This is a genomic window from Terriglobales bacterium, assembly GCA_035561515.1.
Classification (GTDB): domain Bacteria; phylum Acidobacteriota; class Terriglobia; order Terriglobales; family Acidobacteriaceae; genus DATMXP01.
The window spans coordinates 1-57,671 of sequence record DATMXP010000026.1 but is presented as its reverse complement, the minus strand read 5'-3'; the positions used below and the strand labels follow the sequence as shown (position 1 = coordinate 57,671).

General features: G+C 57.3%; 52 protein-coding genes and 1 tRNA gene (1 of these 53 running past the window's edge). 24 read left to right on the top strand and 29 right to left on the bottom strand.

Features of this window, described 5'->3' with window-relative positions; genetic code table 11:
• Positions 1-64 carry the 3' end of a hypothetical protein gene (locus tag VN577_12765; protein HWR15696.1) on the top strand. Its footprint begins 281 nt before the window's first position, so 64 of the gene's 345 nt are visible here — the last part of the coding sequence; the start codon falls outside the window, past its left edge; its stop codon occupies positions 62-64.
• A 104-nt stretch (positions 65-168) separates the two neighbouring features.
• Here the strand turns inward: VN577_12765 and VN577_12760 are convergent, their stop codons facing one another.
• The gene (locus VN577_12760) at positions 169-585 is read right to left on the bottom strand and encodes a hypothetical protein (GenBank protein HWR15695.1); all 417 of its coding nucleotides are present in this window, start codon (positions 583-585) and stop codon (positions 169-171) included.
• 678 nt (positions 586-1,263) lie between these two features.
• Here VN577_12760 and VN577_12755 point away from each other — a divergent pair.
• Positions 1,264-1,785 carry a hypothetical protein gene (locus tag VN577_12755; GenBank protein ID HWR15694.1) on the top strand — a complete coding sequence of 174 codons (522 nt, stop codon included), beginning with the start codon at positions 1,264-1,266 and terminating at the stop codon, positions 1,783-1,785.
• Positions 1,786-1,876: 91 nt separating this feature from the next.
• On the opposite strand, the gene VN577_12750 is transcribed toward VN577_12755, so the two are convergent.
• From VN577_12750 to VN577_12655, 20 genes are all read right to left on the bottom strand, one after another.
• On the bottom strand, positions 1,877-2,371 hold the full coding sequence (locus VN577_12750) for a hemerythrin domain-containing protein (GenBank protein HWR15693.1): 495 nt from the start codon (positions 2,369-2,371) through the stop codon (positions 1,877-1,879).
• A gap of 63 nt (positions 2,372-2,434) precedes the next feature.
• Positions 2,435-2,932: a biotin/lipoyl-containing protein gene (locus VN577_12745; protein ID HWR15692.1), complete on the bottom strand. Its 498-nt coding sequence runs from the start codon at positions 2,930-2,932 to the stop codon at positions 2,435-2,437.
• Positions 2,932-4,455 carry an acetyl-CoA carboxylase biotin carboxylase subunit gene (gene accC, locus VN577_12740; protein HWR15691.1) on the bottom strand — a complete coding sequence of 508 codons (1,524 nt, stop codon included), beginning with the start codon at positions 4,453-4,455 and terminating at the stop codon, positions 2,932-2,934. Before accC ends, VN577_12745 begins: the two co-directional genes overlap by 1 nt.
• Positions 4,456-4,594: 139 nt before the next feature.
• Positions 4,595-5,410 carry a tetratricopeptide repeat protein gene (locus VN577_12735; protein ID HWR15690.1) on the bottom strand — a complete coding sequence of 272 codons (816 nt, stop codon included), beginning with the start codon at positions 5,408-5,410 and terminating at the stop codon, positions 4,595-4,597.
• Positions 5,411-5,596: 186 nt separating this feature from the next.
• Complete coding sequence (locus tag VN577_12730; GenBank protein ID HWR15689.1) at positions 5,597-6,037, bottom strand: biopolymer transporter ExbD; 441 nt, start codon at positions 6,035-6,037, stop codon at positions 5,597-5,599.
• Between the two features lie 10 nt (positions 6,038-6,047).
• Entirely contained in the window at positions 6,048-6,518 is a 471-nt protein-coding gene (locus VN577_12725; protein HWR15688.1) for a biopolymer transporter ExbD, read from the bottom strand.
• 27 nt (positions 6,519-6,545) lie between these two features.
• The gene (locus tag VN577_12720; protein ID HWR15687.1) at positions 6,546-7,301 is read right to left on the bottom strand and encodes a MotA/TolQ/ExbB proton channel family protein; all 756 of its coding nucleotides are present in this window, start codon (positions 7,299-7,301) and stop codon (positions 6,546-6,548) included.
• Positions 7,302-7,494: 193 nt separating this feature from the next.
• Positions 7,495-8,250, bottom strand: coding sequence for an energy transducer TonB (locus VN577_12715; GenBank protein HWR15686.1), 756 nt, complete (start codon positions 8,248-8,250; stop codon positions 7,495-7,497).
• Positions 8,251-8,521: 271 nt separating this feature from the next.
• A complete protein-coding gene (secF, locus tag VN577_12710; GenBank protein ID HWR15685.1) occupies positions 8,522-9,727 on the bottom strand; it encodes a protein translocase subunit SecF in 1,206 nt (401 codons plus the stop codon).
• A 125-nt stretch (positions 9,728-9,852) separates the two neighbouring features.
• Positions 9,853-11,472, bottom strand: a complete 1,620-nt coding sequence (gene secD / locus VN577_12705) for a protein translocase subunit SecD (protein ID HWR15684.1) — start codon at positions 11,470-11,472, stop codon at positions 9,853-9,855.
• A gap of 26 nt (positions 11,473-11,498) precedes the next feature.
• Complete coding sequence (gene yajC, locus VN577_12700; protein ID HWR15683.1) at positions 11,499-11,822, bottom strand: preprotein translocase subunit YajC; 324 nt, start codon at positions 11,820-11,822, stop codon at positions 11,499-11,501.
• Between the two features lie 155 nt (positions 11,823-11,977).
• Positions 11,978-13,168: a tRNA guanosine(34) transglycosylase Tgt gene (gene tgt / locus VN577_12695; GenBank protein HWR15682.1), complete on the bottom strand. Its 1,191-nt coding sequence runs from the start codon at positions 13,166-13,168 to the stop codon at positions 11,978-11,980.
• Between the two features lie 44 nt (positions 13,169-13,212).
• Positions 13,213-13,875 (bottom strand): tetratricopeptide repeat protein, encoded by a 663-nt coding sequence (locus VN577_12690; protein HWR15681.1) that lies wholly within the window; start codon positions 13,873-13,875, stop codon positions 13,213-13,215.
• A gap of 306 nt (positions 13,876-14,181) precedes the next feature.
• Positions 14,182-16,065, bottom strand: coding sequence for a cytochrome c3 family protein (locus tag VN577_12685; GenBank protein ID HWR15680.1), 1,884 nt, complete (start codon positions 16,063-16,065; stop codon positions 14,182-14,184).
• Entirely contained in the window at positions 16,062-17,165 is a 1,104-nt protein-coding gene (locus VN577_12680; protein ID HWR15679.1) for a 6-bladed beta-propeller, read from the bottom strand. The genes VN577_12685 and VN577_12680 overlap by 4 nt, the downstream gene beginning before the upstream one ends.
• Positions 17,147-18,976 (bottom strand): hypothetical protein, encoded by a 1,830-nt coding sequence (locus VN577_12675; GenBank protein HWR15678.1) that lies wholly within the window; start codon positions 18,974-18,976, stop codon positions 17,147-17,149. The genes VN577_12680 and VN577_12675 overlap by 19 nt, the downstream gene beginning before the upstream one ends.
• A 42-nt stretch (positions 18,977-19,018) precedes the next feature.
• Positions 19,019-20,059, bottom strand: coding sequence for a peptidylprolyl isomerase (locus VN577_12670; GenBank protein HWR15677.1), 1,041 nt, complete (start codon positions 20,057-20,059; stop codon positions 19,019-19,021).
• 70 nt (positions 20,060-20,129) lie between these two features.
• Positions 20,130-21,164 carry a hypothetical protein gene (locus tag VN577_12665; protein HWR15676.1) on the bottom strand — a complete coding sequence of 345 codons (1,035 nt, stop codon included), beginning with the start codon at positions 21,162-21,164 and terminating at the stop codon, positions 20,130-20,132.
• A 112-nt stretch (positions 21,165-21,276) separates the two neighbouring features.
• The gene (locus VN577_12660; GenBank protein HWR15675.1) at positions 21,277-22,560 is read right to left on the bottom strand and encodes an SMP-30/gluconolactonase/LRE family protein; all 1,284 of its coding nucleotides are present in this window, start codon (positions 22,558-22,560) and stop codon (positions 21,277-21,279) included.
• Between the two features lie 11 nt (positions 22,561-22,571).
• Positions 22,572-23,981 (bottom strand): cytochrome c3 family protein, encoded by a 1,410-nt coding sequence (locus tag VN577_12655; GenBank protein HWR15674.1) that lies wholly within the window; start codon positions 23,979-23,981, stop codon positions 22,572-22,574.
• A gap of 564 nt (positions 23,982-24,545) precedes the next feature.
• Between VN577_12655 and VN577_12650 the strand changes: the two genes are divergently transcribed.
• The 4 genes from VN577_12650 (at position 24,546) to VN577_12635 (ending at position 30,141) form a co-directional block, all read left to right on the top strand.
• A complete protein-coding gene (locus VN577_12650; protein HWR15673.1) occupies positions 24,546-25,979 on the top strand; it encodes a cytochrome c biogenesis protein ResB in 1,434 nt (477 codons plus the stop codon).
• Positions 25,980-26,005: 26 nt separating this feature from the next.
• Positions 26,006-27,430 carry a c-type cytochrome biogenesis protein CcsB gene (gene ccsB / locus VN577_12645; GenBank protein HWR15672.1) on the top strand — a complete coding sequence of 475 codons (1,425 nt, stop codon included), beginning with the start codon at positions 26,006-26,008 and terminating at the stop codon, positions 27,428-27,430.
• 89 nt (positions 27,431-27,519) lie between these two features.
• On the top strand, positions 27,520-28,644 hold the full coding sequence (locus VN577_12640; protein ID HWR15671.1) for an ATP-binding protein: 1,125 nt from the start codon (positions 27,520-27,522) through the stop codon (positions 28,642-28,644).
• A gap of 30 nt (positions 28,645-28,674) precedes the next feature.
• Entirely contained in the window at positions 28,675-30,141 is a 1,467-nt protein-coding gene (locus tag VN577_12635) for a sigma-54 dependent transcriptional regulator (protein ID HWR15670.1), read from the top strand.
• Here the strand turns inward: VN577_12635 and VN577_12630 are convergent.
• The gene (locus tag VN577_12630; GenBank protein ID HWR15669.1) at positions 30,134-31,294 is read right to left on the bottom strand and encodes a glycosyltransferase family 87 protein; all 1,161 of its coding nucleotides are present in this window, start codon (positions 31,292-31,294) and stop codon (positions 30,134-30,136) included. The two genes, VN577_12635 and VN577_12630, sit on opposite strands and share 8 nt — an antisense overlap.
• A 181-nt stretch (positions 31,295-31,475) precedes the next feature.
• On the opposite strand from VN577_12630, the gene VN577_12625 reads away from it, so the two are divergent.
• The 4 genes from VN577_12625 (at position 31,476) to dnaB (ending at position 37,189) form a co-directional block, all read left to right on the top strand.
• Positions 31,476-32,930: a UbiA family prenyltransferase gene (locus VN577_12625; protein HWR15668.1), complete on the top strand. Its 1,455-nt coding sequence runs from the start codon at positions 31,476-31,478 to the stop codon at positions 32,928-32,930.
• A 3-nt stretch (positions 32,931-32,933) separates the two neighbouring features.
• Positions 32,934-34,226 (top strand): FAD-binding oxidoreductase, encoded by a 1,293-nt coding sequence (locus VN577_12620; GenBank protein ID HWR15667.1) that lies wholly within the window; start codon positions 32,934-32,936, stop codon positions 34,224-34,226.
• A gap of 2 nt (positions 34,227-34,228) precedes the next feature.
• Positions 34,229-34,978, top strand: coding sequence for an SDR family oxidoreductase (locus VN577_12615; GenBank protein HWR15666.1), 750 nt, complete (start codon positions 34,229-34,231; stop codon positions 34,976-34,978).
• Positions 34,979-35,794: 816 nt separating this feature from the next.
• The gene (dnaB, locus tag VN577_12610) at positions 35,795-37,189 is read left to right on the top strand and encodes a replicative DNA helicase (GenBank protein HWR15665.1); all 1,395 of its coding nucleotides are present in this window, start codon (positions 35,795-35,797) and stop codon (positions 37,187-37,189) included.
• Positions 37,190-37,269: 80 nt separating this feature from the next.
• Here dnaB and VN577_12605 read toward each other — a convergent pair whose 3' ends face one another.
• Positions 37,270-38,556, bottom strand: coding sequence for a hypothetical protein (locus VN577_12605; protein HWR15664.1), 1,287 nt, complete (start codon positions 38,554-38,556; stop codon positions 37,270-37,272).
• Between the two features lie 239 nt (positions 38,557-38,795).
• Here VN577_12605 and alr point away from each other — a divergent pair, with 239 nt between their 5' ends.
• The 9 genes from alr (at position 38,796) to VN577_12560 (ending at position 45,708) form a co-directional block, all read left to right on the top strand.
• Positions 38,796-39,932 carry an alanine racemase gene (alr, locus tag VN577_12600; protein ID HWR15663.1) on the top strand — a complete coding sequence of 379 codons (1,137 nt, stop codon included), beginning with the start codon at positions 38,796-38,798 and terminating at the stop codon, positions 39,930-39,932.
• Positions 39,933-40,089: 157 nt separating this feature from the next.
• Complete coding sequence (locus VN577_12595; protein ID HWR15662.1) at positions 40,090-40,659, top strand: DinB family protein; 570 nt, start codon at positions 40,090-40,092, stop codon at positions 40,657-40,659.
• Positions 40,656-41,471, top strand: a complete 816-nt coding sequence (locus tag VN577_12590) for an arylamine N-acetyltransferase (GenBank protein ID HWR15661.1) — start codon at positions 40,656-40,658, stop codon at positions 41,469-41,471. Before VN577_12595 ends, VN577_12590 begins: the two co-directional genes overlap by 4 nt.
• Positions 41,472-41,630: 159 nt before the next feature.
• The gene (locus VN577_12585) at positions 41,631-42,002 is read left to right on the top strand and encodes a hypothetical protein (protein ID HWR15660.1); all 372 of its coding nucleotides are present in this window, start codon (positions 41,631-41,633) and stop codon (positions 42,000-42,002) included.
• 231 nt (positions 42,003-42,233) lie between these two features.
• A complete protein-coding gene (gene tdh / locus VN577_12580) occupies positions 42,234-43,286 on the top strand; it encodes an L-threonine 3-dehydrogenase (GenBank protein ID HWR15659.1) in 1,053 nt (350 codons plus the stop codon).
• Between the two features lie 56 nt (positions 43,287-43,342).
• Entirely contained in the window at positions 43,343-43,897 is a 555-nt protein-coding gene (locus tag VN577_12575) for a DinB family protein (protein ID HWR15658.1), read from the top strand.
• A gap of 104 nt (positions 43,898-44,001) precedes the next feature.
• Positions 44,002-45,216 carry a glycine C-acetyltransferase gene (locus VN577_12570; protein ID HWR15657.1) on the top strand — a complete coding sequence of 405 codons (1,215 nt, stop codon included), beginning with the start codon at positions 44,002-44,004 and terminating at the stop codon, positions 45,214-45,216.
• A 63-nt stretch (positions 45,217-45,279) separates the two neighbouring features.
• Positions 45,280-45,591 carry a metal-sulfur cluster assembly factor gene (locus VN577_12565; GenBank protein HWR15656.1) on the top strand — a complete coding sequence of 104 codons (312 nt, stop codon included), beginning with the start codon at positions 45,280-45,282 and terminating at the stop codon, positions 45,589-45,591.
• A 40-nt stretch (positions 45,592-45,631) separates the two neighbouring features.
• Positions 45,632-45,708: transfer RNA gene (locus tag VN577_12560), tRNA-Pro, on the top strand.
• 857 nt (positions 45,709-46,565) lie between these two features.
• On the opposite strand, the gene VN577_12555 is transcribed toward VN577_12560, so the two are convergent.
• Complete coding sequence (locus VN577_12555) at positions 46,566-47,912, bottom strand: amidohydrolase family protein (GenBank protein HWR15655.1); 1,347 nt, start codon at positions 47,910-47,912, stop codon at positions 46,566-46,568.
• A gap of 187 nt (positions 47,913-48,099) precedes the next feature.
• On the bottom strand, positions 48,100-49,410 hold the full coding sequence (locus tag VN577_12550) for an MFS transporter (GenBank protein ID HWR15654.1): 1,311 nt from the start codon (positions 49,408-49,410) through the stop codon (positions 48,100-48,102).
• Positions 49,411-49,535: 125 nt separating this feature from the next.
• On the opposite strand from VN577_12550, the gene VN577_12545 reads away from it, so the two are divergent.
• Positions 49,536-50,189, top strand: a complete 654-nt coding sequence (locus tag VN577_12545; protein ID HWR15653.1) for a class I SAM-dependent methyltransferase — start codon at positions 49,536-49,538, stop codon at positions 50,187-50,189.
• A 94-nt stretch (positions 50,190-50,283) separates the two neighbouring features.
• Entirely contained in the window at positions 50,284-50,685 is a 402-nt protein-coding gene (locus VN577_12540; GenBank protein HWR15652.1) for an RNA-binding protein, read from the top strand.
• A gap of 31 nt (positions 50,686-50,716) precedes the next feature.
• Here VN577_12540 and VN577_12535 read toward each other — a convergent pair whose 3' ends face one another.
• Together VN577_12535 and VN577_12530 are read right to left on the bottom strand one after the other, a co-directional pair.
• Positions 50,717-51,550 carry a metallophosphoesterase family protein gene (locus VN577_12535; GenBank protein ID HWR15651.1) on the bottom strand — a complete coding sequence of 278 codons (834 nt, stop codon included), beginning with the start codon at positions 51,548-51,550 and terminating at the stop codon, positions 50,717-50,719.
• Positions 51,551-52,447, bottom strand: coding sequence for a diacylglycerol kinase family protein (locus VN577_12530; protein HWR15650.1), 897 nt, complete (start codon positions 52,445-52,447; stop codon positions 51,551-51,553).
• A gap of 117 nt (positions 52,448-52,564) precedes the next feature.
• Between VN577_12530 and VN577_12525 the strand changes: the two genes are divergently transcribed.
• Genes VN577_12525 through VN577_12515 form a run of 3 tightly spaced genes read left to right on the top strand, consistent with a single transcriptional unit; the run spans position 52,565 to position 55,088 of the window.
• Entirely contained in the window at positions 52,565-53,452 is an 888-nt protein-coding gene (locus VN577_12525; protein HWR15649.1) for a PAS domain-containing protein, read from the top strand.
• Positions 53,443-54,318, top strand: coding sequence for a flagellar motor stator protein MotA (gene motA / locus VN577_12520; protein HWR15648.1), 876 nt, complete (start codon positions 53,443-53,445; stop codon positions 54,316-54,318). The genes VN577_12525 and motA overlap by 10 nt, the downstream gene beginning before the upstream one ends.
• Positions 54,319-54,320: 2 nt before the next feature.
• A complete protein-coding gene (locus VN577_12515; GenBank protein ID HWR15647.1) occupies positions 54,321-55,088 on the top strand; it encodes a flagellar motor protein MotB in 768 nt (255 codons plus the stop codon).
• Positions 55,089-55,123: 35 nt separating this feature from the next.
• Here the strand turns inward: VN577_12515 and VN577_12510 are convergent, their stop codons facing one another.
• Together VN577_12510 and VN577_12505 are read right to left on the bottom strand one after the other, a co-directional pair.
• Positions 55,124-56,212, bottom strand: coding sequence for an AI-2E family transporter (locus VN577_12510; GenBank protein HWR15646.1), 1,089 nt, complete (start codon positions 56,210-56,212; stop codon positions 55,124-55,126).
• A 90-nt stretch (positions 56,213-56,302) separates the two neighbouring features.
• Positions 56,303-57,671, bottom strand: a 1,369-nt coding sequence (locus tag VN577_12505) for an Ig domain-containing protein (protein ID HWR15645.1), incomplete at its 5' end; no start/stop codon positions are given.

Genomic DNA, 57,671 nt, shown 5'->3' with positions numbered 1-57,671 from the left:
GCAGACACAACAGGAAACTCAAACCAAGACTCAGCAGCAGACCCAGACCCAATCCGGTAAGTAAACCGGCCGCCCACCCCTTCCCGTTAGCAGGAGGGGGTGGGATCTCGTTCACTTAAACGTTATGAACTCCCCCTTTTGGGAGCCTGACCTGAGCTTAGCGAAGGACTACGCCGCTGCCTTGAACTTCTGGTCCACCGTCGGACGGAAGAGAGTTTTGTACAAACCGCGCACTCCCATCCACAGCGCGTAGTACAGCGCGATTGCCAGCAGCACCATCAGGCCGCGCCAGCGGTAGCGGACATACGCGCCCATGATTCTTCCCGGAATGTTCAGCACCAGCGTTGCGCCGGTTCCGGCAATCAGACCCAGGATCGCCCCCCAGTACGGCAACTTTTCCGGCATCCACGCCTTCGGCGTCAACATCGCCCAGATGCCCCACGTTACTGGCGCCATGCACCAGAGGAGGGCCACTTGATACGGATTGTTCAGCGTGGAGTTGTGCGCGAAGGCAAACAAGATCAACGCGCCGCACGCAATCGCGATAGCGCAAACGGCTGTCGCAGACACAAATGACTTCAGCATCGGTCCCACCTCCCCGCGCCGATTATCTGCCTCTGGAGGTAACCCGGCTCAACGGAAAATGAGTTCACCCAGCCCTGAATTCCCAAATCGAAACTGGCGCAGGACGAACCGGGGGTTTAGCCAGGGGCTTACCGAAGAACCTCTGTACTTGGTTTTTTGTCATTCTGAGGCGCACCCGAAGAACCTCTGTACTTCCGCGCCCATCCGCACAATCCGTGTCATCCGCGGCCCGTTTTGGAAAATCGGATGTCAAGGGGGTCCACACCCTCTTTTTCACGTAAGTTGCTGATTTAACAGCAAATATAAATCTGAAAAACTTGGCATGATGCCCCCACCCAAATTGCTATTCTGAAAATGTAGGTAATGAAGGCCTGTGTGGGGCGGACACTCCTGTCCGCCGCAGTTGCTTTTGCACTGCGGTGAAGATGCCAGTTCCGTCTCAGGACTTTCGTTGTCGGAGAACACAATCTTGTGCCTCGCAGCTAAGTCCTTTGTTATCAAATTGATGTTGTAAGTAGCTGTAAAATCAGCGACTTATAAGTCCTTTGTTTTCATTGTCTGTCGTGTAAGTGGTTTGTTTTCTAATCCGGGAGGGGGTGGGGGTACCCCTCTATCAACGACGTTAGCCCCAAACCAAGCCTGGCCGAGCGCCAGGCTTTCTTATTTGGAGAAGAAGATATGCAGGCTCCCATTTGTGAGCACATCAAGACCGACGGCAAGCGCTGCGGCGCCGTCGCCACCCGCGACCAGCACTATTGCTACTACCATATGCGATACCATCGTCGGACCGAACTGCCCACCGGGCATACCGATTACCGCGTGCCCGTCTTCGAAGATTCGCGCTCCATCCTCCTCGGCATTCACCAGACTATCGAGGCCGGGCTCTCCGGCAATCTTGATCCCCGCCTCTGCTCGCTGGCTCTCTACGGTTATCAGGTCGCCGCATCCGTGATCCAGCGCCGCGATGCCCGTTCCCCACTCGATGAAGAAAAGCTCGAAGCCGAAGCCCGCGCGGAACTGGAAATGAAGCTCAGGTTGAAACTCAAGTCGACCGAAACCCACGATGAAAAAGAAAATGCGCACGAGGGCCCCAGCCTGATGCAGACCTTCGTCGACACCCTCCAGGAATTGAAGAACGGTGAATGGACTCCGGCCCACCTGCTGGACGGCAGGACTGAACCTGAACTGGATCAAAAGTGAAATGGACGGCGGTTCACAAACCAGACATTTATAAAGGCCAGTCTCTCGACTGGCCTTTGCCCGAACGGCGTCTGGCTACTGATGACTGCCGTTATGCCGCTTCTTCGCGGACGTCGTCGCGCGTTTCCTCGAGGTCGCTGGGGGTCTCTTTTTCCAGCTCTTCCTTGCGCGCCGCCAACTGGAAGCCAAGCTTCTCCAGTTCTTTCTCGTCGAAAATCTTGCGGGCTTGCTTGAACATCTCGCCCTCTTCTTCTTCGATATGGTGTTCAATATTTTCTTTCGCCACGCTGAGTTTTGCGCCCCAGCTCTCGTCTTCCGGCGAAATCTTCGACAACTCGCCAAACACCATGTCCACCACGTGGTGCTCTTCGTATCCTTCGAGCACGATTTCTTTCAACTTCGCCTGCTTCTCGAACGCCGGATACACGAGTTCTTCCTCGAGAATCTCATGCATCGTTAGTTCGCGCTTTGCCTTGGCAAACAGGTTCTGGCGCTTCTTGGGCGCGCTCTCCCCAGTCTCGTCGAGCAGCGCCAAAAGCCTCTTCAACTTCTCGTGGTCCTGCTTAAGCAGTTTAAGTGCGTCCATCCGATATTCTCCTTGCAGAGTTGGATGGCGCAAGTTGAAGCCCAGGTTGGGACGAAACGAGAGCTACTCCACGATTGCGAGCACGTCGCCGGAGGTGACCGAAGTTCCCTCTGTGACCAGCACCTGCTTTACGACGCCCTGCTTCGGAGACTTCAGCTCGTTCTGCATCTTCATGGCTTCGATGACCAAGACACCTTCGCCCGCATTCACCTCTTTGCCCACTGGTGCGACGATGCGGACAATCTTTCCGGGCATGGGCGCGAGCAGCTTCTGCGGACCTTCGACGCCTCCGGCCTTACTACGACGGCTGCGCAGCGACCGCGGATCGCGAACATCAACCGCAAAGCGCGCGCTCTTCACCCACAGGTGCGTATCCGTCGCCGTGCGCTCGCGCTTCACCTCGTACGCTTCGCCGGCGATGATGACCGACATGACGTTCGGGCGCGCCAGCACGGCATCGACCTGCACCGGTTCTCCGTCAAGCGAACATTCCCAGCGCTCGTCGATGCGGCTGAGATCGAGCTTGTAGTTCTTGCCGTCGATGGTGATCTCGTATGTCATCAAAGGCTCCTCAGGGCTTCGGCGCGGCCCGCCTGTTTCCACTTCGACTGCTCTTTCGCAACACCGGTCACAGCTCCATTTCCGGAAGCAACCGTGGGTTCCAGCACGGCAAACAAGCCGGCGGCGATGGCGGCCACGCGCACCTTGTCGTCGTGGCGCTCGTCTTCCACATTGTTCGTCTGCGGGTCGGCCAGCATGCGGTCGAGAAAACCCGTGTCGAGTTTTCCGGCCCGGAAATCCGGATGCGCAAGAATGCGGCGGAAGAGCGAGATATTGGTCTTGATGCCGCCGACGAAGTACTCGTATAGCGCGCGCTGTAAGCGGGAGATTGCTTCTTCCCGCGTAGCGCCGTAGCCGATCAGTTTGGCGAGCAGCGGATCATAGTCGATAGGAACGTTCCAGCCTTCGTACATGCCGCTGTCGCGGCGGATGCCCGGACCGGAAGGGGCCAGCAGCAGCGTGATCTTGCCCGGACTGGGGAAGTAGTTGTTGTCGGGATCTTCCGCATAGATGCGGCACTCGATGGCGTGTCCGCGAAGCCGAATGTCGTCCTGCGTGAACGGCAGTCTTTCACCGGAGGCGATGCGGAATTGGAGATGGACCAGGTCGTGTCCGGTGACAAGTTCGGTGACCGGATGCTCCACCTGGAGACGGGTGTTCATCTCGAGGAAATAGAAGTTTCGCTGCTGGTCGGCGATGAACTCGATCGTTCCGGCATTGGTGTAGCCGCAAGCTTTGGCGGCCTGCACGGCGATGGCCCCCATCTTGGCGCGCATTTCGGGCGTCACGATGGGGGAAGGAGATTCTTCCAGGACCTTCTGATGGCGGCGCTGAACGGAGCATTCGCGCTCGCCCATGTAGACGCAGTTGCCGTGTTCGTCGGCAAGGACCTGCACCTCGATATGGCGCGGGTTCTCGATGTACTTCTCGATGTAGACTTCGCTGTCTCCGAACGATCGTTGCGCTTCGCTGCGCGCGGCTTCGAAAGCCGACTTCAGGTCCTTGGGATCGCGAACAAGGCGCATCCCCTTGCCGCCACCTCCGGCCGCAGCCTTCAGCATGACCGGGTAGCCGATCTTCTCGGCCACCTCACGGGTCTGTTCGAACTCGAGGCCGCGCAACGAACCGGGAACGAACGGCACGCCGGCGGCTTCCATGCGCTGCCGCGCGCGCGTTTTGGAACCCATCATCTGCATCGCCGAAGGGGGCGGGCCGATGAACTTCACACCTGCATCGGCACACGCCTGCGCGAAGAGCGCGTTTTCGGAGAGGAATCCATACCCGGGGTGGATGGCTTCCGCACCAGAAACCTTCGCCACGCCAAGAATCTTGCCGATGTTGAGGTAGGACTCGGAGGCGGTGGCGGGTCCGATGTGGTACGCCTCGTCGGCCTTGCGCACGTGAAGCGATGCGCGGTCGACGTCGGAGTAAACCGCAACGGAGCGGATGCCCATTTCGCGGCAGGCGCGAATGACGCGGACGGCAATCTCTCCGCGGTTGGCGATCAGGACTTTTTTGAACATAGAGGGCTCGGAAGAACCAGCAATTCTATCCGACTGCGCACTTTTCGGGGAGGATGTGCAAAGAGCGCCACCGAGGAGACCCGGCACAAAAAACAGAGGCCTCGCCCGTGGGGCGAGGCCTGAGGTTCCGCCAGTAGATTTACTTCTGTTCCATGGTAATGCCACCGCCGGCAGCGGCCGCAGCCTTGTCGGCCTTGCGCTTCTTGGCGGCGAGAGTCTGGTCAACCCATTCGTCGGCTTTCTTCAGGTCGGCTTCGCGGGCAGCGGGATCGCCGCACTCGATGTCGGCCTTTTCACGCCAGAGCAGGTTGTAATAGGCCATGGCGTCGTCGTAGTCTTCGCGAAGCTTGAGAGCCTTCTCAAGCATGTCCATGCCTTCCTGAACCTTGGCTTCGTTCTTTTCCTTCAGAGCCTCACAGACTTTTTTGTCCTTGATCGGATCTTCCGGCTTCAGACCGAGCTTGTTGCGCTCTTCCATGCGCGGCTGGTAGGTCTCCGTCCAGTTGATCACGGCGATGGAGTAATAAGACTCGGGGTCGTTCGGATCGGCGGCGATGACCTTGCGGTTGTATTCCTTGGCCTCTTCGAACTTCTTCATCTGGAAGTAGAGAGAGGCGATACCCTTCAGGCTAGTGATGTTCTGAGGATCCTTCTGGAGAACGTTCTTGAACTCCTGAATAGCCTGCTCGGCGTTGCGATTATTCTCGGGGGTATCGGCACCGGGGATGTACTGGTTCGCGTAGGCAGTCGCAAGATAGAGACGCGCATTGATGAGGGAGTCATCGAGAGCGACCGCATTCTTGAACTTTTCGATGGCGTCTTCATACCTGGCATTCTTGTACGCTTGAACGCCCTTGTTGAGCTGATCGCGCGCCCTGAGCTTGTTGCAGCCGGTAGACGCGAGAAGCATGAGTGCGGAAATAACCAACGCTAGAATTTTTGCGCTTCTGTTCATTGCGATATAAGTCCCCCTTTTCAGGGATCAAATAGGACGCTTGTTTTCGCCCCGCGTCCTTTGTATCTGGTGTGACCGACTGCGTGCCCACAGAGACCGGGAACTCTGGATTGTAACAATCCGGGAGGCAATGCGGCAGACGTTTTAGGCCTGCCGCATCTCCCGAAGTTCTGAGGGGTAAAGCCTTTACTGACCTGCCTCGACGGCCGCTGTCATCAAACCGACCTTGATATCGGGGTCGGCAAGGTGAGCGAGATCGATTACCTGGGCCACGGTCTGGAAGGGGAGATCGTTATCCGCCTTCACGAACATGACCTTTTCGGCGCGGGTCTTGAAAATGTCGGAGAGGCGGCCCTGCAAGTTTTCAATCGTGACATCGTCCTGATTGATCTTGTAGGCAACACCGCTTCCGGCTTTAAGGGCCTGAACCACGATCGTACGATCGGAGGGGTCAGACTGTTTTGTCGGGTCCTTGGGCGGCTGAGGTACCAGCGCGTCCAGACCTTTCGGCGTGAGTGGCGTGATGACCATGAAGATGATCAGCAGCACCAGCAGCACGTCAATCAACGGGGTGACGTTCATGTCGGCGTTCTGACCGCCACCGCCACCACTAACTCCCATTGCCATAAAAAACTCCTTAGTCGCCCGACGGCGTAGGTGTGGTCGCAGCCGCCGGTGGCGGAGTTCCCTGTTTACGCTGTTCGGTCAGCAGACCCAACTGGTCAACACCCGCAGAGCGAACGTTGTCCACGACGTCAACCACGGCTCCATACCGTGACCGTGCATCTGCACGAATGAAAACGCGCTTGTCGGTGCGGTTCGCCAACTTATCTTTCAACTTATTGGTGAGCTGATCGACCGGCGTTTTCTCGGTGCCGAAGAAAACCGTGCCGTCGCGCATTACGGCGACGATCAAAGCATCTTCTTTATCCGCATCGGCCATGGGCGTAGGGCTGTCGGTCTTCGCGAGGTCCACGCTGACGCCCTTCTGCAACATGGGCGTGACCACCATGAAGATGATCAGCAGCACCAGCATCACGTCGACCATGGGGGTGACGTTGATGTTGGAATTGACCTTGCCGCCTTCATTTCTCTTTGCCTGTGCCATAAGACTCCTCCGTTCCGGCGTCAGTGATTACTTGCGGAGCGCTGTGCGGCGCTTCAGGAAGTAATCAACGAGTTCGCTGGAAGAGTTGTCCATCTCGACGTCGAAGGCTTCCACGCGGCCGGTCAGATAGTTGAACATCATGACGGCCGGGATGGCGACGAACAGACCGATAGCAGTGGCGACGAGCGCTTCAGCGATACCGCCAGCGACGGCGCCCAGACCGGTTGCCTTCGACTCGGCGATGCCGCGGAACGCGTTCAAAATACCGACGACCGTTCCGAACAGTCCGACGAAGGGAGCGGTGGAGCCGATGGTGGCGAGACCGCCAAGACCACGCTTCAGTTCGGCGTGAACGATGGCTTCGGCACGCTCAAGGGCGCGCTTGGAGGCTTCGATGGTTTCACCCGGAATGTCGCTGGATTCGCCGTGAGCGCGGAATTCCTGCAGACCGGCGACGACGACCTTGGCCAGGTGGCTCTTCTTGTTACGCTCGGCGATCTTGATCGCTTCTTCGATGTTGCCGTTCTTCAACGCGCCGGCGACCTGGGGAGCAAACACCCGGGACTGCTTGCGAGCTGCGCTGAAGGCCATCCAGCGGTCAATCATGACGCCGATGGACCAGCCGGACTCGATGAAAAGGATGATGACGACGATGCGGGCCAACCATCCCATCTGTTTCCAGAGGGAGATCGGATCCCAACCAGGCATGCCTTCCTGAAGCATGAACATAGCCGCCATCGGCGTGTAAGAAAGTGCGAGTGTTGCCAAATTTGCTACGAACATTGGTTAGCTGTTCCTCCTCAGAACTTTTGAACAGAAAATCAGTATTGCTTTTGATGCCAGCCGGGCGAAACTCACCCGACCTTAGCCGGAAAATACACGCACTACAGCCGTGTATGAGCAGCTTGGAATGCCTGCGGACCGGCAAGGATGGCAGCCTGAACCAAAATTGCCATTCCTGCCGGGACGCGAATTTTTACGAACCACCTGCAAGGGTGAAATTGACGGTAATCTGCGTATCCACCTCGACGGGCTCGCCATTCAGGAAGTACGGGCGGTACTTCCACTGTTTGACGGCGTCCAGAGCGGCCGGAGCCAGCATCGGATGCCCGCTGATCAAGCGGAGGTTCTGAATGGTACCGTCCTTGCCGATGGCAGCCGCCAGAACAACCGTTCCCTGAATACGCGCTTGACGCGCCAAAGCCGGATAGGTGGGCTTCACCTGGTGAACCAGAAGTCCTTCCGAAACGCCCTGCGAAACACGGACACGCTGCGGAGTGGCCACTTTGGGCACCACTGTGGTTGCGGTCTGACCGATGATTCCACCGATCACACCACCCATGGAACCGCCGGGTACGCCACCGGGAACACCACCGACGACGCCAGTTGCACCGGACATCGGCGGAGGAGCTTCCTCTTCCTTAATCATCTGGACTTTCTGCGGGATCTTGGTGGGCGTGCGGAGCTGTCCATTGTCCAATTCCGTCTCGATCTTCCGGACCACCTTCACGGGCGGTGCTGCTGCCGGCGGCGGAGGAGGCGGGGGAGGCGGAGGCGGCGCCACAAGGAACGTCATTAACTGTTGCTTGGGCAGCGCTTCAGTGTAGATGAGCGGAATCAAAACCATGACTCCGATCAAGACGATTTGGAAGATGAAGGAAATAAACGTGGTTGCACCGCGCCGTTTACTCTTCAGTCTTCCACCAGATTCAATAAGGCTGTCTTCAAACATGGCCTGCTTCTCCGTACCGATACTTCCCTAAGAACTGTTAGACACCGACGGCTAGCTTTTTGCTCCCAAAATCGTAAGCTGCCGGCCCGGCAAAACACGCAATTCGATACAACCAATCCCGAGTCCAGAAAACGGACTACAGGCTCAGGAAAACGGGACTGGGTACTGCCGCAAATTGGCCCATGGAGACTGGAAAAGCACGGTTCCCCTGCCGGACCTGGAACCGGCAGAGGAGTCGCGAACTGCGTAACCCAATTACAAGTGCCCTAAACTACCGGGCGCGGGCTTTTTCCTTGCTGCGCGCGGCAGGTAGCGATACCGCCTGAGCAGCCAAGCCCTTTTTGTTTGCGCGCCAACCCTGGTAAGCAACCAGCATCGGAGCAGCAATGAAGATCGACGAATACGTGCCGATCAAGATACCAATTACCAGCGCAAACGAGAAGCCGTGGAGGACCTCTCCTCCGAACAGGAACAACGAGAGCACCGTCAGGAACGTAAGGCCCGAGGTCAAAATTGTTCGACTCAGGGTCTGATTGATGCTTATGTTCACGATCTGCGCCAGGCTCTCGCGGCGCATGAGCTTCACATTTTCCCTGATTCGGTCAAAGACGACGATCGTATCGTTCATCGAGTAACCGGTCAGGGTGAGGATAGCGGCAATCACCGTGAGCGAGATCTCCTTATTGAGCATCGAGAACGCGCCGACGGTGATGAGCGTGTCGTGGAACACCGCCACCACAGCCGCAACACCATATATCAATTCGAACCGGAACCACAAGTACACGAGCATGCCGAGCAGCGACAGCCCGATTGCCTTGTAAGCCTGGATCTGGAGCTGCTTTCCGACCTGCGGGCCGACGATCTCAACGTTGCGGACGCCAAAATTAGAAAGATAGAAGCTGGATTGGAGTACCTGCACAACGTTGGGATCGAGCACCTTGAGCTGGTCGAAGCTGGAGAATACACCTCCATGCTCCTTGTCGCGCAAGTCGACGATCTGCTGCGCGATCGCCTGATAGCGCTGGTTGGCGTCGGTTCCGGCACGGACGGGATCGGCCGTGAGCAAAGCGTCAAAGACACTCTGGCTGCTGGCGTTATTGAGGTCCTTCTTGTTCGGGTCGGGGCTGGTGCCTTCGAGCGCCTGGATGATGGTGTTCTTGCCGGCATCGAGCGCCTGCTCGCTGGTTTCCTGAATATCGAGCGAGATCAGGAGTTCGTTCATTTCCGGCTGGCCGATGCGCTGAAGCTTGGCCTGGGTCAAACCGGCCTTGGCGAGCAAGGAGCGCACGTGGTTCTCATCGGGACGCTGGGTGAATTTCACGTAGACGAGGGTGCCACCACGGAAGTCCACGCCGAGCGGCAGGCCATGCCAGAAGAAGAGCGAGAACAGGCCGGCGACACTGAAGATCAGCGAGAAGGCAAGGAAGTACCACTTCTTGCCCAGAAAATCGATGTTCGAATTGCGGAAGAATTCCACCTAAAACCTCTTGTATCGGGTCATTTGGTCATCGGGCCGTTGGGCCTATTCTGAAGACCAAGCCTATTTCCAAAACTTACAACGAACCGAGCGACCGGAAATGCCCCAATCGCCCGATCCAATCACTAAATCGAAAGCGGCTCGCCCGCCCGGTGCCGGTTCAAGTGTGCGTCGAAGATCACGCGCGACACGAACACAGCAGTGAACAGGTTAGCCAACAAACCGAACGCCAGAGTCACGGCGAATCCGCGAACGGCACCAGTTCCAAAGATGAACAGAATGGCCGCGGAAACAATGGTCGTGACGTGGGTATCGACGATGGTCACCCAAGCATGGGCGAACCCTTGCGAAACGGCAGAGGTCGGCGTCTTGCCATGCCGGAGCTCTTCGCGGATACGCTCAAAGATCAGGACGTTCGAGTCGACACCCATACCGACGGTCAAGATGACACCTGCGATTCCAGGCAGCGTGAGAGTCGCGCCAGTAAAACCAAGGAATCCAAGCAGGATGATCAAGTTGAGGACCAAGGCCAGATCGGCGTTGATGCCCGCACCGCGGTAATAGATGAGCATGAAGACGATCACGGCAATTAACCCGATCACCGCAGCCAGAACGCCGTGACGGATGGAGTCAGCACCGAGCGACGGTCCGACGGTGCGCTCTTCGAGGTAACGAATACCCGCGGGTAGCGCGCCGGAACGGAGGATCATCGCGAGATCCTTGGCCTGCTGATCGGTGAAGGCGCCGGTGATGCGGCCTTCATCGTTGATCTGCTCCTGGATGGTGGCGACTTCCTGGACCTTGTTATCCAGAACGATCGCTAACCGGTCGCCCACATGGGATCCGGTGAAGGAGCCGAAACGACGGCCGCCATCGCTGGTCAGCATGAAGCGAATCGCGGGACGGTTGTTTTCGTCGCGAGTAGGCTCGGCACCGCGGAGGTCACGGCCGGTGACAGCAGAGGAACGGGATAGCAAATACCAAACGTCAGCACGATCGCCGCTGCCCGGGCCGCCTTGATAACGGCCTTTCATCAGAACCGAGTCGGGAGGAAGCACACCACCGCTTTTCTGAAGAGCGTCCTGCTCGGAGCTGAAGGGACCATCCAACGCCTGCCGAATCTGAAGCATGGCGGTGGACTGCATGATTTCTTTCACACGCGCCGGATCGTCAACGCCGGGGAGCTGAACAAGAATCTGATAAGCGCCAAGCCCATGCTCTTCGATGACAGGCTCGCTAACGCCGAGCTGGTCAATTCGGTTGCGGATGGTTTCGATGGCCTGCGTGACCGAACGCTGCTTCAGGTCCTCGAGCACGGAAGACTTCATGGAAACGGTCCACGAATTCTCGGCACCGGAGGCGAGATCGTATTCGGGGAGCCGCTCCTGCACAATGCGGCGAAGGTCGGCGCTGGACTCGGGCGGCACACCCTTGACGGAGATCATTTCCGGATGTGTGTTCGGGTCGGGCTGGGTGATCTCGGCGTAGGTGATGTTGGCGGTCCGCAACTCGGACTTCAGCCGGTCGACGGCGTTGTCGGAATCGGCCTTGATGGCGTCATTCACCATCACCTGAAGGATGAGGTGGGTTCCGCCACGGAGGTCGAGACCGAGACTGATGCGCTCACGGACGGCGGCAGTGAGGCCGGCTTTACTAAGGCTCTTGGGAATACCGAAGATGCCAAAAAGAAACACCAGCATCACGGCAACAATGAAGATCGTTTTCCAGGTCAGGTTCTTGTTCATTTTGTACTACTGCTGAAACGGAGTCGTTACTGCGCTTTTTGGACTTCCTCACCCGTGGCAACCGAGACGATAGCGGTACGGGCCACTTCCAACCGGATGTTATCGGGCGGAACGCGCAAATGAATGTTCTCGTCGCGCAAAGCGACGATGGTGCCCTTGATGCCGCCGCTGGTGGTGACACGGTCGCCGGTCTTCAGATTGCCAAGCATGGCTTTCCACTGTTTCTGCCGGCGTTGCTGGGGAAGAATCAGGAGGAAATAGAAGATCGCAAAGATGAAAACCAGGGGAGCCCACGCCAACCAACTCGAACCGGAAGGCGCCTGCAGGATAAGAGCGCTTAACTCTTGCATATACATGACTTTCAATCGGCTGCTGCTCACACCGGCAGCCTGCATACCTTATGAATTCGTACTCGTTATTTCTCTATTGTACCTGCGGGAACTGATGAGACCGGCCGCTGTTTGCGCCTATGGGACATAAACGCGACCAACTTCGGGCCTTCCCTTTAGGTATGAGCTGGGGAGTTCAAACCGCGAGACCGGACACCAGAAAGAAACCTGGAGAATTCCCCAAGTAGAATAGATTGCCGCACCAATCGCATGGTGTCAAGGTAGAAGGCCAGATTGTGCACGGTATTCAGCACCTGCGCGAGCAGTTCGTTGGAGGCGTAAAGGTGACGGAGGTAGGCACGCGAATACCGGGCGCAAACCTTGCATCCGCAGGCCGTGTCGATGGGGCTCTCGTCGAGGGCGTAGCGTGAGTTCTTGATGTTGACTTTGCCCTGCGAAGTGAACAGCAGGCCGTGGCGGGCCGCACGGGTCGGGAGCACGCAGTCCATCATGTCGATGCCCATGCCAACGTACTCCACAATTTCTTCCGGAGTACCCACGCCCATCAGATAGCGCGGTTTGTTTTCAGGCAGATGGGGGAGAGTGGCGTCAACCACGTTATAGGTAATGTCACGGGGCTCCCCGACACTCAGACCGCCAATGGCGTAGCCGGGAAAGTCCATCTGCACAAGCTTTTCGGCGCATTCACGGCGAAGATCGGGGTACATACCTCCCTGAACGATGCCGAAAAGGTTCTGGTCGTTGGTGGAGAGATGAGTGTCGCCGGCCCAAGGGACCTCGTGCTTATGCTGGCCGAAGTAGGCTTGGCTTCGTTTGGCCCAGCGGAGAGTCAGATCCATCGATTCACGAGCGCGGTCCCGTTCAGCCGGATGCTCGGTGCACTCATCGAAGGCCATGATGATGTCCGCGCCGAGGGCGATCTGGATTTCCATGGAACGCTCGGGGCTGAAGAAGTGGGACGAACCGTCGAGGTGCGAGCGAAACGTGACACCTTCTTCCGTGAGCTTGCGGAGATCGCTAAGGCTGAAGACCTGGAATCCGCCAGAATCGGTGAGCATGGGACGGCGCCAGGACATAAAGCGGTGGAGTCCGCCGAGTTTGCGAACGTTCTCGTGGCCTGGGCGCAAGTACAGGTGATAGGTATTGCCAAGAATAATCTGGGCGCCGAGTTCTTCCAGGAGATCTTGCGAAACAGCTTTGACAGACGCAACGGTGCCGACCGGCATGAACACCGGCGTCTTCACGACGCCGTGGGGCAGTGACATACGCCCGGCGCGCGCGGCGCCATCGTGGGCTGTGACTTCAAACGAGAGCGGCACGATGTCGATTGTAATGGAGACAAACAAAAGAGCCGCCCCGAAAGGCGGCCTAAGATGAGAGTGAAGCTGAGTTATGAATCCTTTGTGTTTTTGGTCTTTGCAATGAGATCTTCGATCTGCTGTTTTTGCGCGGGATCGCTGACGACCTTCAAGAGCTTCTGCCACGAGGCAATTGCGCCCGCGGAATCCTTCTTCCCTTTCAGCTTGATCATGCCGAGGTTGTAGAGCGCGCCGGCGAACTTGGGATCGTAACTGAGCGCCTTTTCGAGTTGTGCGACCGCTCCGTCTACGTCGCCGGTGTAGTAGAGGCACGTGGCAAGATCGGTGCGGACCGCGGCATTCTTAGGATCAACTTCGAGGGCTTTGGTGTAGTACTCGGCAGCTTCCTTGAACTGGTGAGTTGCGCGATAGACGTTGCCCATCTTGTTGAGGGCGTCGAAGTTCTTCGGATGTGTCTTCAGCTCCTCTTTGATGGGCTGAGCTGTTTTCTCCGCCATCTGCTTCATCTGCTCCATCGTGGGAGCGCCGCCGCCCATACCCGGGACTCCGGCGTGCGGATTCACGGCCTGCTGCGCAGTTGGTTGGGCGTGCGTATCGGCGACGGGAGTTTGCGATCCACGGAGAAAGTATCCGATCACCAAACCGACCACCAGGCACGCAATGGCCATCGCATAGACTTGCTTGCTTTGCCACGTTGGGGTGGAAGGCTGGGCTGTTTCGATTTCGTTTGTCATATCGTCTGCTCGCTTGTTCGGTACTGCTCGCCCGGTTCCTACGGCGCTGGAGCAGCCTGATTACTGATATTCAGGCAGTCGCATTGCCAATCCCGCCGTATCGTCGTGTCTATATCTCTCGTGTCTTGAGATACTTACGAGCGCTACTCGCAGTGCAGGGAGATTCCCTCTGAATTCCGCGAGATTCCGCTCACCTTGACGGGAGTTTTGACCCGGTAGAAACAAGTTACGCAAGGACCCCGTGAGGGGCAGGAACTCTAATCACAAGTATCTGTGCGATACGTCACTCGGGCCGGAAGCCGCGCCTTACGGAACGACTTTCGTGACTCCACTAGACGTGTGGTCGGCCATGTGACATCTCAGGGTACAACTGGTTCCGCTGTACGAAATAACTCCGGCATTCGGCGCAACGACCTTGATATCGAAGTTCACGAGACGTTGGCCGTTCAATCCTGATCCGCCGGCAGGAACGCCATGTGCGCTGTGACATACAGAACACGAAATACCTAACTCATTCACGTGCTTGCTGTGTTTGGGGAAAGTGACGTCGCTTAGGACATTCGTCAGATCGTGGCATTTCGCACATAGCGAGTATGGGCCACCGGACGATGGACTGGTAGGCGGATTGGGATTCGGGTTGATGATCGGCGATCCTGGACCGCCGGTTGGGAAAGTTCCGGCAGCAACTTCGCTGGCTACGTATCGCCGCTCGAGGATGTGATCGTTGACGGAGCCGTGTGGTCCATTCGGTCCGATTCCGCCAAACTCACGATTGACGTCGCTGTTGTGGCAATCGGTGCAGAAGAGGCGTGTCCCCATAAGCCTTCCCGCAGTAGTGCCGTCGATGTTCCACATCGCGGAGAGCAGACTGGGCTGCGTCCCAGGAGAATTGCGGTCCCGCATGACGGGGTGGGCGCTGATGGAAGCGCTGCCAAACTGTGGGATTAGGTTCAACTGGTCGCCACCAGTGGCAAGGCGTGACGGAAGATATCCGAACGATTCAGGTGCGAGTTTTCCGGTGCTAGTGCCATGGCAGCGCAAGCACGTTTCGTACTGCTGGCTTGCCGCGGCGAGGAGAGTGCCGTCGGAACTAACGCCGCGGGCGCCATTTTGCGAGGGCCGGATGCCGGGCGGAGTTGAGAACGTCATTACCTGCTTGGAGCCGTGACTGTCGTGGCAATCCACGCAGGTGGTGTGGCGATTCTGCATCAAGATCGTCGGCTCGGTTACGGAGTGCTGGTTGGTATCGCTGGCGTAGGGATGCCCGCGCTTTGCCATCTCGGTGAAAACGTTCGGTAGCGCCTGGACGAGCTTGTCGCCGCCACCGTGGCAGGAATAGCAGCTCTGGCTGGTGGTGTCGATGTTGATAAGACCAGTCGGATTACGGAGCAGGCCTGAAGCACCGCCGGCATTGTGCTGAGCGTGACAGGAGGCGCACGCGAAATCGCCCACCGTGGCGTAGTTGCCCCATCCGGAATTCGCTTTGACGGCAGCGACGGATGTCTCGTGAATGTTCGAGGGCCATGTCGCCAGCGGATTGCTCTGGCTGTTCACGGTGCGCGGCTGCGTCTCGTGGCACGAGAGGCAGATTGCGCCGGCCTTTCCATCACGCACGAGGAACGAGGAAGAGTTTTTGTCGAGGAACTGGTTGTGCGGGTTGTGGCACGAACTGCATTCCACGTTGCCGTTAATCAGCTTGACGGAACCGGTGCTGTCCGAGGTTGCACCCGAAGCTGCGAGCGTTGCCACGAGGTGCGGGGCATCTTTCAGGGGCAGCCTCAAACTGAACGGGTGCGATCTTTCGAGTTGAGCCCCGACAAGATTCTCCATCGTCCCGGTGGTGAAGAACTTTCCGTAAGGAACCGAAAGACCGGGAGCGACGGTACCATCGTGACAGCTCAGACAGAGAGAGCTTACTTCGCCAATGACGGGCTGCTGAGGCTCGTTCTGAAGTGTTGTGCTGTTGTAGAGCGTGTACGTCTGCGAGGAGAAGGTTTGCCCCCAGAGCGGCCCTTTCCCGGTGCCGGAGTGCGGCACATGACAATACAGACACGCCGAGGACATGGTCCCGTGCAACGGGCTGCTGGCGACCGATAGATCGTGCGCGCCAAGAATGTCGCGGTTGGGGGTGGTCTGGGCAAACGCCGAGGACACAACCAGCAGCAGGATCAATGGGAGCCAACGCCTCACGGTTGACCTCCTGCGGCATGCAAGGCGCGGTACTGGAAGACCTGGACACGCCGATTATAGGAGTCAACGACGTAGACGCGATCGGACTTGTCGATGAAGAGTCCAGCGGGAAGTTGGAACTGCCAGGGCTCAGTGCCTCTCTGTCCGAAGGAATAAAGCAGACGACCTTCGCGGTCGAAAACCTGGACGGTGCCCGAAAGGCCTTCCACGAGATAAATGTGGCCTTCGGAATCGATGGCAATGCCCTTCGGGCGGAACAACCCGCCAGCGGATTCGTCGCGGGAACCAATCTGGCCGAGGGCTTTACCTTCGCGGTCGAACAACTGCACACGGAAGTTCATGGCATCGACGACGACCAGCAGGCCGCTGCGAGCGAGGATCTCCGTGGGGTAATTGAATTCACCGGGTCCGCTGCCGTGTTGCCCGATGGTTCGAATCACGCCGCCTTTTTTGTCCAAAAGATAAATCTTGTCGCGGAGAGTGTCGGTAACGTAGACATCACCCTTGTCAGGATCAATCGCGATGCCTGTGGGACGTTTGAAGAAGCCTTCTCCGTTACTCCCCTTGATGCTGCCGAGCACGCCAATGTACTTGCCGCTGGGCTGGAACATGAATACCTTTCCGGCCTTCGAGTCGGTGACATAGATGTTGTCCTTACCATCGACCGTAATGCATTGCGGCTCCATCATGGCGTCCTTACTTTTCTCGAGACGCTCGATGAACTTGTACTTGCGCTGAGCGGGATCGAAGATGTGGATGCCGGACATGCCCGGATCGGAGACGATGACGCGTCCCTTGGAATCCACGGCAACGCCGTAAGGCCGAAGCATCGCCTTGTAATCGCGCTCGCCAGCGACGACATCTACCAACCTTCCCCAAAATCCGGGCTTACCGCGGATATCGCGCTCATTGGTATAAGTACGTTCAAACGAAAGCTTGCGGCCGCCTTCAAGGAGCAGTTCGGGGATTTGCTGCTCAGATGGCTTATTCTTGCGGGACTGGCCGGCGTAGGTAGGGATCGCCAGCGAAGTTACTAACAGGCCCGTTAGCGCCACGGCAGACAAAAATGCCCTGGCACTCTTCAGAAAATGTTGAACCATCTCGTGATACTCAGGCGATACGAGTTTACCACCCGACCTGGACCCGCCACCGTGCCGATGTCCTGATAGCTTCGGTTGAAACCGCCGATAAATGCGAACTTACGAAGTCGGTACTCGAAACGCGCGCTGTAGCGTTCGCCGATGTTCCTGACGCCGGTTTGGCCCCGCGCGGTTCCATTGTCGATGCTTACGTATCCGACAGCGAGGAGCAGGTTGCGGCGGAAACGAGTGCTGAAGTTGACGCTATACGAACGGGCGTCGAAGTAAAGGAAGTCGTTGGCGATCAACGCACCATCGGGAGCGGCGGTCAACGCGCCACCGGAGGTGAGAACGGCCGTGCCACTCGATTGCGAGTAGCTCGCGCCGACTGCATACCTTCTCCAGGCAAAGCTAGTGCCGAAACTCTCCGCGCGGTTGCCATTGCCTTCCTGAATCACTAACCCACTGCGCGATCCCCGGAAACTTGTGGCAAAGAACGTGTCCTGGTTGAAGCGCCGGCGGATGCTGCCGCCAAAGCTGTAATTGCTGGACGCTTGAACATTAATCAGCGTCTGCACGTTCTGCTGGTAGTTGAAGTCGGCGGAGCTTTCCCATTCGCCGATCTTGCGGTTCATTCCGAGGTTGGCGACTAAGCCCAAGCCCTGGTTTCCTTCCTTGCTTAGGGTGTCGATGACTCCCAAACCGAAGTAGAGGAAACCAAACAGCGGGCTGGTGTAGTTGTAGGTAACGGATCCTCCGTACTGGGAGTTTTCAAATTCGTGGCCGGCAAACCATTGCCGACGATGATTGAAGTGGCCATTCAGAGCAAGGCGCCGGAATACGCGCACGCTCGCCGTGCTGCCGAGGTAAAGCGATGAGGTGTCGGTGCTAAACAGGACCGTCTGGGCGCTTCCGCCGGTGCCGAACAGGGGCTGGCCACTGGCGGACAGGTTTGTCGTGTAGCTGACAGTCTGGCCAAGCGAGAGCCAGTATCTCGGGTTAATAGTGGCTGAACCGTTGTAGGCCGTTGAGTCCCAGGTATGCCCATCCTCACCCTCGTAGGAGGAATGCGCCCAGCCGGTTCCGAAACTTCCGTTGAGGGGGAGATTGTGTTGACCGGAAGCGGTGTAGGTGGTGCTGCTACCGCCGTTCTCGAAGGGCTCCGCGGTCAGGTATCCAGGCGTGACGAAGTGGTTATTGTGGCGATCAATTCCACCTTGCAAACTCCAGCCCTTTAGTTTGTAGCCGCTGCTCAAGCCGTAGTTACGCGAACTGGTCTCGCTTTTGCCTTCCACGCCGGTTACGGAACCTGAATTCTTGCCGGAGTCGTAGTACAGCCGCAGTTGCGGGTAATTGGGCACCAGAACGCCCCAAGTGACACCAAAAGTCCTACCCGAGGAATCGCCCTCCAACCCGGGGACGCCGGCGATACTGAACTCGCTGTTGGCACTGAAATCCTTAGAGAAGTTGATGCTGCCGGGGAACATGCTGCCCCCGAAAAAACTAAGTCCGCCACCGAAACCGGTAGAACTGGTCAGAATCTGCGATTCAGAGTTTGCCTGCATCCTTTGGAAATACGGGCGGAAGTTGAAGGAGATGAAGTTCGGGTGAAAATAATGACCATCAAGATTTGCATCTCCCTGGAAACCCTGTGAATGGGAAGAAGGCAGAAGGGCCGTATTTGCGAAGGAGCCGCTGTACCCGTAGCCCAGGTTGCCATTCATGGTCATCACGGTGTTGTCACCCACCTGGAGTTGGGCCATTGCTGGCGTCGCAAGCAGCAACAGCAGCATGGCTGCACCAATGATCCGACCAGATTTCTTTTCCCTCACACTGCTACTCCGGTACATCACGGCCCCCTGGGATTTGCGGCCTTACAACACTTCTACGGTGGCGTTCTTACGCAACGTCTTGTGCAACTCGGCGCGACGTTCTTCGAGCCTGACCTTCTGCAAGTCCGATTGCAGTTTCGCTTTCACATCCGCAAAGGGAATGCGTCCCGCGGGCTTGTGTTCGTTCATGCGGAACACGACATAGGCACGGCCGAGTTGGACGATATCGCTGACGGTTTCCGGCTTCATGGCGCGCGCAGCCTTGACGATCTCGGGTGGCAGGTTCGGAGCAAGCACGGTGCCACGGTCACCGAGTTTCATGCGCCAGTCGTCTTCGGATACCTGCTCAGCGAGGATGCCGAACTCACGCTTGGTTTTGGTCTGGCGAGCGAGCTTGAGAATACTGGCGATCTTCCGCTTGGCTTCGGCGTTAACATCGGCCGACGCGTTCTCGGGCGGAATGATCGAGATGGTCTGGATACTGAACGTTTCCGGACGATCGAACAGCTTGGGGTTTTTGTTGTAATATTCTTTCGCCTGGGCTGCCGTTACGCGCGACTTCTGGTTCACTTCCGTCGACAGCATCTTCTCGATCAGCAGAGAGCGGCGAATCTTCTCTCGCAGAACCTGGGTAGAACCGTTGAATTCGATTTTCAGATAATCCTGATAAACCTTCTTATCCGGGAACTGCTTGCGAAACGCGGCTTCGGCCTTGGCGAGGCGAGCTGGGGCGACCTGAACGTTCTTACGTTTCGCTTCCTGGTAGAGCAACTCCTCAAAAATCAGCATATCCATGGCGCCTTTGCGGATCTGCGGTTCCATGGACTTCGGCACGCCGCCATGCTGCTGGGCGTAAGGAAACATCATCTCCATTTCGCGCTGCAGGTCGATTTCGGTGAGCACTGCGCCATTGACGCGAGCAACTGGTTTGGCTGCCATGGCGACGATTGAGTTGGGATTTTGCTTGGCTTGTGCCTTCACGGTGGGTGCGTGAGAAGCAACGGGCGCGTGAGATGAAACCTGCGCTGACGCAAGCGTCGCAGCTGCCGCCGTCAATGTAACTACCAGAACCTTAAATCGCATAAATCCTCTTTACTGCTTCACCAGCGAAGTGAAACAAGGGGGAGGAGATCCTCCCCCTTAAGTACGGCAATTAGAACGCGGTCGGAATGCTGATTCCGGAGCCTTCGTTCGAACCACCCGCACCCGTGAAGTGGCACTGACGGCAGAACTGAGTGGCCGAAGAGGCCTTGGTTCCACCGGCAACGTCCGCGCCCGGGTTGTAGGGAGCTGCGATGAAGAAGTAGCTCGGGAACGTGCCCTTGGTCAGCGTGGCGATAGGATTCGTCGAGCTGGCCGAAGCGGTGTACATGCTGTGGGGCGTGTGGCAGGTGGTGCAAACCACATAAGCCTGATCCACAGAGGTGGCATCGTCGTCGACCGCCCAGCCCGCGCCTACGCGCGCGCCGGTGATCGTCGGCAGGCCGTAGTTCTTGCGGAACTCTTCGAGAGCGCTGCCGGTGAAGGAGGTGCCGGTGCTGATGTACTTCGCGCCGCTGGAGTTGGTGGCGATCGCCAGCAAGTTCGTCGAAGCCTTGATACCGCCGAGGGTTCCAAGATTCGCTCCTGGGCCCACCGGGTGATCGTTTTCATAGTTTCCGAACGTGCCGCCGTCCGCACCGAGGAGGGTCGGGATCGGCTGCTCGCCGTAGCCAGCAGGCAACAGGCCAGCCGACTGCTCGAAGGACTGGTTCGTCATCATGGCGCCCTTTGCGACGTTTCCGTCGTGGCAGGACAAGCACATGGCAACGCCCGTGATCTGGCGCTCAGGCGAAGTCTCGGTGATGCTGAGGTCGCCCGTGGGGAAGTTCAGAGTGGCGTTGTAGATCGGACCAAGGTCCTGCCCCCAGAGGGCCAGGTCGCCAGAGTCGCCTTCCACAGCCACGGATACGTAGTCAGTACCATTCCACTGCAGGGTGCCGCCGTTACCACGGGCACCGCTGTGCGGAGCATGGCAGCCGACGCAACCGCGTCCGCCGTTCTGGTGCGCACCCAATTTATCGATGTTGAACTGAATACCGCCAGTCACGCCGCCCACCGGGCTGGCATATGTGCCTGGGGTGAACTGCGCCATCGCGAGACTGGTCATCACCAGCATAGCGAGGACGACGATCATAAGTTTCTTCATTGCTAAAAGACCTCCTGATATTCACTGCAACGTCTATGTAAACTGCTACTGCTTACTGCACCGGTTCCGATGTGCCGGGCCCGGTATGACTGCAAGTACCAACAGTCAATCTCTATTCCGGCTTTGCGTCCGGAGAACTTTTCGTAGCGCTCGAGCGGCGTTCTTCCGCCTTCTTCTTCGCTTCCTCGTCGCGGCGTTCCTTTTCAGCTAGCGCCTCGGCATTGGTGACATAACGGAACATTTGCGCGCGTCCGGCAAACTGTTCCGTGGTGATCACGCGGTTGTCTTTGTCGACGTAAACATTGGCCAGGCTTTCGAACTGACCCGGTAGCTTGCCGTGGCCGCCCATCCAGATGAGCAGTCGCCCTTCGGGCGTGAAGACCTGCACGCGGTCCTGCATCGCGTCGGCAACCCAGACGTGACCGTCGGCGTCGATGGAAACGCCCTTTGGCCGGGCGAAGTAGCCGGGGCCATCGCCTGCGCGTCCGAAGGTGCGGATGAAATTGCCTTCGGAGTCAAAGACCTCAATGCGGTTGTTCCACGTATCGGCGACGAAGAGGTTACCGTCCTGATCTACGGCCACTCCTGTTGGCTTGGAAAATTCGCCTGGCTTGGTGGAAGTGTGCTTCAGGCCGGGAGTACCGATCTTGCGTAACAGTTTGTAGGGCGGGTCGGCGTCGTACACCAAGACCAGATCCTGCTCGGCATCGGTGACATAGAGCAGTCGATTCTCGTTATCGATCGCAAGACCACCGGGATCATGAAGACCTTCCGCAATTGAGCCTTCTACTTTGCGCTGGGGATCGAATACGAGCACGCGGCGCATGCCGCTGTCAGAAACGAAGAGGCGGTCCGAGTCGTCGATGGCGAGGCCGAGCACCCACTGGAACCGGGCTTCGACCCCGTTCTTGATCATTTCGTACTCGCCGGTTTCCATGTTGACGATGAAGATGGCGCGGACTTTGCTATCGGCGATATAGACACGGCCCTTGGAATCGACGGCGATTCCATTCGGAACCACGAGTTGCCAACGCGCCTTGCCTGAGCCGGGGGCCTGACCGGTTGCGATACCGGACACGCGTTCCATCCAGCTTGCCTTTTTCTTCACCTGGGTTGGAGGAACCCATTTTTCGCCGGACCAGTAATTCAGATACTTAATCCGCGTAATCGCGGGAGGATTGGGCCATACGATCTTGGAAAGATCGAGATTCTCGAGGAAGAGTCGATTCTTGCTGACCAACTCCGACTCGGCAGGCTGTCCTTTTTTCCCTTTTTCCTTCTTGTCCTTGCCGTAAAGCCACGGAGACCCGGCCAGCACAAGGATCATGACCAGGCCAGCCAGTAGCGCCGTCTTTGTGATTCCCTTGTGAACCGAGTTTTTCTGAACCGCCGACATCTTCTTGACTCCTATTTGCCCAAATCCTTGTGACACGTTGCGCAGAACAGCAGATTGTTGGCCTGATCGTTAACCAGCAGGCCCGGTTCCTTCGAGGAGTGCGGCTGGTGGCACGACGCGCAGTTGATTTCAAACCGCGCCTTCGTGGCATCGGTCGGATCCGCCTGGCTCTTTACCGGATGTTTATCCACCGGATGGCCCAAGCCGTACTTGATCGGCAAGCGGACGACATCAGCGAAGTAGTTCTCCGGCAGCCGCACCTTGCCGTCAAAAATGGTGACCAGATGCTCAGCAGGCAGGCGCTTCGGAGAAGCTTCCGGGCCATGGCACTCGAGACAGAGCGTGTTGGCGTCCGCTGCGCGAAGCAGGTGGAGGTTATCGCCGCCGTGCGGCTCGTGACAGGTGGCGCATCCCTGCTCGAAGGCCGGCTGATGCAGGTGCTTCTTCTTCATCTGCTCGGCCTGCGCATCGTGGCAGGTCAGGCAAGCGCTAACCGGGTTCGGCTGGATGAAGCCAGGGGACCTGCCCGCATGAGCGTTATGGCAAGAAGTGCAGTCGCCTTGCGCGCCCGGATGCTGAACCTTGGCTTTTTCGATCTTCTCTGCCTGCTCGGCGTGGCACGTAACACAGAGCGACTTGGCGTCGGGCTGGGTTAGAACGACTTTGCCGTCCTTTGCAGGTGCGTGGCAGGTGTCGCACATCTTGTTTTCGAATGGATTGTGCGTGAACGCCTGCATCAACTTGGGCAGCCGCGACTGGTGCGGATCGTGACACTGCGTGCAGTTGGCGGTGCCGAACGGCTGATCCTGGTGCGCTTTCTGCAGAGCCGAATCTTTTGGATCGTGGCAATCGATACAGAGCGCGGGGGCCGACTTCGTCAGGTGGAAATCAAATTCCTGCTTGCCCTTTTCGCCGACCTTGTGGGTGACGTGGCAGGTGGAGCATCCCATGTCGAGCGCAGCGTGACGGCTTCCGCCGGAAGGAACGTTCTCGCCCTGCTTGTGGCAGTCGAGGCAGAGGTTCTGGCCTTTTTCGCCGGAATCGGCTTTCAACAACTGATTCTTATTAGGAGAGCTGTGTGGATCGTGACACTTGATGCATCCGCGAACCGCGGGCGGATGGATCGTCCCGTTAAGGTCGGCCGCTTTCTTGTCCGCGTGACAGGTAACGCAGAGAGCCTGTGGGCTGGCTGCCTTCAGCTTCATCCGGGTGATGTCCTTGTTAACCCGGACTTCGTGGCAGCTCGAGCAGCCCATCGACATCGCGGTATGGACGGCAGTGCCCTTGGTCTTGTCTTCGTGGCACTGCAGGCAGGTGTCGTCTTTCGCACCGGCTTCCAGCGGGACTGGGTGTTTGCCCGCCCAGGAGACTGTGCTGAGAATCACGACGATCGCTGCCAGAATGGACCCACGAAACTTCACAACATTCCTCCCAAGAGCCTCAATGCACGTGCCGTACCGGAGCAGTGGTGAAATCCAGCACTTGCGCAAGTTGCTGGAATCAATGAGCTTGCGGCGGACCAGAATGAAACTGCGGGTTTGTTCCCAAAATGGAAATGGGCCATCTTCCGCAGGCGAGACGGTGAAATCACGCACCGTGTAAGTGCCGAACGAGGAGCGGATTGGCCGCGAAAAATCATGGCTTCCGCCGAACTTACGATTTGGTTTTTTGCTGGACCCATGTGTCCCATTTCGGGACCTCGCCTTGGGGGTAATGAGAACTCTTTTGGTAGGGGTAACCGTATGACTGACCTCACAAGATTTTGTGACGTTACTCACATGAGGTTTGGTCGCAACTTCGAGATTATGTCCATACGCGGGGTGCGTAGTTCTCAACACTGTATTGGGTGAAAACCCCAAGATGCTGGCGGAGAGCACAAGCAAGAAAGTGTGGAACTGACAGTAGGCTCAGAAGTTATTCTCCCCGCGCTTCTGGTAACCGAGTTGCACCTTTACCTGGTTACGCGGAGAAAAGGAGCGGTACCGATGTCGACTCAAAACCCCCTTCATAAGGTTCTAAGGACACTGTCTTCGGTCAAAACCGGGGTTTTTCTTCTTATATTGGTGGTTATTGCATCCGCGATCGGGACCATCGTGCTGCAGCGCCCGATCACCGATGCTGACCAGGTTGAACGCACTTATTCCCCTACGACCCTGGTTTGGCTGGACCGGCTTGGATTCACGGATGTCTTCCATAGCTGGTGGTTTGCAATCCTGATGGCGCTGGTGGCCGTCAGCATCATTCTTGTATCGATCGACCGCTTTCCTCGCGCATGGAAAGTTCTGACCAGACCTTACAAGCAGACTGATTCGCATTTCCGGGCAGTATTACCGATCCAGGAGCGGATTCCGGTGCCCGATGCGGCTGCTGCTTTGAGCATCGCCGATAACGCATTCCGGAAATCCGGCTTACGTCCGGAGCGAGTGGGATCGAACGCAGAACCCGCACTCTATGCTGAACGTAATCGTTATTCAGTGCTCGCGGTTTACGTGATTCACGCCAGCCTCTTAATGATTTTCATGGGCGGCATCATCGACGCGGTGTGGGGATACAAGGGCTTCATCATGCTGAAGAAGGGCGAGTCGGTGAGCGAGATGGAGCTCAGCGATAAACGCATCCACAAGCTTCCCTACACGATTCGTTTCGACACCGGCGCGCGTGAGAACTACTCCGACGGCAGCCCAAAGCAATGGTGGTCGCACTTGACGGTCTTCGAGAACGGGCAGGAAGTCCAGAAGAAGAAGATCGAAGTCAACGATCCGTTGGTTCGCGACGGCATCCGCTTTTTCCAGTCGAGCTTTGGGAACAGTGAAGACCTTGATCACCTGACACTGGCGGTTAAGAACCAGAAGAACCCGGCGGAGTCGAAAGAAATCACTTTAGCTGGCACCACGCCGGTGCAGCTCGACGCCGATACGACCGTGAAGATCGAAACGGTGATTCCGGATTTCGTGATTCGGGACAACCAGATTTACAAGCGGTCGAGCGAGTTCACAAATCCCGCGATCGAGTTGAGCGTCGTGCAGAAGGGGCAGGCGAAGTCCGCGTGGCTCTTCCCGTCGCAACCCAACCTGAACCAAACAAACGTGGAAGGTTACGAGTTCGCGTATCGAGATGCCGCGGTGGCACCGTTCACCGGATTGCAGGTGTCGTACGAACCGGGTCAGTGGGCGGTTTGGGCAGGCTGCATCCTGATGGCACTCGGCCTCGGGATGGCCTTCTACTGCGTCCATCGCCGCTACTGGGCGGTGGTCGTAAACGACCCGAAACTTGGCCAGGCGCTGTGGATTGGCTCGCAGGCTGACAAGAACCGCGAACACTTCGCGGAAGAATTCAAGACGATTACCGCGAACATCCGCGGCGAACTGCAACTGCAGGCGTCGGTAACCAGGGAAGAAAGATCGTTGGCCTCAGTGTAGGCCTAAGGAGTGAGGACGGAGGAAATATGTCTCGAGTGAAGGTACAAGAAAACACAACGCCGGCAGGAGGCAGTGCCTTACTGATAGCCGTGGGACTCGGCATTGTGTTCCTGTTGTTCGTGGCTTTCTTGAATATCGTGAAGCCCGCCACGCCGGGCGCGCCGGTTCAGTTCTTTACGGAAAGCAATCTTCTTTATGTTTCATTAATTCTTTACTCTGGTGCGACGGCTCTCTATATCGGGTTTGGCGTCACGGGCATTGACCGTTATGTGAAAGTCGCCTCGCTGGTGACATGGGCTGGATTCATCGCAACCACGGCGGCGGCGGGGCACCGGTGGTATATGGCCGGACACCCACCTTTCGCCAACATCTACGAAATGCTGCTCAGCTTCGTGTGGACGATCGTAGGCCTGACGCTGATTTCGGAGAAACGGTTCAAGGTACGAGTGATCGGCACGGTCACGATGCCGATCGCAGTTGTCGGCGTGGTACTGATGCAACTGCTGCCAAATGATGTTCGGCCGCTGGTTCCGGCGCTGCAATCGACCTGGCTGCACATTCACGTAACACTGGCCATGTTGTCCTATGCTGCGTGCGCGCTGAGCTTTGCGCTGGCGATGATGTTCCTGATCCAGGACAACATGAAGACCGAAACCTTCCAGGTCGCGACAAGCACCTTTACGGCAGCGATTTACGCCGGGCTGCTCGGAACGCGCTTCGAAAAGTGGGGCGGTCTGAGCGTGACCGCGTACGACCTTCAGAACAAGGAAGAGATGTTCCTTGGGCCGAAGGTCAGGCTGATGGTGACGATACCCGAATTGGGATGGCTGTTCGTTGTGGTGTTAATCGCCGTGACCTTGCCGATCGTGCTGTACATCTGGGGCCGAGTCACGAAAGACGACAGCAAATTCCTGCTGGCCAGCCGTGCAGTGTTCGTGAGCATCGCCTTGCAGGCGGTGGCGCTTGGGGCATTCGTACTTCGCGCGCGTGAAGGCGCATATCCGTCGCTCGATGCGGAAGGCCTCTTTACGACGAGCCTTGCGGCAAGTCCCTTCGTACTGGCGGGACTGGTGTCCGGCATCTTCGCTTCCCTGCTCTACCTGATGATGGTGTGGCGTCGTCGCGATCTTGAGCGTCTTTTGCCCACCGCGGACGTCCTCGACATGATCACTTACAAGACGATCTGCATCGGATTCCCGCTGCTCACGCTGATGATTGCGGCCGGCGCGTACTGGGCGAATCGCACGTGGGGCTCGTACTGGAGCTGGGATCCGAAGGAGACCTGGGCTGCCATCACTTGGCTCGTGTACGCAGGGTATCTGCACATGCGCGTGACTCGAGGATGGCGCGGACGGCGGGCGGCCTATTTTGCAATCCTCGGCTTCGCGGTCGTGATGTTCACGTTCTTCGGCGTCACCTACCTGCTGCCCGGCTTGCACGCCTACGCTTAACCAATAACTCTGCGCCGTTCGGGGACGGGATCTCCTCGAACGGCGCTTTCACCTGCCGCACGTTGTGCCTGCCGATAAATAGGTCGATAATGGGGACCGCTTTCCAGCAGAAAGATAGTTTTGTGGACCGCAGCGCTGTTCGTCGAAGTGTGCGTCTGAGTTGGGAAATCAAGACACTGCTGCCGGTGGTGCTTGCCCTTCTCAACGGTGTACTGCTGTTCGTGGTGGCCACAACCTCGTTCGCCGACCCGGAGCGCCACGCCATTCTTCTGGTTGCCGTAATCGGCGCACTCGTCATCTGCTTCGTTCTGATCGTCACCTTGGCTCTGGTGATCCGCCGGCCCATGCTGGAACTGGAAGATAAGATCGGACGAGTAAGTGAAGGCGACCTGACTGCCACAGTCGAGTTTGCTCGGCGCAACGACGAACTTGGAGACCTGGGCCGGAATTTTAATCTAATGGTGCGCCAGCTTCGCGAAAGCCGCGAGGAGATCGAGCGCCTTCATCGTACGCAGATGTCCCGAGCCGAACACCTCGCCACCATGGGAGAAGTCGCAGCGGGACTTGCGCACGAGATCCGGAACCCGCTGGCGGGAATCGCCGGTGTGATGGACATCGTGGGGCGTGACCTCCCCTCCACCAGCCCGGCACGGGAGGTACTGAAAGATGTCCGCGAAGAAGTGTTGCGCATCAACCGTATCGTCACCGACCTACTCGAAACTGCGCGGCCTAAACCGCCGGAGTTCCAGTTCGCGGACCTGAACGCGACAGTGGAACACGCCGTGATCTTTGCGCGCCAGCAGGCGCTTTCCAAAGCGATCAAGGTTCACTGCATTAAGTCGCCTGACTTGCCGATGGTGGAACACGATACGGCGCAAATCCACCAGGTGCTGTTGAACCTGGTGCTGAATGCCATGCAAGCACTGGATGGCCCCGGAACGGTGACGGTCACGGTGGAAGTAAGAGGCGGACTGGCGTTTGTAGACGTGAAGGACACGGGGCCCGGCATACCGCCCGAGATTCTACCTAACATTTTCCGGCCATTCTTCACCACCAAGGGCCATGGCACTGGACTAGGGCTATCTTTGGCCAAACGTATCGTGGAAGACCACGGAGGCAAGCTTGAAGTCAGCAGCAAAGTGGGCCACGGCACGACATTTTCGATGATTCTGCCGATATCGCGCGGTAATGCCGCTGCTGCCGTGGCCGATTAGATCGTAGTAAAGTATTCAGCAAGGAAAGTCTTGGAAAAAGTCCTCATCGTTGATGACGAGAAGCTCGTCCGGTGGTCGCTTCGCCAGAAGTGCTCGGAATGGGGCTACCAGGTCATGGACGCCGCTGACGGCGCCAGCGGTATTCGCTTAGCTCACAACGAGCTTCCGGATCTGGTACTGCTGGATGTGCGTCTGCCGGACATGAGTGGACTGGAAGTGCTGCAGGACATCAAGCAGAACAATGTCGCTCGCGCCGTCATCATGATTACCGCCGATCCTCAGCTTGAGGATGTAAAGCAGGCGCTTAAGCTAGGTGCATACGACTTCGTCGGAAAGCCACTCGACTTCGACGAGCTTTCGGTAACCGTCCGCAACGCCCTTGAAGCCAGCCGTCTGAAGAACGAAGTGGAATCGCTGCGCGGTGAGGTGAGGCGTCGCACCGGGTATCACGAGGTGATCGCCGAATCGAAGAAGATGCAGGAGGTGATGGGCTTTGTCCGTAAGGTTGCGGCGAGCGAAGCTTCCACGATCTTGATTCAAGGCGAAAGCGGCACCGGCAAAGACCTGATCGCCAAGTCTATTCACTACGAGAGCTCCCGCCAGGAAAAGCCTTTCGTGGCGGTGAACTGTTCCGCCATACCCGAAACGCTGATGGAAGCCGAATTGTTCGGTCACGAGCGCGGCGCCTTCACTGACGCGAAGGCGATGAAGAAGGGTCTGTTTGAAGTCTCCGATGGCGGCACGCTATTTCTGGATGAGATCGGCGAGCTATCTCCGCTACTCCAGGCAAAGCTCTTGCGCGTGCTCGAAGACCAGGTGATCCGGCGCGTCGGCGGCATTCGCGACATGCAGGTGAACGTACGCGTGATCGCCGCGTCGAACCGGGATCTGGAGCGAGCGGTTCGAGACGGTACCTTCCGACAGGACCTTTATTACCGCCTGGCGATTATCTCGATTTTCCTGCCTCCGTTGCGCGAACGCCGCGATGACATCCTGCCAATGGTGGACTTCTTCATCGAGCGTTACGCGCGGAAGTTCCGGAAGAATGTCCGTGGCATTACGGAAGAGACGCGGAAGATGCTACTGGGACACCAATGGCCGGGGAATGTCCGCGAACTGAAGAATGCGATTGAGCGCGCCATGATCCTGGAAGAAGAAGAGTTTCTCCGCCCGACGTACATGCCGTTTGCCGTCGGGCAGAACCTCTCAGGGCCAACGGCGTTTGAGCGAGTTTCCGGCACTCCGGTCAACGGTGGAGGACAGCAACTCGAAGACGGGCGCAGCCTTCCGCCGCTCAGCATTCCGGAGGGTGGCACGAGTCTGGAAGAAGTAGAACGAGCGCTCGTGGAAATCGCAATGCGGCAGGCAAAGAACAATCAGACGCAGGCGGCCAAGCTGCTCGACATCAGTCGTGATGCCTTGCGGTACAAGCTAAAGAAGTTTGGGCTGTTCCGCGATGAAGACGCCACCGAAGACGCGGAAAGTCGCGTCAGCTAGCTTCAGCGTTGTTCCCATACTGCGGCAACCAGCAGGCACCCAGCAACATCAGCAAGGTTCCGAGTGAGCATATTGAGTGGATCAGCACGAGTGCCAGAGCACTTCTCGCGCCGAAAGCTGTCCATGCGATCGCCTGGAAACCCAGCAGCCCGAAACCGATGAGCACTACGGCTTCTGAGTTGAGGATTTTCCTCTGTTGCGCGTGAGCAGCAATCAGCGCAACGAGGCTCAAGGCCAACACTCCCGAATATGGGTACACCACAATTGGAAACGAGATCATCCAGGGCACAAACGTCGGCCACGTCTCGCGAAGGTCGCCGCCACCGGCATGCAGTAGACGGACCAGCAAGGTGGCTGCCCAGGTTAATAGGAATGCGAGCTTCCAAAAATCTCCGCCTGCCGCGAACAGGACTAGCTTAAAAAGGGCTGCAGGGCTGATGTTTTCGTCCATGCGGAACAGTTCGGACCGCCCTGAAACTGCCTGAATGAAATTGGGTGCCAGCGCGGCGAATGGGACCTGCAACAACAGCACAACAAGCACGGCTAGCCCAGCCACCTTCCAACTACGCTTACGTAACAGCACCAGGACCATGAGCCCGGTATAAACCTTCACCGCGAGGCTTGCTCCTACCATACCGGCGCGAAACAGCGAATTTCGGCTTCGGAAGCCGAACACTAAAAGGGCCAGCATGATGCCGTCGAGATTTCCACGTTCCACCAGAAAGTAGAATGGGTAGAAGACCGCGGTAATTCCAAGCAGCGCGGATTCGTTCGCGCGCGTGAGTTGGAACTGGCGTGAAAGCGCCCTTAAGGAAGCGTATACAAGAGCAATATTAATGAAGAAGAACAGAAGGCGTGCGATTGCGAACGATGTCCAATGAAACGCCAACCCAACGAGGATCGAGGACGGCGGCGTATATAGCCTGCCGCGGGCATAAGGGTCCATTCCGGCGAGCCAGTCGCCAGCGGCATTGTAAAAGTCCGCGAAGTCGAGGCCGAAGATAAACCGTGTCACGAAGAGCGGCCCAAATTGCATCACGAACGAAACCGCGATCAGCAGGAATAGCTGTAGAAATAGTGCCCAGAATATGATGGGAAGGATCTCATGAGTACGCCTGGTAGGGAGTGGTTCAACATCTGCTTCGGTTGGCAAGGCTAGGTCCTGCGTCGTATCGGTCTCTGGCGTTACGTAAATAAATATAGCTGCAGTATGTGGTATTCACTAGTTACGAACCTGACGACCTTCCGTAATAAGGGAGTACCTGCGAAGCGATTGAAATCTGTAGCTATCGAACTTACTCTCACATTTATCGCAGGCAAGCGACGGAGTCCACATGCAGACCATCGATACGGTTACAACCCCGGCCAAAGACGTTCCTTTGTGCGTTGACCTCGATGGGACCCTGGTGAAGAGTGACTTGCTTATCGACGCCTGCCTGGTGACGGTCCGTCGACGCCCGGAATTGCTTCTGCGAATGCCTTTCTGGCTCCTGCGAGGCAAGGCTGGATTCAAAGCTGCGCTCGCGAAAGAGATACAACTGTCTCCATCAGGTCTGCCCTACAACGAAGAACTGCTCCAGTACCTTCGTGATGAGCACGCGCGAGGCAGGAAGCTACACCTTGCGACGGGAGCGAATGATCAAATTGCATCCGGCGTCGCCAGACATCTCGGAATATTCGAGTCGGTGATCTGCAGCGATGACCGGCGAAATCTCACTGGATATAGCAAGTTGCACGTTCTGAATGAGCGTTTCGGCGAAGGAGGTTTCGACTACATCGGGAACTCGAATCAGGATCTGCCAATCCTCGAGAATGCGAACAAGGCTATGCTGGCGAATGCCAGTTGGGCAACATCAGCGAAGGCACGACTGAAGAATATCGCCGTCGAGAGGGAGTTTAATCATCGCAAGAATACGATGGTGGCGATCCTGTCGGCGATTCGCGCCCGGCAGTGGCCAAAAAATCTGCTGATCTTCCTTCCTCTCTTTCTGTCGCACGAGTTTGGTGACCGTTCGAAGCTCATAAACAGTTTTCTTGCGTTCGTGGCATTCAGTTTCGTGGCGTCCGCAGGCTACATCCTGAATGACATGCTGGACATGGAGGCGGACCGCCAGCATCCTCGGAAACGGAAGCGACCTTTTGCTGCTGGGGATCTAAGCCCGGTCGCGGGGTTAATAGTTGCAGCGGTGCTGCTTTGCGCGGCAGGAGTGTACTCGTCGACGCAACCCGCGAAATTCGCGTACATGCTTTGCGCCTATCTAGTTGGCACGATCTCTTACTCGTTCCTGCTGAAAAAGATCGCCATTTTGGATGTACTCGTTCTCGCGGGACTGTATACGATCCGTATCATATGCGGCAGTGTTGTGACATCTGTTCCGTTGTCCACATGGTTCGAGTCGTTTTCGCTCTTCTTCTTCCTCAGCCTCGCCATCGTGAAACGCTACGAAGAGTTGCAGGGCCTACGGGAAAGACATGCCTTGCCGGCAAATGACAGAGGTTATCGAGTGGACGATATCGAGCAATTGCGGAGCTTCGGCACAGCCAGTGCCTATGCCGCAGTCGTGATATTTGTGCTGTACGTCAGTAGTCCGGATGTCCAGCGCTTATATCATCATCCACAAGCCTTGTGGGCTATTGTTCCGGTCCTCGTGTATTGGATCAATCGAGTTTGGCTGCTTGCACATCGGGGCGAAATGCATGAAGACCCGGTGGTCTTTGCACTCACCGATCGCGTCAGCATCTGGATAGGAGCATTCTCCGCAATCATCTTGATTCTTGGAGCCCGGTAGAGCATGTCGCGCTTTGAATCCTGGGGTCGATATCCAAAAGTGATCCAGGACGAGGTTGCGCTCAATTGGGGCAATGAGTTTCCAGTCAAATCTCTTTCCAAAGCCATGCTGCCCGTGGGCCTGGGGCGAAGCTACGGTGACGTTTGCCTGAACGACGGCAATATCGTTCTGCTCACGCGCGGTCTCAACAGGTTTCTTTCGTTCGATCCAGCTACGGGAGTCCTTCGCTGCGAAGCGGGAGTTTCGCTCGCGGAAATACTCGAGTTCAGTGTTCCGCGGGGCTGGTTTTTGCCGGTCACACCCGGAACGAAATACGTCACCGTAGGCGGCGCAATCGCAAATGATGTCCATGGCAAAAACCATCACGTCGCTGGGACCTTCGGCCGTTTCGTACGGGGCTTCGAGTTGGTTCGCAGTGACGGAACGCGTGCGTTCTGCTCCCCGGAATCTAACCCGGACGGGTTCGCTGCCACTATCGGCGGGCTTGGCCTTACAGGCTTAATCACTTGGGCTGAGATTCAGTTGCGGCCAGTGAGCGGTCGCAGCATCAGCATAGAAAGCGTGAAATTTCGGGGGTTGAACGAATTCGTTGTCCTCTCGAAGGAACTCTCCGATCACGAGTACACAGTAGCGTGGGTTGATTGCGTTTCCAGCGGCAAGGAGTTCGCGCGCGGCATCTTCTTGGCGGGCGATCATTCGTCACAAAAGAGCCTGTCAGCACGAAAGAGTAAACGCAGTTTGACGTTTCCGTGCGATCTTCCAAGCATCGCACTGAACCGCTATTCCGTTGCAGCATTCAACGCGGCGTATTACCGGAAGCAGTTCCACAAACACGTCAGCACTGCGAGCGATTACGAGCCGTTCTTCTATCCACTCGATGCCATCTTGCGTTGGAATCGACTCTATGGAAAGCGTGGGCTGACACAGTTCCAGTGTTGCGTTCCAAGCGCAGAGGCCATCTCCGAAATTCTCGCTGTCATAGCAAAGTCCGGGCTTGCTTCATTTCTTGCTGTCCTTAAGGTGTGTGGAAACCTGAAATCTCCGGGGATGATGTCGTTTCCCATGCCGGGGATTACCTTGGCACTCGACTTCCCGATGAAGGCCGGACGCACAGAGCCATTGCTAGAGCGCTTAAACCAGATGACCGCCGATGCGGGAGGCCGAGTTTATCCTGCGAAAGACGCATTCATGACGGCGAAACAGTTTCGACGGTTCTACCCGCAATGGGAGGAGTTCGCTCGTTTCGTTGATCCCTCGTTCTCCTCATCGTTCTGGCGGCGCGTGATGAACAGGTAAGAATGAGAGAGCTTCCTAGAAAAATCGTCGTGCTTGGAGCTACCTCGGCCATTGCCCAGGCCGCGATGAAAGAGTTGGCCACCGCAGAGACGCGGTTTCATTTGCTCGCGAGAAATGGTGAGAACCTGAACACGGTCGCAGCTGACATTCGAACGCGCAGCGGTGCTCACGTGACAACCTGCGCCTGTGACCTCGCGGATACTGACAAACACGCGATGCTCATCGACGAATCGCTAACGCTGCTTGGAACGGTTGACCTGCTATTCGTCGCTTACGGAATTCTCGGCGATCAGCAACTGGCGGAACGCGATGCCCGCGCAGCAGAACACGTCCTGCAAACAAACTTCGTCAGCGTGGTATCTCTACTCACACGCTTTGCCAATGTCATGGAGCAGCAAAAAGCCGGCACGATCGCGGTAATTTCTTCGGTGGCCGGAGATCGCGGGCGACAGAGTAATTATGTGTACGGCGCTTCGAAAGGTGGGCTGGACATCTTTCTACAAGGCCTGCGAAATCGCTTATATCGCTTCAATGTGCATGTGCTGACGATCAAGCCCGGGTTCGTAGACACTCCAATGACAGCGCATATCCCAAAAAACGCGCTGTTTGCTTCACCAGGAACTGTGGCAAAAAGCATCGTCGGTGCCATTCAGAAGCAAAAGGACGTCGTTTACGTGCCGATGTACTGGCGCGTGATCATGGCGCTGATCAAGAGCATTCCCGAACGAGTCTTCAAGCGTTTGAAACTCTGACCTCTATTCCCGATCCGATCCGATCCGATCCGATCCGAGATTTCAGCCTCGTTTTCCTCTTGTTTCCACAACTTACACCTGTCGCACACAGTTTTTTCACAATCGTTCAACGATTATCCGTTGAGAGTACTCAACACCTGTTGCATTCTCCCGTCACTGCGAGCGCAGACCTCTTGAGCGTTTGCGCGAGATCCTGGAACGCGAAAGCGATTCGGGCTGAACCAAGGCGATGCAAGAACCGATTCCGATTGCGCCAGCGGTCGGAGCGAGAGGAGCAGGTCCTTTTCGAGCGAAGGGACCCTGGTTCAGAACCGGGCTCGCTGTCCTGAAGGACTCGAAGCACGAACCGGGTGTGCCGCGGCGTGGCGGAAACGTAACGAAGCGGAAATCGGCAAGTCACTTTCGCAGGTGACTTGGGTTTGTGGTTCGGATTCCTCAGGTGGCTTGAGTCGGCTCGCGCGCTGCTCTTCGTCAGGGGGCACACTCCCCTGGCGATGTGTGCAGCACTTGCGACTCAGGAGATCTGTAAATGGGCGCGGCCGTGTGGCTGGCATGGCCGCGCTCCCTGGTTTCAACATAGGAATTCCTCCCTCCAAGCAACTGCCGTTTTTGCCCGAACTATGGGCAACTTTCGCCGCCATTTTCGTTTTTTCTTTGCTTGGCGAAGAAAAGGCGTAAACTATCTGCCATCGGTGGTGGGAGTGTTCGCGTGAATTCTCTTCACGTTTTCCAACGAAATCGAGTTTTCAACAACACTCTGCGGATGTGCGGAACGGATTCCAATGCGATAGTCAAATGAGCGGTTGAGAATCCCCAGTGGCAACGACTGACTACAGCATCGAACGCGGACTTCCCTCGAGCATGGATGCCGAGCGCTCCATTCTCGGATCGATTCTCCTCGACAACGCGGCCTATTACCAGGCTTCCGAAACCCTGCGCGCCGAAGAATTTTCGCTCGATTCCCATCGCCGGATCTTTGCGCGGGTAAGCGAAATGATGGAGTCCAGCCGTCCGGTGGACATCATCACGCTATCCGAGGAACTTCGGCAGCAGCAGCAACTGGAAGCCGTCGGGGGTGTGGCGTACCTGGCTTCGCTGACCGACGGCGTACCACCAAGGGCGAACATTCAGCACTACGTTCGCATCGTGAAAGACAAGGCGCTGCTTAGGGGACTGATCAATCTCTCGAACCAGTCAATCTCAAGGGCCATCGAGCAGTCAGAGCCGGTGGAGGCGATTCTTAACGACGTCGAGCAGGGACTGATCGGACTTTCGGAAGACGCCCGCGATACCGGGTTCTTCTCCATCTCTGACATTGTCACCGAACACAACATTGTTCAGCGGATCACCAACCAGACTGCCGGCATCACCGGGTTGAGAACGCACTACGACGACCTGGACGAAATGACCAGCGGCCTGCAGAAGGGCGACCTGATCATCGTGGCGGCACGTCCTTCGATGGGCAAGACGTCGTTCGTAATGAACATTGCCGAGAATGCCGGGGTGAGAGACAAGGCCGTGGTGGCGGTCTTTTCGCTGGAAATGTCGCGGGAATCGCTGCTGATGCGCATGCTCTGTTCGTACGCAAGGGTAGATTCGCATCACCTGCGTACCGGGTTCCTGAATCGCGACGAAATCAGCAAACTCTCGAATGCCGTCGGCGAACTGATGGAGGCACCGATTTTCATCGACGACACGCCCGGCATCTCCGTCATGGAAATGCGGGCCAAATGCCGGCGCCTGAAGCAGGAACACGGAGGCCGCCTCGACCTGATCGTGGTGGACTATCTGCAACTGATGTCATCTGGTCCAGCTGGGGGCGGGCGGAAATACGCGAACCGTACGGAAGAAGTGTCGGCGATGTCGCGCGGGCTGAAGTTACTCGCCAAGGAAATGCACGCGCCGCTGGTTGCCCTGTCGCAATTGAGCCGCGCTCCGGAGAGCCGAACGGGTGCGCACCAGCCACAACTGTCGGATCTTCGCGAATCGGGCTCGATCGAGCAGGACGCCGATGTGGTCGGATTCATCTATCGGCCTGAAGTGTACGAACGGGACGAATCGAAGAAGGAAGAACTAAAGGGCCAGGCCGAACTCATCGTGGCGAAGCAAAGAAACGGCCCGGTGGGAACGGTGAAGCTGGCTTTCCTGCACAAATACACTCGATTTGAGTCGGTATCTCATCTCGACGGCACCGACTACGGCGTGCAGTAAGTAGCTTTTAAGATTCGCAACAGAGCAGGCACACAAAGCGCGCGATTTGAACCACGCGCTTTTTCTATCAGGAGAGATTGCTAGTTTGTACCCGCTGAATGATTCCCTACTCCGGCGAGTTGGAAAACCTGTACGCGGCTGTTATTTGTGTCGGCGACGTAGATACGGCTCGTAGTGTCGATCCATACGCCAGACGGTGAACTGAATTCCCCATCCTGCTGCCCGTACCGTCCGAAGATGCTGAAGGCGTTCCCCTTCGAATCGAACACCTTCACCGTCGATTCCTTCAGGTTGCTCATGTAGACGTTTTGGTCGCCATCGATCGCGATGCCGAAATGGCGGTTCGTTTGCGGTTCGTTGTAAAGACCGGTTTTGAACTGGCTGATTAGGTTTCCTTCCAGATCGACCAACTGAATGCGCGCGCCGCCGGAATCCATGACCGCGAGCGCACCGTCACGGAGCGCGATTTCGGTCGGTTGATTGAACTCTACCGGCTTTCCGCGGCCGATCCGATTAAGGATGGCACCTCTAAAGTCCATGACCATGATCATGTTGCGCGGAGTGTCGAGCACGTAGATACGCTTGCCGGCCTTGTCGATCGCCAACCCGGTGGGCATCTCAAACAGCGTCTCGTCGTCGACCTTTCCGATGTGATAGAGGAACCTTCCGTTCGGATCGTAGACGCCAACCAGCCCGCGTACGGGATCCGACACATAGATGTTGTCGTCCGCATCGACGGCAATTCCGTCGGGAAGAGCTGTGTTGTGGTGTGGTCCGCCAACAATACGAAATGACATCTTGCCATCGAGCACGTGCACGGCCGCGGCGGCATGATCGGAAATGATGACGCGTCCCCGGGAATCGGTGACAACGTGCTGCGGTGCCTGCAACGCGCGTTCACGACCATAAGCGAAGCGGATGATGGCGTCTCGCATGGCAACGAGTCTTGATTCGCCTTTGGCAATTTTCGCGGCACGGTAGCGCGCGTCGTAGTTCTCCACTACGCGCTCGAGCGGCATAAGGTTTACCGATGGGGGGACGGCCGCGGGACGACGCAACTGGCTCGGAATGGGAGTAGGCGCCGCTTCGTTGTACCACCGAGAGTGCCTGGGCGCAGCGCGGAACTCTCCTTCCGGAGAGTACATGCCGAGGTAGTTAAGCTGGCGCGTGCAGTCGAACTGCACCGCCGGGGACGCCTTCGTTTGTTTGTAGATGGGAACGTCGCACGGACGCGCCTGCTGCGGAGTGCGTTTAGAGAATGCAGGTTGAGCGTTATTGTCCTGAGCGGTAATCAGTCCGCCGAACAAACAGAAAAGCAAAACGAATACAGAGCCGCGGGGGAAACGGCCAACCGAAAAGGACTTCATGGCGCGACGCCTCTCGACTGGCAACACCTATATGGCCCGGGGGACGCTACGTAATCTGATTCCAAAACCCCCGTCAGTCAAGTAAATCTTATTGGAAAAATTGCGCACTCCTTACAAGAGGCACAAACTTCGGTAACAGTGACTATCGGCCATCAGCCTTACACACCGGTGCAGGATGAACACCTTCACACAACAGTCAGACGTCGCCGCATTGCTTATAATCGGAACCGAGAACTGACATGCGTCCCACCTGGGCGGAGATCAACCTTTCCGCGCTTCGCCACAATTTCCGCACGATGAAAGAACTGGTCGGGCCTGAGACCACGGTTTGTGCCGTCATCAAAGCCGACGCCTATGGCCACGGAATCGAGCCGGTGGCGCGGTCTTTGCAAGCAGAAGGCGCGGAGTGGTTGGGCGTGACCTCCACCGACGAAGGTGCGCAGGTCCGCGACGCAGGCGTAAACACCCGCATGCTGCTCATGACGGGTTTCTGGCACGGAGAAGAGGAAGAAATCATCGCCCGCAATCTCACGCCCGCAGTGTGGGATCCGTGGCAGATTGAGTCACTTCAGAAGACAGCTGAAAAACGCAACAGCAAATCGAGATTCCATCTGAAGGTTGATACCGGAATGACACGGTTCGGCGTGAACGTCTGGGATCTGCCGAAAGTGCTCGAACAGGTTCGCCAGTGTCCGAACCTGGAATTGGAAGGTGTGTTCACGCACCTGGCTTCCGCCGAGGTGGTTGACGCTCCGGACGTGGAAGCGCAGCGCGAGCGGTTTCGCGAGGTTCGCGAGACTGTTCTGAAAAATGGATTTACTCCGCGCTACTTTCACATGGCAAACACCGCCGCCACCATTTGCCATCCCGAGACACGCGATCTGATGGTCCGCCCCGGAATTGCCATGTACGGCTACATCCAGCGCTTCGCGTGGGCGAGTGGCGGGCGCGGCCCCGGCTACCCGATCCACCTTAAACCGGTGCTTTCGTGGAAGACGCGCATCATCTCGCTGCGCGAAGTCGGTCCCGGACGCTACGTGGGCTACAACGGAACGTTCATTACAACCCGCAGAACGCGCATTGCCGGTCTTCCGATTGGTTACGCCGACGGCCTGAACCGGCGTATGTCAGGGCGCGGCCGATTCATCGTTCGCGATAAGTACGCCCCGATTCTTGGTCGCATTTCGATGGACATTTCGGTCATCGACGTGACCGAGATACCCGACGCGCAGATCGGTGACGAAGTGCTGGTCATCGGAAACAGCGAGCACTGCTCGGTTTCTGCCTGGCACCATGCGCACTTCGCGGACACGATCGCCTACGAGATCCTCTGCGCCATCAGCGAACGTGTTCCCCGCCGGACGATTGGCGAATAGCATTCGGCCCGCCAAGTAGCGTAAATTCAGCCCTCAGCACCAGTTGCCAGGTGAGTTCAGCGTGCGACTGAGGAGGGGGCCGGGTAGAATCTCCGAGCGGAGGACGACGGGGAAAATCCGAATCGAAACGTCCGGCGCGCAAATCTTAACTAGCTATATGGATATCGCTGCCCACTATCTCGAAGAGGCGTATCGCCAGATGCGCGGGCATAAGCGGCTCGCCGAAGGCGCTATGGCGCAACTGACGGACGAACAACTGTTCCATATCATCGACGCCGAGTCGAATTCCGTTGCGCTGATCGTGAAACACATCGCGGGCAATATGCGCTCCCGCTTCACCGACTTCCTCACTACGGACGGGGAGAAGCCTGATCGCCACCGCGACCAGGAATTCATGCTTGAAGGCAAGACCACGCGGGAGGATGTGATGCGCTGGTGGGAAGAGGGCTGGGCGATCGTGTTCGAGACGCTCAAGTCGCTGAAGCCGGAGGACCTGTCACGGACGGTGACAGTGCGGAATGAGCCCCATTCGGTGCTCCAGGCTATCAATCGGCAGATCGCGCATTACTCGTATCACGTGGGACAGATCGTCTTTCTCGCCAAGTATTTCCGCAGCGTGAATTGGACATCGCTCAGCATTCCGCGCGGCAAGTCGGAGGAGTTCAACTCCGGCAAACTGGGGCAGAACTACTCGAAGGGCGTTCCCTCTGAGCCGGCCCAGAAATGACGAAGAATCCATTCACCGTCTATCTTCGCCTGCTCGGTTTCGAAGCGCCGCCATCTGGTCTCGATGGATTACGGCAGTTGATTCAGGCCCACTTGTATCGCATTCCTTTCGAGAACGTCTCCAAGCTGCTGCTTTTCGCAGAAGAAAAGCGCGGACGCCCGATCGGCATTGCCGAATTTCTGGACAACATTCAGCACCACGATCTTGGCGGAACCTGTTACACGAGCAATCCGTTCTTCGCCGAACTTCTGCACGAGTGCGGTTACGACGCCGAGTTGCTGAGCGCGGACATGAACACGCCACACGTGCATAGCTGTATTCGCGTGAACCTCGATGGTCGCGCCTGGCACGTGGACGTGGGGTATGCGTCGCCGTTTCTCGAACCGGTGCCGCTCGATTCCCTTCCCTACGCGTTTGAGCGTGGAAACATGCGCTGGGTGTTCGAGCGTGCAGCAGACGGGCGTCTAGCCTGCCGTGAATTCACAGCCGGAAACGAAGTTCATGGCTACCGCGTCAATGAGGAGCGTCGCGATTACGAGTTCTTCCGCAATATCATCACCGACTCCTTCCAGCGCGGACGCACCTTCATGGGACTGCTTCGACTCGTCCGCATTTTTCCGGATCGCACCGTGGAACTGAAGAACAGGACAATGCGGATACATCGCGGAACGTCCAGTACGGAAGCGACACTATCGAGCATGGAGGAGCTTCGCGAAGCGGTGAACAACCTGTTTCTTATACCGCGCTGCCCGGTTGAGAAAGCGGTGGCTATCCTGCGGGAGATCAACGGCACCGATCTGTTTAGTGAGTAAGTGGAGCGGAGCCTCTACGCATGAGCGCCGTTGAACTGGTCGTATTCGATATTGCGGGGACGCTCATTGAAGACCCCCTGCCGGACTCACCAAAGTAAGTCGCCAACTTACCCGTGATAAGAGCAAAATGTCCGCACCTTAACTTTTAGGACATACGAAATGGTGCGACTGAAATCGGTTGGTGTGCTCTCGGCAGCGAAAGTTTCCGGACTGCTTCATGCAGGACTTTCCCTTCTGCTTATTCCCATTTTTGTCCTCATGGCATTGGCCATGAGTTTTGCTCCGAAGGCTGCGAATGAACCTTCGCCCATGTTCTTTGTGGTGTTCGCCTTCTTCGCGCCGTTCATTTACGGGGCCATGGGCTTTATCCTCGGCGCGATCGGTGCATTCGTTTACAACCTGGTCGCAGGCTGGATCGGCGGGCTGGAACTGCGCTTTGAAACCATGGTTCCCGCACCGGTTGCGATGCCACAACCGCAGATGCCGCAGCCACCAGCACCAGGGACAGGCGCTCCAACAATTCAGTCGTAGGCGACTTCGCAAGGGCTACTTCGGCCGTCTGCTCCGGGTTCCGGGCCCTTTCGGCGTGGCTACATAGACGCGCTTCGTGGGTTGAGGCCAAGGCTCGGGAAGCTCTGGCCACATGCTAAAATCATGCGTTTGCCCGTTCGAGCGCACTTGCTTCTGTGCTGTCGAGCACTGACCAAATCCGGTGCCCGGCTGGACACTCGGATGTAGTCTCGAATGGGAAGGATAGTTTTCATGCCTGACACAATGCTGGCGGTATTGAAGCCGGAAGCCGCGCCTGGAGCGGAAGTCCGCGAAGTTAAGATTCCGAAGTTCGGTCCCAACGATGTGCTGGTGAAAGTGGATGTCGCTTCCGTTTGCGGAACCGACCTCCACATCTACAACTGGGACCAGTGGGCGCAGCACCGCATTCATCCGCCGCTCATCCCCGGACACGAGTTCTGTGGGCACGTAGCCGCTGTCGGCGATGAAGTCACGACCGTACAGGAAGGCGACTTCGTTTCCGCCGAGATGCACGTGGCCTGCGGCAAGTGCCTGCAATGCCGCACCGGCGAGGCGCACATCTGCCAGAACGTGAAGATCATCGGCGTTGACGCGAACGGCGCGTTCGCCGAATACGTCTGCATCCCTGAGTCGAATATCTGGAAGCTCGACCCGGCGATCCCGAAGGAATACGCCAGCATTCTCGATCCACTCGGCAACGCCGTGCACACGGTGCTTGCCGGCGATATCGCGGCGAAGACGGTCGCCATCACCGGATGCGGCCCGATCGGCCTGTTCGCCATCGAAGTTGCGCATGCTTGCGGAGCGACACAGGTGTTTGCGCTGGAAACCAATGTCTATCGACGCAAGATCGCCAAGGAAATGAAGGCCGATTTCGTCATCGATCCTTCAAGCGAAGACGCGAAGCAGATCGTGATGGACGCGACCGGCGGCGTCGGCGTCGACGTTGTACTCGAAATGGCCGGACACCCGAGCGCAATCCGAACAGGATTCGACATCCTGCGTCGTGGTGGTCGCATTTCCCTCCTCGGTATTCCTTCCAAGCCCATCTCGCTCGACTTCGCCGACGACATCATCTTCAAGGGCGCAACCATCCAGGGCATCAATGGCCGCAAGATGTACCAGACCTGGTATCAGATGACCGCGCTGCTCAAGGCCGGCAAGCTGAACCTGCATCCGGTGATCACCGACAAGTTGGCGATGAAGGACTTCAACAAGGGCATGGAGCGCCTGCGGACGGGAGAGGCGAGCAAGATCCTGCTGTATCCGAATGGGAGCAAGTAAGTCGTCAGCACGCGATTCTGAAACCGGCAGGTCGCTCATAGTAATCTGATACAGATATGAGCACGCCAGTCACGCATGCGAAAATTTCTCCCCAACTTGCCGCCATTGCCGACGAACTCAACGCCGTTAACGACGGCTGGAAGCAGCTCGCGTCACAGGTGGAAGTGGACAAGGTATGGCAACGTCCGGCGAAGGGTGGCTGGTCGGTGGGCGAGTGTCTCGATCACCTCACTACGACCACGCGCCAGATGCTTCCGGCAGTGAAGAAAGCTTTATCGAATGGCCCCAAGGGCGGCGGTCCTTACAAAATGGATTTAAAAGGTAAGCTGCTGGTGTGGTTCATGGAGCCGCCGTATCGGATGAAGTTCAAAGCCGTGCCGAATTTTCAGCCGCACCAGACCGAGAAGGATCCGCTCAGGGAGTTTCTCCAGTCGCAGGAAGAAGCGCTCGACGTGCTGCGCCGCTGCAACGGACTCGATCTCAACAAGCTGAAGATTGTGTCACCCGTGGACGCGCGCATGAGCTACAACGCGTACGCCGCGCTCAAGCTGCTGCCCGCCCATCAGAGACGCCATCTCTGGCAGGCTCAGCAGATTGTGAAGCATCTGTGAGTTGTCCGAACTGGCCTCTCTTCGCCTACAATAGTCAGTTCTTTCGGGCGCGGCGATCAACGTAATCACCGCGCTCTCTCGTACATTCCCCAGCGAGGTCTCGCATGACAACAGCAACCCGCACTGATCCTCTTTCTTATCTAGGCAAACAGCTCGACGAACTGAAAGCGAAAGGAACGCACTTCAGGTTACGCGTGCTCGAAGACGAGCAAGCTCCGGTCTGCACTTTCGACGGCAAGCAGGTCATCAACCTGGCGTCGAACAACTACCTTGGACTGACCACGCACCCGAAGCTGCGCGAAGCGGCTCTGGCCGCCACGAAAAAGTACGGCGTCGGCTCGGGCGCGGTGCGCACGATCGCCGGGACCATGTCGCTGCACATGGAACTCGAAGAAAAGATCGCGCGCTTTAAGGGCACGGAAGCTTGTGTCGTATTCCAGTCGGGCTTCACGGCGAATGCCGGAACGGTTTCGGCGATCCTCGGCAAGGAAGACTTCATCATCTCCGATGAGTTAAACCACGCGTCGATCATCGACGGAGCGCGCCTGTCTCGCGCTAAGATCCTCGTCTTCCGCCACAAAGATGTTGCACACGCCGAAGAGCAGCTCGCCAGTGTGAAAGATCAGCCTGGACACAAATTGGTCATAACCGACGGTGTCTTCTCCATGGATGGCGACATCGGGCCGCTTCCCGGCTTATGTGAGGTGGCCGAAAAATACGGCGCCATCATGATGGTGGATGACGCGCACGCCAGCGGTGTGCTCGGGCGCAACGGACGCGGAACCGTGGACCACTTCGGCGTTCACGGACGCGTTGACGTGCAGGTTGGAACGCTGTCGAAGGCCATTGGCGCACTCGGCGGATACGTCTGCGGCTCCAAGGACCTGATCGACTTCCTGTATCACCGCGGTCGTCCGTTCCTGTTCTCCACGTCGCATCCGCCGTCAGTCGCGGCAACATGCATCGCGGCGTTCGATGTTCTCCAGGATGAACCAGAGTTGATCGATCAGCTCTGGGACAACACGAAGTACTGGAAGAAGGAGCTCGGTGGGTTGGGCTTCAACATCGGCGGACAGAACACGCCAGCTAGCGAAACACCCATCACGCCGATCATCATCGGAGACGGCAAGCTCACGATGGAGTTCTCGCGCGAGCTGTTCAAGGAAGGCGTGCTCGGAACCGGCATTGCGTTCCCGACGGTTCCGGAAGGCAAAGCTCGCATCCGCACGATCATGACCGCGACGCACACGCGTGAACAACTCGACAAAGCGCTGGAGACGTTGAAGCGCGTTGGAAAGCGGTTGGGGATCCTGCAGTAGCAAGGTGTTCCGCAAGTTAGGGCGGCCATATCGGCCGCCTTTTTTTCATTTAGAATTGGACCAATGGCACTTACGACAGAAGCTGTGTGGGACAAGCTGCGCAACTGCTACGATCCCGAGATTCCGTTGAACGTCGTGGATCTCGGTTTGATCTACAACGTCAACATTGAGAACGAAGGCGACGTGGTGATCGACATGACGCTGACGGCGCAGGGGTGTCCGTCGCACGCTGAGATCAGCCGCGATATCAAGATGACGGTGCTGAGCACGCCGGGCGTGAACAACTGCAAGGTGAACGTCGTGTGGGATCCGCCGTGGACGCCGGAACGCATCAGCGCGGAAGGCCGGCAAAAACTGGGAATCGAAGACGAGTAGTGTGCGAGAGCTTCACTCGCATGGTGTAAAATGGAGCAGTCGGGACGTGGCTCAGCCTGGTAGAGCACTCGCTTGGGGTGCGAGGGGTCGGCAGTTCAAATCTGCCCGTCCCGACCATTCATTGAATTTCCTATCTTCTTCTCACTAAGTATCCTCATACCGTTCGAATCCTGAATCGTTGCCGTGGGAGAGGTGCGTTCCGATTTGGGATCCCGCATGCGTAACGATCACGATCGACGGCCGAAGTAGCCGGAGCTTGGGTTAGAGTTGCACTGCATCGAAGACTAACCCCACTAGTTCGGGAGCGCAGTAGTAACGGGGACCGTGTCGGCAACGGGGAACCTGGGCCATCAGCCGGGATAGAGCGTCTGCAGACAACGAGGAACTATGAATAGTAATGAGTCTTCATCACCATCAGGCAAAAATCGGAGTGCGACCCAGTTCTTCTTGTCTTCTCCGTTCCGAGACAGAATATTTGTCGGAAATACTTTCCTCCTCTTTGCTGATGCGACAATGATTATCGTCATCCTGGCTAAGCATTGGAGTGAATTGCCGCCTCGCATAACTCTTTACCTTTTTGTCGTAATGATCGGTTTAATCTCTACGTGGCTATGGACTCTAAGGGCACACAGAGACGCTCGGATGTTCGTCAAATCGATTCCTTTGAATGGGCCGATCGATACGACCACGGTTGGGAATGCGCTTTCAATTGCGGCAAACTTAACCCATTTAGGACTGTTCTACACCTTCTTGCTAGTCGGGATGTGCCTCATGGCTTTAGGTGAAGCAATATAGGAGAAAGCGAGAATTTTAAGTGTCCGGACTATCCTCCAAGGAACGGCTAAGGGGCGCGGCACCCACGTTTCGTCTGACCGGCCCCCTGTTTAAGAATCGATTCCCTGCGATGTCGGCGACTACTCCTTTTCAAATTGCACTTAATCTCGTTCAGAGCATGAGTTCAGATTCGAATCGGCTTACTTCCATCCATACAAGCGTCGCGCATTATCACGCAGAACCCCGCGCCCAATTGCCACTGCTTCAGCTTCGTTAATCACACTGTCACGAACCAAACCAGCCAACCCCAAGTACAGCGCGTCGCGCGTCGCACGCGAAAGCATTATGTGCAGTACATCGGCACCGCCAACTACGGACGGATAAGGGGCTGCATCTGTGCCGTAAAGCACCTTCTCGGGGGCTAACACCAGATACGCGCGCAGGCGATCCGCAAAAGCAGGTACCGGGTAAAGGAAGGCCATCGTTGAAATATCGATCCATACGTTAGGCTTAAGAGCTTGGTAGGCCGCGATCTCATGCCATGGCAAACCGCCGTGGATGAGGACGATCGGAGTCGCAAAGAATTGGGGATCGGTCAACACATCATCGAGGTTACTAACGTCGGAGTCGTACGTTCGCATGAACGGCGGTATACCGAGAGAGGAGTGGATGTGGACGACAAGATGAAGCTTTCCAGCCTCGAGAAGGATGTGGCGCCACACGAAGTCCTGCAGTGCTATATATTCATCGCGCGACAGCGGCTTCTTTTGCCCCTCGGCATAGAGCCTCGCGGCCTGAACCTGGGAAATCTCAGCGATATGTAACGTGCGAAGATATGCGTCAATAAACTTCACAGCCACTGCACCTTGCTTTTGCCAGCGGTGCAGCGTCTGATCAACAAAGATGATATAGGTGCCAAAGTCCTCGGGCACTGCGGTGAGATTGGCCTCTTTCAAAACACCTTGCAGATCTCGCTGCAGGGTCGCGATGTCGTCCTTGTGTCGCGGACTGCGAGCCATCAAATGGTCGGCGGCCAATGGATATAACAGAATACTGGCAGTAGGCACCCAGCGCAGGCGCTGGCCATCAGTACCTTGCCGGATATTGGAGTTGACGAGGACAACTTCAGTGTTCGTGTAGTCTAGATGATTTATCCAGTAGCCGTGCTCGCCTAACTTCTTAATCATTGCGGCACGTGCGTTCGCAATCGATTTATCAGTTAACACCCAGTCACGTGGATCTACGGTGACGTCAAACCGTGCCTTTATCATGGCGGGGAGCCAGGGATGCGTGCTGCGCAGCAGCACTGGCCCTTGGGCGGCCTCCTTCGGATCGAAGCTCATCGCGCCGAGGCCAAGCAGGTGTGTGTGAGTATCGATCGCGGCAACTGGGTCAAGTGCTCCAGCAAGGCGCTGGAAGAGTGGATCATTCTTCCACGGGGGCGGGTCTTGAGCGGACATTAGGCCCGACAATAGTCCGGTCAGCACCAGCAGACCTGCGATCTCTGACGCCTTCCTGTGAAATCCGCAAAGAACCTTGGGTAACATGGTGCCCTCCCAAGAAACTACGGGCGCATTCTGATCGCTTTTGGGATCTTGGGCAAGCGGCCTCCCAAAGAGATGCTAAATCTCATTCCCGAGCGGTGCCCCCACCAAGGCCGGCCATTCTTCCTCTTTATCACTCCTTCAAAACACACTCCAGCTCAATCGGGCGTAGACAAACTGGCGCTCACGGCTACTCGTCCAAGCGCCGGTCGTTGGTTTCCTTCATCGGGAAGAGCAGGAGCAATCCGATCACGCCATGGAGCATGACGTAGAACGCCGGGGCTAGCGGTTGCTTCAGCGTCTCGATCAGCCAGGCCGAAATGAGCGGGGCGGTGCCTCCGGCGGCGGCGAGGGTGACGCTGTAGGCAATGCTCATCGATGTGACGCGCGTGCGCAGCGGAAAGATTTCGACCACCATGGCGCCCTGAAGTCCGAGAGCCATGCCGATCGGCACCGCCAGCATCACCTGCGCCAGAACGAATTCGGCGGGCGAACCGGAGAGCATGAGGCGGAACGAGGGGTAGATGAATGCAATCATGGCCGCGGTCAAGATGAGCATCAAGCGACGGCGTCCGGTGCGGTCCGAAAGCCATCCGCCGAACGGTTTCGCCAGCAATACGATCACGAGGCTGAGCGTGTTGGCGAGCAGGAAGTCAGCTCCCCCGCCGGAAAGGCTCTTGCGGCGCTCTACCATGTAAGTAAAGGTGAGGTAATAAGCAGCATTCGTAGTGGCGACGATGCCGAAGGTTTGCAACATGGGCAGCCAGTCGGCAACGAGCGACGGGATAAGCGCCGGTCGGATTTCACGCGCCTTCATGCCCTCGGCGGTTTCGTGGATGCCGCGGCGGAGAAGCCACCCGACCACGCAAAAGAGAACGCTGCCGATGAAGGGGACACGCCATCCCCACGTCACGACCTGTTCGGGACTGAGTGCGGCGTTGATGGCCCACGCGGAACCTGATCCGAGAATGAAGCCGATGGTCACGCCCGCCGCCGTGGAACTGCTCACGATGCCACGCGTGAGCGGGTTCGATGCCTCCGTGGTGAAGACCATGGATCCGGTAAACTCACCGCCGACCGAGAATCCCTGGATCACGCGCATGGTGACAAGCAGAATGGGCGCCATCATGCCGATCTGCTCGTAAGTGGGAAGCAGCCCCATGATCAACGTGGAACCGCCCATCAGGCCAATGGAGAGCGTAAGCAGGGCGCGACGGCCAATGCGGTCGCCGACCATGCCGAGCACCAGGCTGCCCACCGGACGCGCAAAGAATCCGATGGCGAACACACCGAACGCCAGCAGTTGCTGCGCGCTAGCGCTGGATTTCGGAAAGAACTGGTGGCCGATATCGGTGGCGAAATAGCCGTAGACGGCAAAATCGAACCACTCCAGCACGTTGCCGATCAGGCCGGCAAGGGCAGTTCGAAGGGCGGACGGGCGCGCGACTGGTTCGGCGGCGCGGACTTGCGCTGTTTCCACGGCGGAGTCGTGTTGGCTCATCGTCTGGCCATTCTAGCGTCCTTCTCCGGATTTGCGGGGATGAAGAGCCGAATTGGCTGTGATGATCACCTCCACTTTGCCTGGTGCGAAAAACCAGGAGGAGCCTTCATAATGCAGAAGCATCCATGTTGAAGCTGCTGGTTCGCAAACTTCGGGCAGGATACGCGCGTGCCACCCGGCAGAGGGTATTCCGCGACATCTACCGCCGTAACTTGTGGTCGGGCGGCGAGTCCGTGTCCGGCGGAGGTTCCTCCCTGCAGGCGACGGCGCACGTCCGCGAGGCTCTGCCGGGACTTCTGCGCCAACTGGGAGTCCGAACCATGCTGGATGCCCCTTGCGGCGACTTCTACTGGATGTCGCAGGTGGAATTGCCGCTGGACCATTACGTCGGTATCGATATCGTGCCTGACCTGGTCGAAAATAACCACCGCAGGTACGGGTCACCCACTCGAAGCTTCCTGGTTCTGGACGCCATCAAGGACGACTTGCCGCATACTGACCTGGTGCTCTGCCGGCATCTGTTGATTCATCTTCCCCTCCGCGATTGCCGCCGGGTTTTGCGGAATTTTCAGAGAAGCGGGGCAAAGTACCTGCTGGTCACGCAACAGCCCCAGGTATCCGTAAACCGTGAGATCCACACCGGCAGCTTTCGCCCGTTGAACCTGATGCTGCCGCCCTTCGACTTCCCGCGCCCGGTGCAGACTTTCACTGACGCCACCGCTGTCGGGGACCCGGCAGTCCTGGCTCTATACGATTTCCAGACCCTCCAACTCGGATAGGCAATTCGGCGAACCATGGCAATTTGTGATATCGTTCAGGCTCCTTAGGTACTCGTGTGGTCCTGCTTGATGCATTTCCACTCAGCAAAGGTCGATGACGATGAAAAACATTTACGTGGGTAATATGGATTACGCCACCAGTGAGCAGGATCTTCGAAGCCTGTTCGAGCCGTATGGACAGGTAGAGAACGTGAGCGTCGCGAAAGACAAGTTCAGCGGGCAATCACGCGGTTTCGGCTTTGTGGAGATGGCGAACGACGAAGAAGCAAATAAGGCGATCGCTGAACTGAACGGGCGCCAAGTGGGAAGCCGCGCGCTCACCGTCAACGAAGCGCGTCCTCGTGAAGCACGCGCGCCCCGGTCCGGAGGTGGATACGGCGGCTTTGGCGGACGAGGCGGTAATCGCGGCGGCGGCGGTGGTGGTCGCGGTGACAGCCGTGGCGGCGGCGGCCGTGGACGTGACCGCGGTGGCGACCGTGGTGGTAATCGCTGGTAGATAATCCGGGGGCACTCAGCCCCCGCGTGCTTTACCCCACTTTTTCCTGCTCAATCGAGGTTGACGGCTGCCAACCCTGGCCGGAGTGTTGAAAGTTGGCGGGCTGGGCACCGACAAACTGCCTTTTCTCCGGCGACCAGAAGATACTTTGGACTGAAATATAGGGTCGTGCGATGCGCAGGACGTTGAACGAATTCGGTTCATCGCGCGTACGGCTCGAGATACTTGTACCCGCCTGCACGATCAACGCAGAGTACCCGGCAATGCGGTACCGCTCGGCGCTACACACCGTAAAGCATCGGTGTGCATGACCGGCAAGGAAGAGATCCGCTTGATGCCGTGCGAGAACTTCCATCGCACGTTGCGCGCGCCTGACGCGATATTTCTCCCGAATCGCCCGCGGAAAATCAAACGGATGATGAGTCACGACGATGCGCACGGCACCCGGCTTGGCCTGCGCGAAAAAGCGGGCTGCGCGGTTCAGTTGCGCAGTGCTGATGCTTCCCCGATCCGTCGTCAGTGAACGCGCAGTATTGATACTGAAGATGGAGACTTCGTCGTCCTGATAGGTGGGCTCAATGTCGCGCGCAATGTGGCGACGATATTTGGTGAGCGGCATGGCGAAGCGCTCAATGACATTCAGCGGTATGTCATGATTACCCGGGATGACGACCGTCGGCGCCTTAAGCCGATCGAGAAACGCGCGGGCCTCCTTGAACTGATGGGCGCGGGCGCGCTGCGTGAGATCCCCGGAAATCACAACGACATCCGGTGCAATCTGCTCGATGCTCTGGAGCAAAGGCTCCAGAAGAACCGGGTCGGCTTTGCCGAAATGCAAATCCGAAAGGTGAACGAGGATGCGCATTTATGCGGCCGCTTCCCCATTCTTCACGGCGGGAACGATCATCCGCAGTGCGCGTGGAACCACCCGAAACCTGAGCGGCAGATTCAGTTTGAAGCGTTCACCGTCCAGCGCGAGCGTAGCGCGGCGACGCGCCCCGTGGATCTCTAACTCCCGCCCGCATAGGACCTTAATGTCGTGCGGAGTTTCGATACGACGACGCAACATGCGCCAGGCGAGCCGGAGCAGGCCAAGTCGCCCGACCGCCGGCAATACGAATACAGCAAAGCCATCGGCATCGACGCAGGCAGGGCCGTCGAGTTCGAACTCGCGCAGTTGGTAGCTGTTCCGTGCGACGAAGATCATGGGCGTCTTCACGTAATGCTTCTCGCCATCAAGCGTCAGGGTGAGTCGCAGATTCACCCGGGGCCGAGCAAATGCCTGCACCACTGCCCAATAGGCCGCGAGCCGGCTACGACCCCAGTGTCGGTACGTCTTCTCACGGATCCAGAGAATCTGCGGATAAAGTCCGATGCTCGCATTGTTCAGGAACACGCGTCCGTTTACCTGGGCGAGGGTGATGTCTTGGCCATCCGGTTGGGAACACACGCTGAAGCATTCGGGGACTTCCTGCGGAATTCCGAGTTGGCGGGCAAAGTAGTTGAAGGTGCCAAGCGGAAGAACTCCCATCCGTACTCCGGAACCAATCAGTTCTGAGGCAACTGCGTTGATGGTTCCGTCGCCTCCGCCGGCGATTACCGTGTCGTATCCCGCATCACGGGCATGCCTCGCTTGAGCGGCGATATCGTTACCGTTCACTAAGTGAACGTCGAGCTCCAGTCCCCTTTCCTGGGCAAACGAACGGAGTTGGTCGGCAACCTCACGTTTCTTCTGGTCACCCGATCCCGCGTTTAAGAGCACCAATGTTTTGCTTTTTGGTTTCGGCAACACGGTTTGTTGGATGCAGCGGACCGTCTCGCGGCTTGGCGGCGAAGGGTTTCCGACTGAAGTACCGGCGAATTTCTGCCGAAATGAAAGATGGTGACTTCTCTCGAACACAATCCCGCGATCTTCCGCGATTTCGCCGATCTGCTGCCATTCGGCGCCTACGTGGTGGACACCAACCACAAGGTGCTGTTCTGGAATAAGCGAGCCGAGCAGATTACCGGGTATCTCTCGCAGGATATCCTTGGCCGGAAGTGCGGCGACGGCATGCTCGACCACTGCTCTCCCGGCGGCTCGGTGGTGTGCGGTTCGGATCACTGCCCGCTGGAGAAAGTAACTCACGCCGGAGAGACGTTCGAGTCGAAACTCTTTCTTCGGCATATTGAAGGTCATCGTGTGCCGGTGCTGGTTAGAACGTTTCTGCTGCGCGACGAACGATTGAAATCGACTCTCATTGCGCAAGTATTCCAGGAAGAAAGCGTCGGACCGGACGGCCTGTGCTGGATCAGCGAGCATATCGATCGATTCGATCAGCAGATGGGTTTGCCTTCGGTGGTCGCATCGAGAGCACAACTGCAATTAAGCATGTCACTACCGAAGAGCCACAGCGCCGCACTGGTTGTAGAGATCGAACGCCTCCGCGAGATGGCCATCAACCGCGGGCGTGAGATGGCGAATGTTGCGCTCCGGGCCCTCGCACAAACGGTGTCACGTGTCCTGACGGTGCCGCACTATCTTGGCTGCTGGACCGGGTCTCGCCTGCTGGTGGTCGTTCCGAACAGCAGTCCAGAGCTCCTCCAGACGCTGAACGAAACTCTCGAAAACGCAGGCAGCGCCTGCGGAATCATGTGGTGGGGCGAGCGAGTGGTCTGTCGCGTACGAGCACAGGGAGTCATGCTCGAAGAGTACGACTCAGTCGAGAGTCTTCTTCGCGTCCTGGCTCCTGACGAAGAACTGCCGGAGAGAGCATCGTGTTCGTAATCATCGGTCTTCTCGTGGTATTCGGCGCGGTGCTGGGCGGATATCTGCTCGAACATGGACGAATCGCCGTGCTGCTGCAGCCGGCGGAGTTGCTGATTATCGGCGGCGCAGGCATCGGTACTGTGCTGATTGCCAATCCGCTCCACGTTCTGAAGAAGATTGTCAGCGGCGTGATTGGCTCACTGAAACCATCACGTTTCGGTAAGCAACGCTACCTGGAGACTCTGAAACTCTGCTACGAAATCCTGAACAAGGCTCGCCGAGAAGGTCTGATGGGGTTGGAATCCGACGTGGAAGATCCCGGCAAGAGCCAGATCTTCTCCAAGCACGCCTGGTTCCTGAAAGACCATCACACGCGTGATTTCGTTTGCGACACCATGCGGATGGCCATCACCGGTGGCGTGGACCCATTCGATCTGGATCAAATGATGGAATCTGATATTGAGGTCTCGCATCATGAGGCGTCGGTCCCTGTGGCCGCGCTGAGCACCATGGCCGATTCTCTCCCGGGATTAGGCATCGTGGCAGCCGTTCTTGGCGTTGTGATCACGATGGGCGCACTCGGCGGCCCACCGGAAGAAATCGGTCAAAAAGTAGCGGCGGCATTGGTGGGAACGTTCCTCGGAATCCTGATGTGCTATGGGTTTGTGGGCCCGGTTGCGTCGAATATGGCGAAGTCGGCGGAAGAAGAGAATCAGTATCACAACGTGCTGCGAATCGTGCTGCTGTCGTTCATCAAGGGAAATGCGCCGATCCAGGCTCTTGAGTTCGGGCGCCGCGCGATTCCCGGCAGGGTGCGCCCCACCTTTCAGGAGATGGAATCGACAGCGAAAGGTGCGAATGCAGCGGCAGCGCAGGGGAAATAATCATGTCCACTCGCATTATCGTAAAAAAAGCACGCGCCCACGCAGGCCATCACGGTGGCGCATGGAAGGTGGCCTACGCGGACTTCGTCACCGCGATGATGGCGTTGTTCATTGTGCTGTGGCTGCTAAACAGTAACAAGCAGGTGCAGGAAGCAATCGGCGGTTACTTCAAGGATCCGACGGGCTCATCCAAGAAGGTCGGCAGCGATATGCGGGGCTCTGGCGATTACTTCGCAATCACCAAAGACGACATGCCCAAACTGAAGGAACAACTCACCAAGGCGCTGCGCAAGGTTCCCAATTTCGAAAAGCTCAGCAAGCAGATCGAAATGACGGTCACCGCCGAAGGTCTTCGCATTGAGTTGATCGAAGAGGCAAACGGGACGTTCTTCGACCTGGGGAGCGCAGAGCCGAGCCTCAGCGGCCAGGAACTGCTGACCGCACTCGCAAAGGAAATCGGAAAGCTGCCGAACAAGGTTTCCATTGAGGGACACACTGACTCGAAGCCCTACATGGGGGACCTGTATTCGAACTGGGAACTTTCCGTTGATCGTGCCAACACGGCACGGCGCATTATGCAGAATGCCGCCTTGAGCGGGAAGCAACTACTTCAGGTACGCGGACTGGCCGACCAGCATTTGCGGCTTCCCGCCAAACCGGATGATCCTTCGAACCGGAGGATTTCGGTGATTGTGCACTACGTGGAACTACAGGACCAACCGAAAGACGCAGCAGCACACGCCCAGACGGCGCAGGCAGCATCCCACTAGCGTCGCTGGCGAGCGGAACACCCCAACAGTCCGCTTCACGACGTGACGGACGTGGTAGACACGGGTTCAACTACCGCCGGCGCTGACCTGCGGCTCCACATCTCGATCAGCGCTCCCGCAACTGCGAAGATCACAGGCCCAACCACCAGGCCCGAAGCGCCGAATGCCGCGACTCCGCCAAGGACCGAGAAGAAGATCATGACCGTGTGCATACGGATGTCCCTGCCGACCAGCATGGGATAAAGAAGATTATCGGCAGTGCCGATCACCAGAGCGCCCCAGACCGCAAGAATGATCGCCTTATACATGTGACCGGTTATCACGAGGAACAATGCTGCGGGGACCCATACGACAAAGGCACCCAGCATCGGCACGAGAGCAAACACGGCCATGACCGATCCCCACAGCAGTGGGGCCGGCAGTCCCAGGAACCAGAACATCAGTCCGCCGAGCGTGCCCTGAATCGCCGCGATCACAATCCGGCCGCGCACGGACGCATCAATCGTCAACTTCACACGCGAGATCACGTCGTCGGCGTCTTTTCTGGAAAGCGGCATCAAGCCCCTGACAAAACCGTCGAAGACTTCGAAGTCTCTGAGCAGAAAAAAGACAGTAAAGAGAGCAATGAATAGTTGACCGAGCCCCGCTAGCGAGACGGCGAGAGCGGCCTGCGCGGTGTTGGCGGCGGTGCCCGCAATAGCCTGCGCCTGACCGGAGATGTTGATCCTCTGCTGTACCCAATCGACAGCATTCGCCAGCCTGGGATTCTCGCTCAGAACCACCCGCATTTTGTCTTGGAACTCCGGAGATCGCACAGTCCGGACGGCACCGATTCCTTCCGATACAACTTGCTCCGTAATCACGAACAGCGGAATTACCAGCACCAGGGTAATGATGATGACAGCAAGAAAAGAAGAAAGGGTACGGTTCCTCAGCCGCCGGTCAAGAACTCTGTGTAGGGGCCGCGTCACCACGGCGAGAGCGATTGCCCAGGTCAAAGCCGGAAAGAACGGCAGCAATATCCGATAACAGAGATAAATGACGACCAGCGTAGCCAGAAGCAGTCCGGCGACTTTAATCTGATTACGGCTGGTGGTAGAGGATATGAGCGGTGAGCTTTCCATCAAATCTCGCAGCTTCTGTTCCAAGTAGGATGCCGAATTGTAAGCGAGAAGAAGCGCAGCTTCTAAGAAGAAAAGCAGCTGGCATCTGCTTCAATTTGAGTCCCTAACTGTGAGCCGATACGCCATGTCCGGACGAGCATCTCCCCGCCAATCGAAGACATGGATGTATATCGTCTCCAGGGTCGAACTCCCAGGGATCTTGGCGGTGACACGAACGCTCCGGCGACCGACGGCCGTATAGCCATCCCCAGTCCACTGCATGCAGGAGTCGTCGAAATCATTCGGAGTTGCGTCGATCGGCAAGACTTTCGAGAAGTAGGCGTCGTCGAGAGTATCGATGCATGTGTTGAGACGCCGCCCGTTGGCGTCCAGAATCTCGATCACCGGATCCAACAGCGACTGAAAATCACCTTCGTAGCTGTAGCCCGTCACGGCTTCAACCATTACGAATAACTTTTTGCCGGGCGCCAGATCCATTCTGTAGTAGTCCTGGTCCGGAGCGAGGTTGCCATCTCGATCAGTAAGAGCACTGATAGAGGCGTAGTACGTCGAGGAGTAGATTTGCGTGGCGTTAGAGATGGAGTTGTTGTTCTCTGCGGGCGGGATTTCCGTAACGAGCAACTGCAGGCTTGGGTTGCTGATCCGCTGCTTGGCGGCGTCTTCCACCTGGATATACGCGCTGTAGAACCCAGAGGTAGTCGGTGTTCCCGAAATCAGGGTATTCGATTGAGTGTACGTTAACCCCGGAGGGAGTGAGAGCACGTACACAGTGTAAGGCGGGACCCCGCCGGACACTGGAACGGTGTACGAGTATGGTTGTCCGACGGTGGCGGTTGGTAGAGCCTTGGCAGGTAGGACTAGTTTTTCCGGTTGGATAATCACGGGAAAACTCATCCGAGTCGTCCTGGCAGGAGCTCCGGAGTCGGTTGCCTGAATACTGACCTGGTACTCACCCGCTTGGGATGGAATACCGGCGAGGATGAACTCGCGGGTTGAATCCTTGTCCGGATTCTGGCGCAGAGTCAACCCGGGCGGTAGACCTGTTGACTGCCACAAAATGGGAGTCACGCCTCCTCCCGCGATGATGTCGCGGTTGTATTTGACCGCCTTTTGGCCCTCCATTGCATAGGAGCGCATCCCGAATACGTCAATGGGCAGCGAACGGGTAGTGGTTTGCGGAACGGCGGATGAATCCGTCACTTGAAACTGAATCTGCGTCAGCATCCCCTCCTCTCCTTCCGGCCGCAATCCGCTAAGCACGCCGTCGGTAGAGAGCTTGAATCCGGTCATTTGAGGGTATTCGGTCAGGATGCTCCATTTGTAAGGCGGTGTACCGCCAGCCGCAGTTAGGGTAACGCTGTATGGGACACCGGACGTCGCGGGAGGCAACGACGCCGTCGTGATGCCAAACGAAACTGGTGCTGGTGTTCTGCCACCGCCTCCACCCCCACCTCCACAC

Coding starts and splice junctions, on each gene's coding strand:
- VN577_12755 (HWR15694.1), top strand. CDS start 1,264: ATGCAGGCTCCCATTTGTGAGCACATCAAGACCGACGGCAAGCGCTGC.
- VN577_12510 (HWR15646.1), bottom strand. CDS start 56,212: ATGGAAAGCTCACCGCTCATATCCTCTACCACCAGCCGTAATCAGATT.
- VN577_12650 (HWR15673.1), top strand. CDS start 24,546: ATGTCGACTCAAAACCCCCTTCATAAGGTTCTAAGGACACTGTCTTCG.
- VN577_12760 (HWR15695.1), bottom strand. CDS start 585: ATGCTGAAGTCATTTGTGTCTGCGACAGCCGTTTGCGCTATCGCGATT.
- VN577_12575 (HWR15658.1), top strand. CDS start 43,343: ATGAGCACGCCAGTCACGCATGCGAAAATTTCTCCCCAACTTGCCGCC.
- VN577_12555 (HWR15655.1), bottom strand. CDS start 47,912: ATGTTACCCAAGGTTCTTTGCGGATTTCACAGGAAGGCGTCAGAGATC.
- VN577_12540 (HWR15652.1), top strand. CDS start 50,284: ATGACGATGAAAAACATTTACGTGGGTAATATGGATTACGCCACCAGT.
- VN577_12620 (HWR15667.1), top strand. CDS start 32,934: ATGTCGCGCTTTGAATCCTGGGGTCGATATCCAAAAGTGATCCAGGAC.
- VN577_12640 (HWR15671.1), top strand. CDS start 27,520: ATGGGGACCGCTTTCCAGCAGAAAGATAGTTTTGTGGACCGCAGCGCT.
- VN577_12625 (HWR15668.1), top strand. CDS start 31,476: ATGCAGACCATCGATACGGTTACAACCCCGGCCAAAGACGTTCCTTTG.
- tdh (HWR15659.1), top strand. CDS start 42,234: ATGCCTGACACAATGCTGGCGGTATTGAAGCCGGAAGCCGCGCCTGGA.
- VN577_12690 (HWR15681.1), bottom strand. CDS start 13,875: ATGACAAACGAAATCGAAACAGCCCAGCCTTCCACCCCAACGTGGCAA.
- VN577_12615 (HWR15666.1), top strand. CDS start 34,229: ATGAGAGAGCTTCCTAGAAAAATCGTCGTGCTTGGAGCTACCTCGGCC.
- VN577_12570 (HWR15657.1), top strand. CDS start 44,002: ATGACAACAGCAACCCGCACTGATCCTCTTTCTTATCTAGGCAAACAG.
- VN577_12595 (HWR15662.1), top strand. CDS start 40,090: ATGGATATCGCTGCCCACTATCTCGAAGAGGCGTATCGCCAGATGCGC.
- VN577_12565 (HWR15656.1), top strand. CDS start 45,280: ATGGCACTTACGACAGAAGCTGTGTGGGACAAGCTGCGCAACTGCTAC.
- VN577_12745 (HWR15692.1), bottom strand. CDS start 2,932: ATGACATACGAGATCACCATCGACGGCAAGAACTACAAGCTCGATCTC.
- VN577_12660 (HWR15675.1), bottom strand. CDS start 22,560: ATGTCGGCGGTTCAGAAAAACTCGGTTCACAAGGGAATCACAAAGACG.
- VN577_12550 (HWR15654.1), bottom strand. CDS start 49,410: ATGAGCCAACACGACTCCGCCGTGGAAACAGCGCAAGTCCGCGCCGCC.
- VN577_12730 (HWR15689.1), bottom strand. CDS start 6,037: ATGGCAATGGGAGTTAGTGGTGGCGGTGGCGGTCAGAACGCCGACATG.
- VN577_12670 (HWR15677.1), bottom strand. CDS start 20,059: ATGCGATTTAAGGTTCTGGTAGTTACATTGACGGCGGCAGCTGCGACG.
- VN577_12735 (HWR15690.1), bottom strand. CDS start 5,410: ATGAACAGAAGCGCAAAAATTCTAGCGTTGGTTATTTCCGCACTCATG.
- VN577_12680 (HWR15679.1), bottom strand. CDS start 17,165: ATGGTTCAACATTTTCTGAAGAGTGCCAGGGCATTTTTGTCTGCCGTG.
- VN577_12545 (HWR15653.1), top strand. CDS start 49,536: ATGTTGAAGCTGCTGGTTCGCAAACTTCGGGCAGGATACGCGCGTGCC.
- VN577_12750 (HWR15693.1), bottom strand. CDS start 2,371: ATGGACGCACTTAAACTGCTTAAGCAGGACCACGAGAAGTTGAAGAGG.
- VN577_12525 (HWR15649.1), top strand. CDS start 52,565: ATGGTGACTTCTCTCGAACACAATCCCGCGATCTTCCGCGATTTCGCC.
- VN577_12715 (HWR15686.1), bottom strand. CDS start 8,250: ATGTTTGAAGACAGCCTTATTGAATCTGGTGGAAGACTGAAGAGTAAA.
- VN577_12665 (HWR15676.1), bottom strand. CDS start 21,164: ATGAAGAAACTTATGATCGTCGTCCTCGCTATGCTGGTGATGACCAGT.
- VN577_12725 (HWR15688.1), bottom strand. CDS start 6,518: ATGGCACAGGCAAAGAGAAATGAAGGCGGCAAGGTCAATTCCAACATC.
- ccsB (HWR15672.1), top strand. CDS start 26,006: ATGTCTCGAGTGAAGGTACAAGAAAACACAACGCCGGCAGGAGGCAGT.
- yajC (HWR15683.1), bottom strand. CDS start 11,822: ATGCAAGAGTTAAGCGCTCTTATCCTGCAGGCGCCTTCCGGTTCGAGT.
- secD (HWR15684.1), bottom strand. CDS start 11,472: ATGAACAAGAACCTGACCTGGAAAACGATCTTCATTGTTGCCGTGATG.
- VN577_12515 (HWR15647.1), top strand. CDS start 54,321: ATGTCCACTCGCATTATCGTAAAAAAAGCACGCGCCCACGCAGGCCAT.
- VN577_12535 (HWR15651.1), bottom strand. CDS start 51,550: ATGCGCATCCTCGTTCACCTTTCGGATTTGCATTTCGGCAAAGCCGAC.
- alr (HWR15663.1), top strand. CDS start 38,796: ATGCGTCCCACCTGGGCGGAGATCAACCTTTCCGCGCTTCGCCACAAT.
- VN577_12605 (HWR15664.1), bottom strand. CDS start 38,556: ATGAAGTCCTTTTCGGTTGGCCGTTTCCCCCGCGGCTCTGTATTCGTT.
- accC (HWR15691.1), bottom strand. CDS start 4,455: ATGTTCAAAAAAGTCCTGATCGCCAACCGCGGAGAGATTGCCGTCCGC.
- VN577_12585 (HWR15660.1), top strand. CDS start 41,631: ATGGTGCGACTGAAATCGGTTGGTGTGCTCTCGGCAGCGAAAGTTTCC.
- VN577_12720 (HWR15687.1), bottom strand. CDS start 7,301: ATGTTCGTAGCAAATTTGGCAACACTCGCACTTTCTTACACGCCGATG.
- VN577_12590 (HWR15661.1), top strand. CDS start 40,656: ATGACGAAGAATCCATTCACCGTCTATCTTCGCCTGCTCGGTTTCGAA.